The sequence below is a fragment of the Streptomyces sp. NRRL S-31 genome, from assembly GCF_000718775.1.
Lineage (GTDB): Bacteria > Actinomycetota > Actinomycetes > Streptomycetales > Streptomycetaceae > Streptomyces.
Genome location: NZ_JOCB01000001.1, coordinates 1 through 57,159, shown reverse-complemented (window position 1 = coordinate 57,159; position 57,159 = coordinate 1). Strand labels below are relative to the sequence as shown.

Annotated in this window: 50 protein-coding genes and 1 tRNA gene (1 of these 51 only partly in view); 31 read left to right on the top strand and 20 right to left on the bottom strand. The window is 73.7% G+C overall.

What is annotated here, in order from left to right; genetic code table 11:
• From tmk to IF37_RS0100235, 5 genes are all read left to right on the top strand, one after another.
• Positions 1-445, top strand: the final stretch of a protein-coding gene (gene tmk / locus IF37_RS0100255; RefSeq protein ID WP_030734100.1) for a dTMP kinase. 2,846 nt of this gene lie to the left of the window's left edge; the window shows 445 of its 3,291 coding nt (coding positions 2,847-3,291); the start codon falls outside the window, past its left edge; its stop codon occupies positions 443-445.
• Between the two features lie 231 nt (positions 446-676).
• Entirely contained in the window at positions 677-1,882 is a 1,206-nt protein-coding gene (locus IF37_RS0100250; RefSeq protein WP_030734097.1) for a DNA polymerase III subunit delta', read from the top strand.
• 175 nt (positions 1,883-2,057) lie between these two features.
• Positions 2,058-3,668 (top strand): alpha/beta hydrolase, encoded by a 1,611-nt coding sequence (locus IF37_RS0100245; RefSeq protein WP_030734094.1) that lies wholly within the window; start codon positions 2,058-2,060, stop codon positions 3,666-3,668.
• Positions 3,669-3,776: 108 nt separating this feature from the next.
• Positions 3,777-3,853 (top strand) — tRNA-Thr (locus IF37_RS0100240).
• 546 nt (positions 3,854-4,399) lie between these two features.
• Positions 4,400-7,963, top strand: a complete 3,564-nt coding sequence (locus IF37_RS0100235; protein WP_030734091.1) for a BTAD domain-containing putative transcriptional regulator — start codon at positions 4,400-4,402, stop codon at positions 7,961-7,963.
• Between the two features lie 19 nt (positions 7,964-7,982).
• Here IF37_RS0100235 and IF37_RS0100230 read toward each other — a convergent pair whose 3' ends face one another.
• Both IF37_RS0100230 and IF37_RS0100225 read right to left on the bottom strand, forming a co-directional pair.
• Positions 7,983-9,680, bottom strand: a complete 1,698-nt coding sequence (locus IF37_RS0100230) for a bifunctional 3'-5' exonuclease/DNA polymerase (protein WP_030734088.1) — start codon at positions 9,678-9,680, stop codon at positions 7,983-7,985.
• Between the two features lie 61 nt (positions 9,681-9,741).
• Positions 9,742-10,482 (bottom strand): Clp protease N-terminal domain-containing protein, encoded by a 741-nt coding sequence (locus IF37_RS0100225; protein WP_030734085.1) that lies wholly within the window; start codon positions 10,480-10,482, stop codon positions 9,742-9,744.
• Between the two features lie 163 nt (positions 10,483-10,645).
• Here IF37_RS0100225 and IF37_RS0100220 point away from each other — a divergent pair, with 163 nt between their 5' ends.
• Positions 10,646-11,755 (top strand): DUF2786 domain-containing protein, encoded by a 1,110-nt coding sequence (locus tag IF37_RS0100220; RefSeq protein WP_030734082.1) that lies wholly within the window; start codon positions 10,646-10,648, stop codon positions 11,753-11,755.
• Between the two features lie 7 nt (positions 11,756-11,762).
• Here the strand turns inward: IF37_RS0100220 and IF37_RS0100215 are convergent, their stop codons facing one another.
• Positions 11,763-12,278, bottom strand: coding sequence for a DUF4232 domain-containing protein (locus IF37_RS0100215; RefSeq protein ID WP_030734079.1), 516 nt, complete (start codon positions 12,276-12,278; stop codon positions 11,763-11,765).
• A gap of 163 nt (positions 12,279-12,441) precedes the next feature.
• On the bottom strand, positions 12,442-12,783 hold the full coding sequence (locus IF37_RS0100210) for a hypothetical protein (RefSeq protein ID WP_367647016.1): 342 nt from the start codon (positions 12,781-12,783) through the stop codon (positions 12,442-12,444).
• 795 nt (positions 12,784-13,578) lie between these two features.
• Here IF37_RS0100210 and IF37_RS0100205 point away from each other — a divergent pair.
• Entirely contained in the window at positions 13,579-13,797 is a 219-nt protein-coding gene (locus IF37_RS0100205; RefSeq protein ID WP_048910258.1) for a DUF397 domain-containing protein, read from the top strand.
• Positions 13,798-13,908: 111 nt separating this feature from the next.
• On the opposite strand, the gene IF37_RS0100200 is transcribed toward IF37_RS0100205, so the two are convergent.
• Positions 13,909-14,406 carry an ATP-binding protein gene (locus IF37_RS0100200; RefSeq protein WP_173456658.1) on the bottom strand — a complete coding sequence of 166 codons (498 nt, stop codon included), beginning with the start codon at positions 14,404-14,406 and terminating at the stop codon, positions 13,909-13,911.
• Positions 14,407-14,753: 347 nt separating this feature from the next.
• Between IF37_RS0100200 and IF37_RS0100195 the strand changes: the two genes are divergently transcribed.
• From IF37_RS0100195 to IF37_RS0100180, 4 genes are all read left to right on the top strand, one after another.
• Positions 14,754-15,578, top strand: coding sequence for a helix-turn-helix transcriptional regulator (locus tag IF37_RS0100195; RefSeq protein ID WP_052844903.1), 825 nt, complete (start codon positions 14,754-14,756; stop codon positions 15,576-15,578).
• A gap of 98 nt (positions 15,579-15,676) precedes the next feature.
• A complete protein-coding gene (locus tag IF37_RS0100190; RefSeq protein WP_253915584.1) occupies positions 15,677-17,149 on the top strand; it encodes an aldehyde dehydrogenase family protein in 1,473 nt (490 codons plus the stop codon).
• A gap of 159 nt (positions 17,150-17,308) precedes the next feature.
• Positions 17,309-17,869: a DinB family protein gene (locus IF37_RS0100185; RefSeq protein ID WP_030734063.1), complete on the top strand. Its 561-nt coding sequence runs from the start codon at positions 17,309-17,311 to the stop codon at positions 17,867-17,869.
• A gap of 24 nt (positions 17,870-17,893) precedes the next feature.
• Positions 17,894-18,535 (top strand): PadR family transcriptional regulator, encoded by a 642-nt coding sequence (locus IF37_RS0100180; RefSeq protein WP_030734060.1) that lies wholly within the window; start codon positions 17,894-17,896, stop codon positions 18,533-18,535.
• Positions 18,536-18,560: 25 nt separating this feature from the next.
• Here IF37_RS0100180 and IF37_RS0100175 read toward each other — a convergent pair whose 3' ends face one another.
• The gene (locus IF37_RS0100175) at positions 18,561-19,970 is read right to left on the bottom strand and encodes a glutamate decarboxylase (protein WP_030734057.1); all 1,410 of its coding nucleotides are present in this window, start codon (positions 19,968-19,970) and stop codon (positions 18,561-18,563) included.
• 22 nt (positions 19,971-19,992) lie between these two features.
• Positions 19,993-20,940 carry a hypothetical protein gene (locus IF37_RS0100170; protein ID WP_030734054.1) on the bottom strand — a complete coding sequence of 316 codons (948 nt, stop codon included), beginning with the start codon at positions 20,938-20,940 and terminating at the stop codon, positions 19,993-19,995.
• 112 nt (positions 20,941-21,052) lie between these two features.
• Here IF37_RS0100170 and IF37_RS0100165 point away from each other — a divergent pair, with 112 nt between their 5' ends.
• The gene (locus tag IF37_RS0100165) at positions 21,053-21,817 is read left to right on the top strand and encodes a MerR family transcriptional regulator (protein WP_030734051.1); all 765 of its coding nucleotides are present in this window, start codon (positions 21,053-21,055) and stop codon (positions 21,815-21,817) included.
• Between the two features lie 142 nt (positions 21,818-21,959).
• Entirely contained in the window at positions 21,960-23,009 is a 1,050-nt protein-coding gene (locus IF37_RS0100160) for a DedA family protein (protein WP_030734049.1), read from the top strand.
• 6 nt (positions 23,010-23,015) lie between these two features.
• Here IF37_RS0100160 and IF37_RS0100155 read toward each other — a convergent pair whose 3' ends face one another.
• Entirely contained in the window at positions 23,016-24,671 is a 1,656-nt protein-coding gene (locus IF37_RS0100155; RefSeq protein ID WP_030734047.1) for a threonine/serine exporter ThrE family protein, read from the bottom strand.
• A gap of 148 nt (positions 24,672-24,819) precedes the next feature.
• Positions 24,820-25,311: an inorganic diphosphatase gene (locus IF37_RS0100150; protein WP_030734045.1), complete on the bottom strand. Its 492-nt coding sequence runs from the start codon at positions 25,309-25,311 to the stop codon at positions 24,820-24,822.
• A 79-nt stretch (positions 25,312-25,390) separates the two neighbouring features.
• Between IF37_RS0100150 and dacB the strand changes: the two genes are divergently transcribed.
• The 6 genes from dacB (at position 25,391) to folE (ending at position 33,089) form a co-directional block, all read left to right on the top strand.
• Positions 25,391-27,010 carry a D-alanyl-D-alanine carboxypeptidase/D-alanyl-D-alanine-endopeptidase gene (dacB, locus tag IF37_RS0100145; RefSeq protein ID WP_253915583.1) on the top strand — a complete coding sequence of 540 codons (1,620 nt, stop codon included), beginning with the start codon at positions 25,391-25,393 and terminating at the stop codon, positions 27,008-27,010.
• A 124-nt stretch (positions 27,011-27,134) separates the two neighbouring features.
• Entirely contained in the window at positions 27,135-28,235 is a 1,101-nt protein-coding gene (locus tag IF37_RS0100140; protein ID WP_037855283.1) for a zinc-dependent metalloprotease, read from the top strand.
• A 191-nt stretch (positions 28,236-28,426) separates the two neighbouring features.
• Complete coding sequence (gene tilS, locus IF37_RS0100135) at positions 28,427-29,467, top strand: tRNA lysidine(34) synthetase TilS (RefSeq protein ID WP_030734039.1); 1,041 nt, start codon at positions 28,427-28,429, stop codon at positions 29,465-29,467.
• A gap of 110 nt (positions 29,468-29,577) precedes the next feature.
• Positions 29,578-30,138, top strand: a complete 561-nt coding sequence (gene hpt, locus IF37_RS0100130; RefSeq protein ID WP_030734037.1) for a hypoxanthine phosphoribosyltransferase — start codon at positions 29,578-29,580, stop codon at positions 30,136-30,138.
• A 195-nt stretch (positions 30,139-30,333) separates the two neighbouring features.
• Positions 30,334-32,373, top strand: coding sequence for an ATP-dependent zinc metalloprotease FtsH (ftsH, locus tag IF37_RS0100125; protein ID WP_030734034.1), 2,040 nt, complete (start codon positions 30,334-30,336; stop codon positions 32,371-32,373).
• A gap of 110 nt (positions 32,374-32,483) precedes the next feature.
• Positions 32,484-33,089: a GTP cyclohydrolase I FolE gene (gene folE, locus IF37_RS0100120; protein ID WP_030734032.1), complete on the top strand. Its 606-nt coding sequence runs from the start codon at positions 32,484-32,486 to the stop codon at positions 33,087-33,089.
• 25 nt (positions 33,090-33,114) lie between these two features.
• Here folE and IF37_RS0100115 read toward each other — a convergent pair whose 3' ends face one another.
• The 6 genes from IF37_RS0100115 to IF37_RS0100090 all read right to left on the bottom strand — a co-directional run bounded on the left by IF37_RS0100115 (position 33,115) and on the right by IF37_RS0100090 (position 38,314).
• Positions 33,115-33,603, bottom strand: coding sequence for a DUF3180 domain-containing protein (locus tag IF37_RS0100115; RefSeq protein ID WP_030734030.1), 489 nt, complete (start codon positions 33,601-33,603; stop codon positions 33,115-33,117).
• 71 nt (positions 33,604-33,674) lie between these two features.
• Positions 33,675-34,286 (bottom strand): 2-amino-4-hydroxy-6-hydroxymethyldihydropteridine diphosphokinase, encoded by a 612-nt coding sequence (folK, locus tag IF37_RS0100110; protein ID WP_030734028.1) that lies wholly within the window; start codon positions 34,284-34,286, stop codon positions 33,675-33,677.
• Entirely contained in the window at positions 34,283-34,642 is a 360-nt protein-coding gene (gene folB / locus IF37_RS0100105; protein WP_030734027.1) for a dihydroneopterin aldolase, read from the bottom strand. The genes folK and folB overlap by 4 nt, the downstream gene beginning before the upstream one ends.
• A gap of 303 nt (positions 34,643-34,945) precedes the next feature.
• Positions 34,946-35,479, bottom strand: coding sequence for a nuclear transport factor 2 family protein (locus IF37_RS0100100; protein WP_030734024.1), 534 nt, complete (start codon positions 35,477-35,479; stop codon positions 34,946-34,948).
• Entirely contained in the window at positions 35,476-36,372 is an 897-nt protein-coding gene (gene folP, locus IF37_RS0100095; protein ID WP_030734021.1) for a dihydropteroate synthase, read from the bottom strand. The genes IF37_RS0100100 and folP overlap by 4 nt, the downstream gene beginning before the upstream one ends.
• A 127-nt stretch (positions 36,373-36,499) precedes the next feature.
• Positions 36,500-38,314 carry a phosphatidylglycerol lysyltransferase domain-containing protein gene (locus tag IF37_RS0100090; RefSeq protein WP_030734018.1) on the bottom strand — a complete coding sequence of 605 codons (1,815 nt, stop codon included), beginning with the start codon at positions 38,312-38,314 and terminating at the stop codon, positions 36,500-36,502.
• 227 nt (positions 38,315-38,541) lie between these two features.
• On the opposite strand from IF37_RS0100090, the gene IF37_RS0100085 reads away from it, so the two are divergent.
• The gene (locus IF37_RS0100085) at positions 38,542-39,669 is read left to right on the top strand and encodes an esterase family protein (RefSeq protein WP_030734013.1); all 1,128 of its coding nucleotides are present in this window, start codon (positions 38,542-38,544) and stop codon (positions 39,667-39,669) included.
• Positions 39,670-39,767: 98 nt separating this feature from the next.
• Positions 39,768-41,069: a hypothetical protein gene (locus IF37_RS0100080; protein WP_173456640.1), complete on the top strand. Its 1,302-nt coding sequence runs from the start codon at positions 39,768-39,770 to the stop codon at positions 41,067-41,069.
• An 83-nt stretch (positions 41,070-41,152) separates the two neighbouring features.
• Here IF37_RS0100080 and IF37_RS0100075 read toward each other — a convergent pair whose 3' ends face one another.
• On the bottom strand, positions 41,153-42,466 hold the full coding sequence (locus IF37_RS0100075) for a PH domain-containing protein (RefSeq protein ID WP_037855320.1): 1,314 nt from the start codon (positions 42,464-42,466) through the stop codon (positions 41,153-41,155).
• 98 nt (positions 42,467-42,564) lie between these two features.
• Positions 42,565-43,068 carry a PH domain-containing protein gene (locus tag IF37_RS0100070; protein WP_030734004.1) on the bottom strand — a complete coding sequence of 168 codons (504 nt, stop codon included), beginning with the start codon at positions 43,066-43,068 and terminating at the stop codon, positions 42,565-42,567.
• A 31-nt stretch (positions 43,069-43,099) separates the two neighbouring features.
• Between IF37_RS0100070 and IF37_RS0100065 the strand changes: the two genes are divergently transcribed.
• On the top strand, positions 43,100-44,251 hold the full coding sequence (locus tag IF37_RS0100065) for an NADH-quinone oxidoreductase subunit D (protein ID WP_030734001.1): 1,152 nt from the start codon (positions 43,100-43,102) through the stop codon (positions 44,249-44,251).
• A gap of 46 nt (positions 44,252-44,297) precedes the next feature.
• Here the strand turns inward: IF37_RS0100065 and IF37_RS0100060 are convergent, their stop codons facing one another.
• Positions 44,298-45,479: an SAM-dependent methyltransferase gene (locus IF37_RS0100060; RefSeq protein ID WP_173456638.1), complete on the bottom strand. Its 1,182-nt coding sequence runs from the start codon at positions 45,477-45,479 to the stop codon at positions 44,298-44,300.
• Positions 45,480-45,597: 118 nt separating this feature from the next.
• Between IF37_RS0100060 and IF37_RS0100055 the strand changes: the two genes are divergently transcribed.
• Positions 45,598-46,803, top strand: coding sequence for a sensor histidine kinase (locus IF37_RS0100055; RefSeq protein ID WP_030733995.1), 1,206 nt, complete (start codon positions 45,598-45,600; stop codon positions 46,801-46,803).
• Positions 46,804-46,942: 139 nt separating this feature from the next.
• Positions 46,943-47,614, top strand: coding sequence for a response regulator transcription factor (locus IF37_RS0100050; RefSeq protein ID WP_030733992.1), 672 nt, complete (start codon positions 46,943-46,945; stop codon positions 47,612-47,614).
• 75 nt (positions 47,615-47,689) lie between these two features.
• On the opposite strand, the gene IF37_RS0100045 is transcribed toward IF37_RS0100050, so the two are convergent.
• Positions 47,690-48,793 (bottom strand): DUF5937 family protein, encoded by a 1,104-nt coding sequence (locus IF37_RS0100045; RefSeq protein WP_030733989.1) that lies wholly within the window; start codon positions 48,791-48,793, stop codon positions 47,690-47,692.
• Between the two features lie 213 nt (positions 48,794-49,006).
• Between IF37_RS0100045 and IF37_RS0100040 the strand changes: the two genes are divergently transcribed.
• Positions 49,007-49,213, top strand: coding sequence for a hypothetical protein (locus IF37_RS0100040; protein WP_030733986.1), 207 nt, complete (start codon positions 49,007-49,009; stop codon positions 49,211-49,213).
• 102 nt (positions 49,214-49,315) lie between these two features.
• Here the strand turns inward: IF37_RS0100040 and IF37_RS0100035 are convergent, their stop codons facing one another.
• Positions 49,316-50,560 (bottom strand): low specificity L-threonine aldolase, encoded by a 1,245-nt coding sequence (locus IF37_RS0100035; RefSeq protein WP_106981689.1) that lies wholly within the window; start codon positions 50,558-50,560, stop codon positions 49,316-49,318.
• A 191-nt stretch (positions 50,561-50,751) separates the two neighbouring features.
• Here IF37_RS0100035 and IF37_RS0100030 point away from each other — a divergent pair, with 191 nt between their 5' ends.
• The 6 genes from IF37_RS0100030 to IF37_RS0100005 all read left to right on the top strand — a co-directional run bounded on the left by IF37_RS0100030 (position 50,752) and on the right by IF37_RS0100005 (position 57,063).
• On the top strand, positions 50,752-51,753 hold the full coding sequence (locus IF37_RS0100030) for a Rossmann-like and DUF2520 domain-containing protein (protein ID WP_030733980.1): 1,002 nt from the start codon (positions 50,752-50,754) through the stop codon (positions 51,751-51,753).
• Positions 51,750-52,751 (top strand): pantoate--beta-alanine ligase, encoded by a 1,002-nt coding sequence (panC, locus tag IF37_RS0100025; protein ID WP_030733977.1) that lies wholly within the window; start codon positions 51,750-51,752, stop codon positions 52,749-52,751. The genes IF37_RS0100030 and panC overlap by 4 nt, the downstream gene beginning before the upstream one ends.
• On the top strand, positions 52,748-54,469 hold the full coding sequence (locus IF37_RS0100020) for an L-aspartate oxidase (protein ID WP_030733974.1): 1,722 nt from the start codon (positions 52,748-52,750) through the stop codon (positions 54,467-54,469). The genes panC and IF37_RS0100020 overlap by 4 nt, the downstream gene beginning before the upstream one ends.
• 5 nt (positions 54,470-54,474) lie before the next feature.
• Positions 54,475-55,452, top strand: coding sequence for a carboxylating nicotinate-nucleotide diphosphorylase (gene nadC / locus IF37_RS0100015; protein ID WP_030733971.1), 978 nt, complete (start codon positions 54,475-54,477; stop codon positions 55,450-55,452).
• A gap of 5 nt (positions 55,453-55,457) precedes the next feature.
• Positions 55,458-56,255: a type III pantothenate kinase gene (locus IF37_RS0100010; RefSeq protein ID WP_030733968.1), complete on the top strand. Its 798-nt coding sequence runs from the start codon at positions 55,458-55,460 to the stop codon at positions 56,253-56,255.
• 157 nt (positions 56,256-56,412) lie between these two features.
• A complete protein-coding gene (locus IF37_RS0100005; protein WP_030733965.1) occupies positions 56,413-57,063 on the top strand; it encodes a hypothetical protein in 651 nt (216 codons plus the stop codon).
• The last annotated feature ends 96 nt before the right edge of the window (positions 57,064-57,159 follow it).

Here is a 57,159-nt window from a genome sequence, read left to right as displayed (position 1 = left end):
CGAGGCGACCACCGAACTGCCGCAGCCGCCGATGCCCGCCGGAGCGGCGGACGACACGGCCGTGCTGCCGGCGGTGCCGGGCGCGGCCGACGACACGGCCGTGCTCCCGCCGGTCGTCCCGGGCGCGGGCGACGAGACCGCGGTGCTGCCGCCCGTACGCGGGGGCGATCCGGCGGACCGGGTGCCGTCCGGCTTCTTCCGGGACGAGCGGCCCGCCGCCGGCCCCGACGGCTCCGAGGCCCGCACGCGCGAGATGCCCCGGATCGACGCGGACGGCACCCCCCGCCGCCCGCGCTCCGACTGGGCCGAGGAGACCCCGCTGGACGACCTGCCGTCGCTCGCCGACGAGCTGCTGGGCTCGTACGACGAGCGGGAGTACGGCGACCGGGGTGACGACGAGGAGCAGCGGGGCCGCACGGGTCGCGGCCGGGGCCGGCGCGGCTGACCGGCGCCCGCCGTCGCGGACGGCGTTCGGCGACGGGGGCGTTTCCGGGCACGGCCGTCGCCGTCGCCCGGGGGCGCCCCCGTCGCCGGTGCGGGCCCGGTACCGGTGGGGGCTCCTCGCCGGCGGGGCCCTTGTCACCGGCGGGGCTTCCTCGCCGGTGGGGTCCGTTGTCGGTCGCCGCCCGCACAATGGAGGGCGTACGCGGAGTGTGACGGAAGGACGGCCTGGCCCATGACCGTGTGGGACGACCTCGTCGGGCAGGAGAAGGTGAGCGCGGTGCTCGACGCCGCCGCGCGGGACGCCGACGCCCTCGTCACGGCCGCCGCGACGGACCAGCCGCCGCCCGAGGCGTCCAAGATGACCCACGCCTGGCTGTTCACGGGCCCGCCCGGCGCGGGCCGGAACCAGGCGGCGCGGGCCTTCGCGGCGGCCCTCCAGTGCGTCAGCCCGGACCGCGCGCTCGGCGGCGCCCCCGGCTGCGGCTTCTGCGACGCCTGCCACACCGCGCTGCTCGGCACCCACGCGGACGTCACGACGGTCGCCGCCGTCGGCTCCGAGATCCTGGTCAGGGACATGCGGGACACGGTCCGCAAGTCGTTCACGTCACCGGCCAACGGCCGCTGGCAGATCATCCTGGTCGAGGACGCCGAGCGGCTGAACGAGAAGTCGGCCAACGCCGTCCTCAAGGCCGTCGAGGAGCCCGCCCCCCGCACGGTCTGGCTGCTGTGCGCCCCCTCCATCGAGGACGTCCTGCCCACCATCCGCTCCCGCTGCCGCCACCTGAACCTGCGCACGCCGTCCGTGGACGCGGTCGCCGACATGCTCGTACGGCGCGACGGCATCGAGCCGGCGGTCGCCGCGTCCGTCGCCCGCGCCACCCAGGGCCATGTCGACCGGGCCCGCAGGCTGGCCACCGACCCGGCGGCCCGCGAGCGCCGTGCCTCCGTGCTGAAGCTGCCGCTGCGGCTGGACGAGGTCGGTGCCTGCCTGAAGGCCGCCCAGGAACTGGTCGACGCCGCCGCCGAGGACGCCAAACAGCTCGCCGAGGAGATGGACGGCAAGGAGACCGAGGAGCTGAAGGCGGCACTCGGCGCGGCCCAGGGCGGCCGGATGCCGCGCGGCACGGCGGGGGTGATGAAGGACCTGGAGGACATGCAGAAGCGCCGCAGGACCCGTACGCAGCGCGACAGCCTGGACGTCGCCCTCGGCGACCTCACCGCCTTCTACCGCGATGTCCTCGCCCTCCAGCTCGGCACCCGCGTGGCGCTCGCCAACGCCGACGCCGAGGACGCCTTGGAGCGGCTGGCCCGGGGCAGCACGCCCGAGTCCACACTCCGCCGCATCGAGGCGGTCTCCGCGTGCCGCGAGGCCCTGGACCGCAACGTGGCGCCGCTGCTGGCGGTGGAGGCGATGACGATGGCACTGCGGGCGGGATAGACCCCGGGCGCCGCGAGCCCGGGGGACGGCGGCCGGGGCCCGCGGGGCCCCGGGGTGAGACGGTGCGGGTGGCGGAGCCACCGAGCCCAGGGGGCCGGAACCCGCCGTGTCCCCCGTAGGAGGCACGATGTCCACAGACCGCACCCGATCCGTGGCACAGCGTTACGCTCGTGCGATGTGCACCAGGCCAGCTCCCCGCTCCCGCCGGACCCCGGGCAGCCGTACCCGGACGACGGCCCGCCTCACGGCCACCCTCCTCACCACCGCGGCCCTGCTCGTGTCCGCCTGCTCCGCCGGGAACCCGACCACGTCGGCCGGCGGGACGGTGGAGGCGGCGCTCGCCGCGCTGCCGCGCTCGACACCGTCGACGCTCACGCCGTACTACGGCCAACGGCTGCGCTGGCGCGACTGCGGTGTCCCCGGATTCGAGTGCGCGACCATGAAGGCCCCGCTGGACTACGCCGACCCCGGCGCGGGCTCCGTCCGGCTCGCGGTGGCCCGCAAGAAGGCCACCGGCACGGCCAGGCCGATCGGCTCGCTGCTGGTCAATCCGGGCGGCCCGGGCGGTTCGGCGGTCGACTACCTCCAGCGGTACGCCGGCATCGGCTACCCCGCGGCGGTCCGCGCCCGCTACGACATGGTGGCGATGGACCCGCGGGGCGTCGCCCGCAGCGAGCCCGTCCAGTGCCTCGACGGGCGCCAGATGGACGCGTACACGCAGACCGACCAGACACCCGACGACCAGCGGGAACAGGACGCCCTCGTGGCGGCGGACCGGAAGTTCGCGGAGAGCTGCGGGGCCCATTCGGCGCGGCTGCTGCGGCACGTCTCCACCCTGGAGGCGGCCCGGGACATGGACATCCTCCGGGCGGTGCTCGGGGACCGGAGACTGAACTACGTCGGGGCGTCGTACGGCACGCTCCTCGGGGCGACGTACGCCGGTCTGTACCCCGGGCGGGTCGGCCGGATGGTGCTGGACGGCGCGATGGACCCGTCCCTGGACGCCCGCAGGCTCAACCTGGACCAGACGGCGGGCTTCGAGACGGCGTTCCAGGCGTTCGCGAAGGACTGCGTACGGCACGACGACTGCCCGCTCGGCACGAAGGGCACGACACCGGCGCGGGTCGGCGACCACCTGAAGGCGTTCTTCCGAGCGCTGGACGCCCACCCCATCCCGGCGGGCGGCGCGGGCAGCCGCAAGCTCGGGGAGGCGCCGGCCACCACCGGGGTGATCGCGGCGATGTACGACGAGGCGTCCTGGGGACAGCTGCGCGCGGCGCTGACCTCGGCGATGAAGGAGCACGACGGCACCGGTCTGCTGGCCCTCTCCGACAGCTACTACGAGCGCGACCCGAACGGCCGCTACAGCAATCTGATGATGGCCAACGCCGCCGTGAACTGTCTGGACCTGCCGCCCGCCTTCACCGGCCCCGACCAGGTGCGGAAGGCACTGCCCGCGTTCGAGAAGGCGTCCCCGGTCTTCGGGGCGGGCATGGCCTGGACCTCGCTGAACTGCGCGTACTGGCCGGTGCGGGCCACGGGTGAGCCGCACCGCGTCAAGGCCGAGGGGGCGGCGCCGATCGTGGTGGTCGGCACGGTCCGCGACCCGGCGACGCCGTACCGCTGGGCGAAGTCCCTGGCCGGCCAGCTCGGCTCGGCCCACCTGCTGACGTACGACGGCGACGGCCATACGGCGTACGGCCGGGGCAGCTCCTGCATCGACACGGCGATCGACACCTACCTCCTCCGGGGCACCCCGCCGACCACGGGAGAGCGCTGCTCATAACCCCTGCCACCCGCCCCGGAGCCACCCGCCCCGGGGCGGGTACGAAGCACCCCCGGAAACTGTGTAGACTTACCGACGTTGCCGATCGCACCATGGTGCGGGCAGCGCGCCGCTTTAGCTCAGATGGCCAGAGCAACGCACTCGTAATGCGTAGGTCTCGGGTTCGAATCCCGAAAGCGGCTCCACTGCGAAGACCAGCCAGGAACGCTCCTGGCTGGTCTTTCGTCGTTCAGCGCACCCGACGGCGACACCGTGCGCGGGCCGCGCGGGTGGCGGCGGTCTCGGTTCTGGTCGCGGTCGCGGGTTCCGGGGGCGGGGGAGGGGCGCGCGGCCGTGCGAGGGAACGGGACGGGGCCCCGGTCGTTCACCTCCGCCGGCCGGGGCCCTTGTCGTCCCCGGATCCAGCCTGCGGCGACACTCCCCCGAGTTACGCGACATACGCGCGCGCCGTCGAACCGGATCCGATGCATTGATCACATCAGGATTCGCCAACGGATCGCTAACATGTGGCCAACGGTCCTTCGGCGGACCGCCGGTCGGCTGGCCGGAAGTCGACCCCCGGGAGCGGGAACGGTCCCTCGGGCGGGCGCGCGTCCCGGTGCCCGGCCGACGAGCGGGAGGTGGCGGGAAACCGCTGCGGACAGGGCGGGATTCCGCCAGACGACGGCGGGTACACCCCGCCGCGGAGCACGGTCGGACCCGACCGCGCGGAAAGGCTGTGGAACGGCGTGATGCGGCGGTGCGAGCTGCGCTTCGGACTGCTGGGACCGCCGGTCCTCTACGACCGGCCGCCGCGCGGGACCTCCGACGGCGCCCCTTCCGGGACCTCCGACGGCTCCGGCACCTCCCCGCCCGGTGCGCCCGACGCCGTCTTCCCAGGGGACTCCGCCCCTCTCGCCCCGGGAACCCCCGGCGCACACGCTCCCGGGCGTACGGCCGGGAAGACCGGCGCCCCCGGTTCCGGCGCCGACGACGTCCCGGACAGCCCCGTTCGGACCATCGGCAGTCCCAAGGTGCGTGTCCTGCTCGCCGCGCTGCTGCTGGAGCCCGGCCGGGTGGTGTCGGTCGAGTCGCTGAAGGACGCGCTGTGGGGCGGCGCGCCCCCCGTCTCCGCGCGGGCCTCCCTGCACAACCACGTCACCCGGCTGCGCCGGCTCCTGGACGACCCCGAGCGGCTGCGGGCCGTACCCCCGGGCTACGTACTGCGCGTCGACCACGGCGAGCTGGACGTACACGTCTTCGACACCCGGGTCGCCGAGGCGCGGGGCGCGCATGCCCGGCGCGACTGGTTCGGCGTCGTGCACGCCTGCGCCGCCGCGCTCGCGCTGTGGCGTGGTACGCCGCTCAGCGGGCTGCCCACCGACATCGGCGGATACGCCCTCGTCCAGCGCCTGGAACAGGCCCGGCTGCTCCTGCTGGAGTGGCGTTACGACGCCGAACTCGCTCTCGGCGGTGTCCGCCTGGCCGCTCTCGTCCCCGAGCTGGCGGCGCTGATCGCCGAGTATCCGCTGCGGGAGGCGTACCACCGTCAGCTGATGCTCGCCCTGCACCGCACCGGCCGCCAGGCCGAGGCCCTCGCCGTCCACCGGGATCTGCGGGCCCGTCTGGTGGAGGAGCTCGGCATCGAACCCGGGCCGGCGGTCCGCGAGGCGCACGTCGAGGTGTTGCGCGGCAGCGGCGACGGGCGGCCCCGGACCGGGGCACCCGGCGCTGCGCAGCCCGCCGACGGCGATGGACGGCCCTGGTGGGCGGGGGAGGAGGCCGCAGGGGGAGACGGGGACGCCGCGCCCGACGCGCCCTCGGCGCCGACCGGTACTTCCGTTGCCTCCCCCGCGAGCAGCCACGCCTCCCCCGCGACCCCGTGGATCTTCCCCACGGCGTCCACGGTGTCCACGGCGTCCGTGCCCTCCGCGTCCCCCGCCGCCCCCGGGGTCTCCGCCGAGGCTCCCCTGCCCGGCGCCGTGCCCACCGTGTCCACCGGGCATCCGGCGCCGGGCCCCGTGTCCCCGCGGGACACGCCGGACGCCGCCGCCCCGGCCGCGCGGCCGACTCCGCGTCCGGCGCAGCTGCCGCCGCCGCCGGCCCACTTCACCGGCCGGACGGACGTCCGCCGCGACCTGCGCGACGCGCTGACCGGGCCGCACGCCCCGGCCCCCGCCGTCGCGGTGATCAGCGGGATGGCCGGGGTGGGCAAGAGCGCCCTGGCCCTGCACGTGGCCCATGAGCTGAGGGAACGTTTCACCGACGGCCAGCTCTACGTCAACCTGCACGGCGCCACCCCCGGCATGACCCCGCTCACCGCCGCGCAGGCGCTCACCGCGCTGCTGCGCGACCTCGGAGCCGACCCCCGGAACATCCCCGAACATCCGGACGCGGCGGCCGCGTTGCTCCGCTCGCTGCTCGCGCCCGCCCACGTCCTGCTGGTGCTGGACGACGCGGCGAACGCGGCCCAGGTACGGCTGCTGCTCCCGGCCGGACCCGGCTGTGCGGTGATCGTCACCAGCCGTTCGCCGCTCACCGCGCTCGACGGCGCCCGGCGCTTCCCGCTCACCCCGCTGACCGGCGAGGACAGCGCGGCCCTGCTGCGCGCGGTGAGCGGGCGAGCGGGGCTGGACGCCGGGCATCCGCTGGTCGAGCTGACCGGCCGGCTCCCGCTGGCGCTGCGGGTGGTCGCCGCCCGGCTCGCCGCCCGCCGGGCCCTCACCCCGGACGTGCTGGCCGGTCAGCTGGCCGCCACCGGCGGCCGGCTGCACCACCTGGAGTACGACGACCTGAGCGTCCGGCGCTCCCTGGCCGTCGCCCATGACGCGCTCGCCGCCGCCGGGCGCGAGGCCGACCGGGACGCGGCCCTCGCCCTGTGCCGGATCGGCGCGCTCGACCTGCCGACGTACGGTGCCCCGCTGATCGCCCGCCTCACCGGCACCGACGAGCGGCGGGCGGAGGCCGCCCTGGACCGTCTGGTCGACGTCGCCCTCCTGGAGGAGACGGCGTACGGCCGTTACGCACCGCACGACCTGGTCCGCGACTTCGCCCGCGAACTCGCGGAGGCGCACCCCCGGAACGCCGGCACCGGGACGGGGCCACGGACCGACGCACCCGCCGCCGGCACCGGGGACGGCATCGGAGGCGTCCGCGGTGCTGCCGCGCGCGTGGGCACCGGGGATGCAGCCGATCTCGTCGCCCTGCGCTGGTACGCCGCCGTGGCGGAGCGGGTGCTGACGGCGGTCGTCGGACCCGGGCTCGACCAGGAGGACCGGCGGCGGCCGACCGCCGCACAGCCGGCCGGGCACGCGGCGGACGTGGCCGCCCTGGCGCCGTTCGCGTCGGCCGAGGAGGCGTTCGCCTGGGGCGAGTCGGAGCTGGACAACGTGGTCGCCCTGGTGGCGCGGAACGCGGACAGCGGGGACGCGCGCACGGCCGCCCACCTCTCGGCGCTCGCCCGGCTGCTCTTCCCCTATGTGCAGCGCAGCGGCCGGGTCGCCGAGATGGAGGTGCTGGGGCGGGCCGCGCTCGAGGTGGCGCGGCGGCTCGGGGACCCGGCGGCGGAGGCGTACGCGCTGGGCGACCTCGCCGGTCTGCACTTCCTGACGGGCCGGCACAACGAGGCCCTCACCCTGACCGACCGGGCCCTGGAGATCTGGGAGCGGCTGGGCACGGCGTCCCGCATCCGGCGCTGCCTGAACAACCGGGGGCTGCTGCTGGAGGGGCTCGGGCGGTTCGAGGAGTCGGAGGAGGCGCTGCGGCAGAGCCTCTCCTACTCGCGGCTGCTGAACGACCCCTACGGCGAGGCCGTCACCCACAGCCACCTCGGCAACCTCTACGAGCACACCGACCCGCGCGCCGCGATCGAGCAGCACCGGCGCTCGCTGGCGATCGGCGACAGGATCGGCGCGGTCATCGTGCGGCACTCGGCGCACTGCAACATCGGCTACGCCCACCTCACCCTCGGCGAACCGGAGGCCGCCGCCCGGCACTTCGAGGAGAGCCTGCGCATCCTCGGCGGTCACGGCGACTGGCACGGCGAGTCCCAGACCCGGCTCGGCCTGGTCCGCGCGCTGCGGCAGCTGGGGGAGACCGAGCGGGCGGCCGGTGAGTGCGCCGAACTGCTGCGCCGGGCCGACGCCCGCACCGACCGTTACATGGGCGGGCTGGCCCTGCACCAGCACGGGCTGCTGCTGCGCGAGCAGGGGCGGCGGGCGGAGGCGTACGACGCCTGGCGCGCGGCGCACGCGGCGCTGGACGGCACGGACGAGCCGGCGGTCCTGGCGGAGCTGCGGGAGCTTCTCGAGGGCTGACCGGGCCCCGCGCGGCGGCTCACTTGGCGTCGGCGTAGCACTCCACGACCGCCGTCGTGAACGGGAAGCGCACCGGTGTGTCGCCGAAGGTCAGCCGGCCGGCGAGGGCGGCGGACTCGCGGATGGCCCGGGCGACGGCCTCGGCCTCCTCGGCGGGGCAGTGCACGATCACCTCGTCGTGCTGGAAGAAGACCAGCTCGGCCCGCAGGCCGGCACAGGCCTGGCGCAGCGCGGCGAGCAGCAGCAGGGCCCAGTCGGCGGCGCTGCCCTGGACGACGAAGTTCCGTGCGAAGCGGCCCCGCGCGCGGGAGTTCGTCGAGGCGTACCCGGGGACCCAGCCGGCCTGGCCGTCCTGCTCCTCCTCGCCGATCGCGCCGACCGGTATGCCCGCCTCCTCCGCCGTGTCCTCGCCCGCCGTGGCGGCCGGAGGGCAGGTGCGGCCGAGCCAGGTGCGCACCAGCCGGCCCTCCTCGCCCGCGCGGGCCGCCTCGTCGACGTAGGCGACGGCTCGCGGGAAGCGGCGGCGGAGCGCGGCGAGGTTCTTCAGGCCGTCGCCGGAGGTCTGGCCGTAGATCGCGCCGAGCACGGCGAGTTTCGCCTGGTCGCGGTCGCCGGAGAAGGCGCGGTCGGAGACGGACTGGTAGAGGTCGCTCGCGCGGCCGGCCACGTCCATCAGGCCGGGGTCGCGGGATATGGCGGCCAGCACGCGCGGCTCCATCTGGTCGGCGTCGGCCACCACCAGCCGCCAGCCCGGGTCGGCGACCACGGCCCGGCGGATCACCTTGGGTATCTGGAGCCCGCCCCCGCCGTTCGTCACCCAGCGTCCGGTGACCGTGCCGCCGGCGAGGAACTCGGGACGGAAGCGGCCGTCGCGCACCCAGTCCTGGAGCCAGGACCAGCCGTGCGCCACCCAGATGCGGTACAGCCTCTTGTACTCCAGCAGGGGCTCGACGGCCGGGTGGTCCAGGGACCGGAGCTCCCAGCGGCGGGTGGACTTCACCTTGATGCCGGCCTGCGCGAAGGCTTTGATCACGTCGGCGGGCAGGTCGGGCCGCACCCGGCGGCCGAAGGCGGCGGACACCGCGTCGGCCAGCTCGGCGAGGCGGCGCGGCTCGCCACCGCCCGCGTACCGCTCGCCGAGCAGGGTGCGCAGCAGCTCGCGGTGGACCTCGGCGCTCCAGGGCAGGCCCGCGTGGTTCATCTCGGCGGCCACCAGCATCCCGGCGGACTCGGCGGCGGTCAGCAGCCGCATCCGGTCGGGGTGGGCGGTGCGCTGGTGCCGGCGCAGCTGGTCGGCGTGGACCGCGAGCAGGTCGGGCAGGGGCAGGCGGATGCCGGTGGGCTCGAACAGCGGGGACTGGGCGCCCGGTTCGGCCGCCCGCTGCGGCGGGTCGGGCGGGACGGGGCCGCCGCGGAGGCGGGCCAGGGCGGCGGCGGCCGAGCGTGGCTCGCCGTACCGGCCCTCGTGGCCCAGCAGCAGGGTCTCGGCGTCCTCGATGTCGTAGCACCGTTCCACTCGCACCCCCGTGGCGAGCAGACGCGGGTAGACCTCGGCGGTCGACCGCCACACCCAGCGCGTCACCTCCGGGCGGCTCCGCACCGCCCCGGCGAGATCGCTCTCCCGCCGCACCGGACCGGCGGGCAGCCCGTCCGGGCCGAGGGGGGCGACGTCCACGCCACCGTCCTCGGCCGGTGCGAGCGCCCACCGGTCGGTCATGACTGCGAGTGTGGCAGGGGGGTCTGACATCCGGCCCGCGCCGGGGTCGCGCCGCTGCCGTTCAGTCCTGCGGGGCGTCTGCTCCGGAGTCCTGGAGCAGCGCCAGCATCGCGCCGATCCGTTCCTCGGAGCCCGGCTTGGTGACGCCGAGGCCGTGCAGGACGCCTTCGCCGTTCTCGTGCTCCAGCAGGGCCAGCAGGATGTGCTCGGTGCCGATGTGGTTGTGACCGAGCCGGAGGGCCTCGCGGAAGGTGAGTTCCAGGACCTTCTTGGCCTCGGGGCCGTAGGGGACGAGGGACGGGGCGTCCTCCGCCGCGGGCGGCAGCGTGGCGGTCGCCGCCCGGCGTACGGCGTCCGGCCGGACGCCCTGTGCGGTGATCGCCTGCGCGCCCAGCCCCTCGGGCTCGGCCAGCAGGCCGAGGACCAGGTGCTCGGGGCGGCCCTCGGTGTTGCGGGCGGCCTGCGCCTCCCGGTGCGCGGCCTCCACCACCTTGCGCGCGCGGGGGGTGTAGCGGCTGAAGCCCTGACTGGGGTCGAGGTCGGCGGACTCCTTGGGCACGAACCGCTTCTGCGCCGCCTGCCGGGTCACGCCCATGCTCCGGCCGATGTCGGTCCAGGACGCGCCGGAGCGGCGGGCCTGGTCGACGAAGTGCCCGATCAGGTGGTCGGCCACGTCGCCGAGGTGGTCCGCGGCGATCACCGCGTCCTGGAGCTGGTCGAGAGGCTCGGGATGGACCTTCTTGATGGCCTCGATGAGGTCGTCGAGGCGCACGGATACCGAGGTGTTCGGGTTGCTCGCCATGCTGTCAACCCTAGGTTGTCACTCAGGGGGCGTCAACCCAAGGTTGTCACTACGGCATCGCATGGGACGCCGACGTGCGCCGCGGCGTGCTGACGCCCGCTGTTGTCCACAGGTTGTGGACGACCGCCGCCGACTGTCGGAGCGGCGTGGCACGATCGACGATGTGACCAGTACCGCCAGCACCGTCGAGCGGGCCTTCCGCGCCGCCCTCTACGACGACACCGACACCGGCCTCGACACCGGCGCCTCCCTGCTCGCCGCCGATCCCGCCGCCGACGCCGAACTCGCCCGGCGCGGCGAGGACTTCGTGGCGGCGGCCTGGCGGCGCGGCTGGCAGCCCGCCGACGTCGTACGGCTGGTGCGGCGCGAGCTGGAGGACGCCCACGTCCGCCTGGCCGCCGCGCTGATCCGGGCGCAGGCCGGGCGGGACCGCCCGCGCGGGCGCCGCTGGGCCGACCAACTGGCGGCGTTGCCCGCCGCCCCCGAGCGCACCGCCGACCGCTTCTCGTACGCCACGGCGGCCCTGGAGCTGTACCGCCTGCTGCTGCGCCTGCCCGCCCTGGAGCCGCTGGAGGACGAGTCCCGCCGCGCTCCCGGTCCGGCCGCCTCCCGCACGCTCACCCGTATCCGCGCGCTGCTCGCCAAGGCCGAGGCGACCGGCTACCCGGAGGAGGCGGAGGCGCTCACCGCCAAGGCGCAGGAGCTGATGGCCCGGCACAGCGTCGACGAGGCGCTGCTCGCCGCCGGGGCGCCCGCGCCGGACGTGCCCGGCGCCTGCCGCATAGGCGTCGAGCCGCCGTACGAACAGGCCAAGGCGGTCCTGCTGGACGCGGTGGCCACGGCCAATCACTGCCGCGCGGTGTGGAACGAACCGCTGGGCTTCTCCACGGTCGTCGGCTTCGAGGCGGACCTGGAGGCCGTCGAGCTGCTCCACACCTCGCTGCTGGTGCAGGCCACGCACGCGATGACCAGGGCGGAGGCGGCGCAGCGGGCCGGCGGACGCAAGCGGACCAAGACCTTCCGGCAGTCGTTCCTCGCGGCCTACGCGCACCGCGTTGGCGACCGGCTCGCGGCCGCCGCCGAGACCCAGGTGACCCAGGACCTGCTGCCGGTGCTGGCCACCCGCGAGACGGCCGTCACCGGCCGGCTGGAGCGGATGTTCCCGGAGACCACCACGACCCGGCTGCGCGGTGTCAGCGACGCCGAGGGCTGGACCGAGGGCGCACGCGCGGCGGACCGGGCCGAGGTCAGGGCCCGCCCGCGGCTGGACTGACCTCAGCTCAGTCGCCGACCTGCTGGAAGGCGCTCACGGTGGCGTCCGGACCGCTGCCGTCGGCCTTGCCGGCGACCGGACCGTACTTCCAGGAGAAGCTCCGGCTGGTGTCCGAACCGGGCAGAGTGATCTTCACGGTCTTCGCAGCCACGGCGGTCTTGTCGCCGTCCTTGCCGCGCACGTAGCTGATGGAGAAGGACGCGGAGTCGCCCTTGGCGAGCTTCAGCTGCTGCGCCTTCGCACCCTTGAGCGCGGGCACGGTCGCGGTGGTCTCGCCGGTGCCCAGCGACACCACCGGGAAGTGGTCCAGGGTGCAGGAGGCGCTCTGGTTGGTGAGGCTGACCGGGATCTCGCCGGTGTCCCCGGCGGCCGGGGCCACGCTCGCCGACCCGATCTCGACGGAGACCCCGCCGATCTCGCAGGCCGAGCCGGCGCCGTCCCCCTTCTTGCCGCCGCCGTCGTCGCAGGCGGTCAGCAGCAGTGCGGCGGCGAGGGCGGTGACGGTGAGCGGAATGGCGCGCATGAACGGGTCCCTGTCCTGGTGACGATGGTGCCCCTGCATCATGGCGCCTGCGCTCGCGCCCCGTACGCGCGCCCCTCCGAAACCGCCGCGGAACACCGGAGCGGCACCTGGCGACGGCCCGGCACCCTTGCGCACACGAGCGAGAGCACACAAGCGAGAAGGGTCACCGCTCCGGTCGCGCGGGGAACCCCGACGGCAGCTTCCCGCCCTCCGCCTTGGTGTACGTCTCCTGACCGGCCTTGCCCGACCAGGTCACCTTCAGCGTCGTGCCGGTCACCGAGTCGACCCTGCCGGTGGTGCGGTCCTTGCTGCCGTCCTCACAGGTCAGGTGGATCGTCTGCACGCCGTCGACGGCGTCCGGGGTGCCGTTGCACACGGTGCGGCCGGTCGTGAAGATCCCGGCCTGGTCACCGGTGATCACCAGGGCCACGATCGTGCCGTCGGCCGTGGTGACCCAGCTGCCCTGGAGCTTGGCGGCGGCGCCGGTCAGAGCGGGGGAGGACATGGCCGTCGGCGGGGCCGCGGACGTGCTCGGCGCCGAGGAAGCGCCGTCCCCGCCCGTGGAGCCCCCGCCACCGCACGCCGTCAGTGCCAGTCCGCCCACCACTGACGCGGCCAGCGCCGCGCTCCGCGCTTTCGCAATCGCACAAGTCACCGGGAAGCTCCTCAGGCGGTAGCGGCCGGCCGCCCTCACCGGGCGGCCCGCAGCGAAGCTACCAGCGTTGTCCTCGGGGGGACTTCCGGAGACCGGCGGGAATCCGAGCGAGTCGGGGCGCGCCGTACGCTCGCGTCGGCGACCGCGGTGTCCGAGGCGTCGTATCCCGCCTCGGACGCCGAGGTGCCCGGCCCCGGGCGCGCACCCACGGGGACGACACGGAGCGGACGCCATCCCTCCGCAGGACGGACGGCGATCCGGCCAATCCGGCGAACCGGACCGTCATCCGGACCGTGGAACACGAAGGGCCCGCTAAACGTCTCTTCCTAGTGCACGAGGAATGCGATCCGGACGATCCGGCTCCGTTCATGACTGCATGATCATGGACGGTGACCGGTGAGGACATGTCCTGCCTGCTCCGGGGCAGGTGCTGGAGCGGCTCGGGTAAAGCAGGCGTCAAAGCTGTAATCGAGGGACCACACCTCGTGCACGTGCATTTGCTCATGCATCCGCAAGTGAACAGAGTTATGATCCGGGTCAGTTGACCAATGCATCTATGGCCACACCAGCCAGTGCACCACCGGGGAGCGACCTGTGGACCGCGACGCTGACGGCGTGTTCGGGGGGTACGACGTGTACAACGGCATGGCTGCCACGCAGCTGGACGGAGTGGCCTGGCAGAAGAGCCGGCACAGCAATTCGCAGGGCTCCTGCGTGGAGTTCGCTCGTTTGCCGGGCGGTGAGGTGGCCGTGCGCAATTCGCGTTTCCCGGACGGCCCGGCCCTCGTCTATACGCGCGCGGAGATCGAGGCGATGCTGCTCGGCGTCAAGGACGGCGAGTTCGACCATCTGATCGCGAGCTGACCGCCCGGCCGGAGGCCGTCCCGGGCGGTGGCAACGATGTCGGGCGGGCGCCCGGTGACGTCCCTCGTGTGACGCGCGTAGAACCGGGGCGTCCGCAGGCGCCGCACCGGATCAGCCGGCCGGGCGCAGCCGGAACAGCGCCCAGACGACCTTGCCCTCCAGCGTGCCCGCGAGCGGGTGCCAGCCCCAGCTGTCGGCGAAGGATTCGACCAGGAACAGCCCGCGGCCGGACTCGGCGGAGAAGTCGTCCGTCTCCCGTGGCACCGGTGACTCGTGGCTCGGATCGCGCACCGCGCACACCAGCCGCTCGGTCCACCGCATCAGGTGCAGCCGCACGGTCGGGTGGTGCTCGTCGGTGCGGCACGGGTTCACCGGCACCGCGTGGCGCAGGGCGTTGGTGACGAGTTCCGAGACGACCAGACACACATCGTCGGAGCGCTCTTCGACGCCCCATTTCTCCAGCGTGTCGCGGGTGAAGCGCCGGGCCTCGCGCACCGCTTCGTGACGGGCGGGGAGAGCGCAGGAGACGGCATCGGACACGGCCGCGGGATCCAGCGGCGGAAGGCCCTGCCGTAACGGCTTGAGCATGGTCGATCCATTCGTCCCCATGCGAGGCACTCCCGGGAATTCGCGGTCGTTGCGATGCAGCGGTGGCGCGGCACCCATGGTTTCGGATGCGCACAGCAGATGCAAGGGCAGATGCACGTGCACGCGACCGAAATGGCACTGCCCGTACCGCTTCTTGGCCATTTTTTCTGCCATCTTCGCCGCGATCGGCCGTCAGAGGTCCCGACCTCTTCCCCTTCCGGGCCCCTCGGAAACGGCCGAGGTCTTTCCGTTTCCGTAACCGGGCGAGTACTGCTCGGAGTGTTTTAGTGGCAGACTTCGGGCCCTGAAGACGGTTGGGGAGGCTGGCGAACGTGAGCGCGGGAGAGCCCGGATCGGTGGTGCGGCGGATGCTGCTCGGCTCGCAACTCAGGCGACTGCGGGAGGCGCGGGGCATCACGCGCGAAGCTGCGGGTTACTCGATCCGCGCCTCCGAGTCGAAGATCAGCCGGATGGAGCTGGGCCGGGTGAGCTTCAAGACGAGGGACGTGGAAGACCTGCTGACGCTCTACGGCATCACCGACGAGGCGGAGCGCGAGTCGCTGCTCTCCCTCGCCCGGGAGGCCAATGTGGCGGGCTGGTGGCACAGCTACACGGACGTGCTGCCCAGCTGGTTCCCCACCTATGTGGGCCTGGAGGGCGCCGCCTCGCTGATCCGCGTCTACGAGGTGCAGTTCGTGCACGGCCTGCTCCAGACCGGGGACTACGCCCGCGCGGTGGTCCGGCGCGGCATGAAGGGCGCGAGCACCGCCGACGTCGAGCGGCGGGTCGCCCTGCGCCTGGAGCGGCAGAAGCACCTGCTGGCGGAGAACGCCCCCGAGTTCCACATCGTGCTGGACGAGGCCGCCCTGCGCCGCCCCTACGGAGACCGCGAGGTGATGCGCGGCCAGCTCCAGCACCTGATCGACGTCTCCGAGCGGCCCAACGTACGGCTCCAGGTCATGCCGTTCGGCCTCGGCGGGCACTCCGGCGAGAGCGGCGCCTTCACCATCCTCAGCTTCCCCGAGTCCGACCTGTCCGACGTGGTCTACCTGGAGCAGCTGACCAGCGCCCTCTACCTGGACAAGCGGGAGGACGTCGCCCAGTACGAACACGCCCTGAAGGAGCTCCAGCAGGACAGCCCCGGTCCGGACGAGAGCCGGGACCTGCTCCGCGGTCTGCTGCAACTCTCCTGATCCCCCGCGATCCCGCTCAACTCGCCGCGCCCGCAGTTACGATGACGAGCTATCAGATACGGCGTAGCTCTGGCGTCCGCTAGCGATTGAGGGATCACATGTCGTCCTACTTCACCGACCTGGCCCAGCAGTACATCGACGGCGAGTGGCGCCCGGGCACGGGCTCCTGGGACGTCATCGACTTCAATCCCTACGACGACGAGAAGCTGGCCGCGATCACGGTGGCCACCGTGGAAGAGGTGGACCTGGCCTACCGGGCCGCCGCCCGCGTCCAGAAGGAGTGGGCCCGGACCAACCCCTACGCCCGGCGCGCGGTCTTCGAGCGCGCGCTGCGGCTGATCGAGGACCGCGAGCGGGAGATAGCCGACCTGATCACGGCGGAACTCGGCGGCACGCACGGTAAGGCCGCCTTCGAGCTGCACCTGGCCAAGGAGTTCCTGCGCGAGTCGATCCACATCGCGCTGCGCCCCGAGGGCAGGATCCTGCCCTCCCCGACCGACGGCAAGGAGAACCGCGTCTACCGGGTGCCGGTCGGCGTCGTGGGCGTGATCAGCCCCTTCAACTTCCCCTTCCTGCTGTCGCTGAAGTCGGTCGCCCCGGCCCTCGCGCTCGGCAACGGCGTGGTGCTCAAGCCGCACCAGAACACCCCGATCGCCGGCGGCACCCTGATCGCGAAGATCTTCGAGGACGCCGGGCTGCCCGGCGGCCTGCTGAACGTCCTCGTCACCGACATCGCCGAGATCGGTGACGCGTTCATCGAGCACCCCGTCCCGAAGGTGATCTCCTTCACCGGTTCCGACAAGGTCGGCCGGCACGTCGCCACCGTGTGCGCCCGGCACTTCAAGCGCGCGGTGCTCGAACTCGGCGGCAACGCCGCGCTGGTGGTGCTGGACGACGCCGACGTCGACTACGCGGTGGACGCGGCCGTCTTCAGCCGGTTCGTGCACCAGGGCCAGGTCTGCATGGCAGCCAACCGGGTCCTGGTGGACCGCTCCGTCGCCGACGAGTTCACCGAGAAGTTCGTCGCCAAGGTCAGGTCCCTCAAGGCCGGCGACCCGCGCGACCCGCAGACCGTGATCGGCCCGGTGATCAACTCGGCGCAGGCCGCCGCGGTCTCCGGCACCGTCGAGCAGGCGCTCGCGGAGGGTGCCACCGCCCTGGTGCACGGCACCACGACCAACAACCTGGTCGAGCCCAGCGTCCTGACCGGCATCCCGGCCGGCTCCCCGCTGCTCCGGCAGGAGGTGTTCGGCCCGGTCGTCTTCCTCATCCCGTTCGACGGCGAGGAGGAGGCGGTGCGCCTCGTCAACGACACCCCGTACGGCCTCAGCGGCTCCGTCCACACCGGGGACATCGAGCGGGGCGTGGCCTTCGCCAAGCGGATCGACACCGGCATGTTCCACGTGAACGACGGCACCGTCCACGACGAGCCGATCGTGCCCTTCGGCGGGGAGAAGGACTCCGGCCTCGGCCGCCTCAACGGCGAGACGACGCTGGAGGCCCAGCCTCCGGCCGGGGGGACCCCCACGCCGCGTTGTCGGACCACCCGAGTACGCCCAGTACGCGGGTGATCCTCCGCCTTGCGATGCACCGCACCGGCCGCCGCGGCCTGATCCGACCTGATCCAAACGCACCCCCCCTAGCGGACAGTTCCTGACCTCGATGGTCCGTAGCGTCGTCCGTGCCGGGGCAGACCGCCCCGGCGACGGCCAGACGAGAGGCGGCGGACCATGGTCACGCACGTTCCGGCGGAGGAGCAGGGCGACGAGCGGGGAGCGCTGCTCGCGTTCCTCGAGGAGCAGCGCGGCGGCATCCGCCGGGCGCTGCTCGGACTGACCGAGGAGCAGGCCCGTACCCGCCCCAGCGCCAGTGAGCTGTCCCTGGGCGGCCTGCTCAAGCACGTCGGCGAGGTGGAGGAGAGCTGGATCGCCCGGGCCCGGCAGGAGCCGCCCGCGGTGGAGCGGGACGAGTCGAACTGGCACGAGACCTTCCTGCTGGTCGGGGACGAGACGGTCGCCTCCCGGCTGGCGTACTGGGAGCGGGTGGCCGCCGGGACGGAGCGGTTCATCCGCAGCGCGCCCAGCCTGGACGACACCTTCCCGCTGCCGCCCGACCCCTGGTTCCCGCCGGAGGGCCGGGTCTCGCTGCGCTGGCTGTGCCTGCACCTGATCCGCGAGACGGCCCGGCACGCCGGCCACGCCGACATCATCCGCGAGTCGCTGGACGGGAAGACCGCGTACGAGCTGGTGGCGCTGGAGCGGGCCGCCTCCCACGCGGACACGACCCCCTGATCGCGACCCCCTAATCTGGACCGCATGTCAGCGATCCGCCTCCTCGTGCTGGGCGCCGTCCGCCAGCACGGGCGGGCCCACGGCTACCAGGTGCGCAACGACCTGGAGTACTGGGGCGCGCACGAGTGGTCCAACGCCAAACCGGGCTCCGTCTACCACGCGCTGAAGCAGATGGCCCGGCAGGGACTGCTGCACGCGCACGAGACCGCGCCGTCCACGGCCGGCGGGCCGCCGCGCACCGAGTACGAGATCACCGGCCGGGGCGAGGAGGAGTTCTTCCGGCTGCTGCGCGAGGCGCTGGTCTCCTACGACCAGAAGACGGACGTCCGGTCGGCGGCCATCGGCTTCCTGGTCGAGCTGCCCCGCGCCGAGGCCCTGGAGCTGCTGCGGGAGCGGATCCGCCGGATCGCCCGGTGGCGGGACGCCGTCCTCGGGGAGTACCTCCCCGAGGACGGACCCGGCCGGCTCGGCCACATCGGCGAGATCATGGGCATGTGGCTGCACACGGCCGACTCCGACGCGGCCTGGACCCAGGGACTGGTCGACCGGCTGGAGGCGGGCGCGTACACCTTCGCCGGCGAGGGCGAGCCGTTCGTCGGCGTCCTCGCCGAGGGCCAGGAGAACCCGTACGCGACGGGGGAGCGGCACCCGGAGGACGACCGCTGACCCCGTGCGCGCCTCGCGCGGTTCCTCAGTGGTGGAAGCCGGTGGCCGCCTGCTTGTCCCGGGTCAGCGGGTGCGGCTGCCGGCGCAGCTCCGGCAGCAGCCGGGTCAGGTCGGCCATGAACAGGTCGGCCAGATCGTGCGAGAAGCCGTTGCGGCACACGACGCGCAGCACGGACAGGTCCTCGCGGTGGGCGGGGAAGGTGTAGGCGGGCACCAGCCAGCCGCTCTCGCGCAGCCGCCGGGAGACGTCGAAGACGTCGTACGCCGTGACGTCGTCGGTCGTGGTCAGCGCGAAGACGGGCAGTTCGTCCCCGCGCGTGAGCAGCCGGAAGTCGCCGAGCCCCGCGATCCGGTCGGCGAGCGAGGTCGCCACGTCCCGGGTCGACTGCTGGACCGCCCGGTAGCCCTCCCGGCCGAGCCGCAGGAACGTGTAGTACTGCGCCACCACCTGGGCGCCGGGCCGGGAGAAGTTGAGGGCGAAGGTCGGCATGTCCCCGCCCAGGTAGTTGACCCGGAAGACCAGCTCCTCGGGCAGGGCCTCGGCGTCCCGCCACAGGGCCCAGCCGACGCCCGGGTAGACCAGTCCGTACTTGTGCCCCGACGTGTTGATCGACGCCACCCGCGGCAGGCGGAAGTCCCACATCAGGTCCTCGTCGAGGAAGGGCGCCACCATCGCGCCGGACGCACCGTCCACATGCACCGGGATGTCGAGCCCGGTGCGCTCCTGGAGGTCGTCCAGGGCCGCGCACAGATCGGCGACCGGCTCGTAGGAGCCGTCGAAGGTGGAGCCGAGGACGGCGACCACCCCGATGGTGTTCTCGTCGCACAGTTCGGCGGCGGCCTGCGGGTCGAGGTGGAACCGGTCGCCCTCCATGGGCACCTGCCGGGCCTCCACCTCCCAGAAGTTGCAGAACTTGTCCCAGCAGACCTGGACGTTGATCCCCATGACCAGATTGGGCCGGGCCCCGCCCGGATAGCGGTCGGCGTTGCGCCGCGCCCACCGCCGCTTCAGCGCCATCCCGGCGAGCATGCACGCCTCGCTCGACCCGGTCGTCGAACAGCCCACCGCGGCCGCCGGGTCCGGCGCGTTCCACAGGTCGGCGAGCATCGCCACGCAGCGCCGCTCCAGCTCGGCGGTGCGCGGGTACTCGTCCTTGTCGATCATGTTCTTGTCCCGGCACTCCCCCATCAGCACCCCGGCCTGCGGCTCCATCCAGGTGGTGACGAAGGTGGCCAGGTTCAGCCGGGAGTTACCGTCCAGCATCAGCTCGTCGTGGACCAGCTGGTACGCCGTGGACGGGGGGAGCGGTGCGTCGGGGAGCCGGTGCGTGGGCGGGGCCTCGGTCATGCCGCCGACCGGGTTGGCCTCCCCGAAGAACGGGTTGACCGACACCGTCCGCGCCTCGTGCTTTTGGGAACCTTTGTGCAGCGCCATGGGCGTTCCTCCAGGGAGTGTGTCAGCGGACCGGGCCGCCGTCGGCCCGCAACTGCATCTGCGGGCGGCCCGTCACCAGCAGCCAGGCCGGCAGCGAGGCGACGCACAGCAGGGCGACGACGGCGGGCGAGGCGACGAGGACGGCGGCGGTGAACAGGCTCACCCAGGCCTGCCGGGTGATCGCCAGGAGCATGCCCAGCACCCCCGTGGCCACGCCCAGCGACGGGTGCACGGCCGGGACCAGCGCGTGGGCGGCCAGGCCCAGGGCGGTGCCGACGAAGACGGCCGGGAAGATCCGCCCGCCCCGGAAGCCGCAGGCCGCGGCGACCAGCAGCGCGGCCGGCTTCACCACCGCCATGACGGCGAACCGCCCCGCCGACCAGCCCTCCGGGTCACGGGCCGGCACGCCGACCTCCGACAGCCCCTTGAACAGCGTCAGCGGTCCGCCCAGGGCCGCCGGCGCGCCCAGCACGGCCCCGCCGGCCGGGAGCATCAGCATCGGGTGCCGCAGCCGTGCGAAGGCCGCGTGGACGTACGGGGAGGCGTGGACCGCGCACATGCCGAGCAGCGCGGTTGCCGGGGCGACCACGAGGGCCGCCAGGACGTCGGCGCCTCGCGGCCGCCCCATGGGCGGCAGCCCCAGGTCGAAGGAGGGGTGGGCGCTCAGACCGACGGTGGCCGGATCGGGCCCGGGATGGCCGGGCACCTTCCAGACCACCAGCCCGACGGCGATCCCGGTCGCCACGAGCACGGCGGACATCCACAGCACCGAGTGGCGGCCCACCCCGAGCGCGTCCGGCAGAGGGCCCCACAGCACGCGCTGGAGCCGCTCCGCCGCCGCGCTCGTCCCGACGAAGACCAGGCTCGCGGCCACGCCCACGACGACGGCGGGCAGGATGAACGGCAGCAGCGCCCGGGGCGGGGCCGTCGGGGCGCTCGGGGGCACCTGCTGCGTCGTCTCCTGGGCCACGCGCTCACCATAAGCGGGCGAAACGCGCACAACATCCCGAGCGGAACCGGCTTGCACCTCACGTGGCGTGAGGCCTCAGCGTGGACGGCGTACCGACCGAAGGAGCGGAAAAGTGAGCTACTCCGTGGGACAGGTCGCGGGGTTCGCCGGGATCACGGTGCGCACCCTGCACCACTACGACGAGATCGGGCTGCTCGCGCCCGGCGGGCGCACCCACGCCGGCCACCGGCGCTACACCGACGCCGACCTCGACCGGCTCCAGCAGATCCTGTTCTACCGGGAGCTCGGCTTCCCGCTCGACGAGGTCGCGGTCCTGCTCGACGACCCGGACGCGGACCCGCGCGCGCACCTGCGCCGCCGGCACGCCGTGCTGACCGCCCGGATCGAGAAGCTCCGCAGGATGGCCGCGGCCGTGGAGCACGCCATGGAGGCACGCACGATGGGCATCGACCTGACACCGCGGGAGCGGTTCGAGGTGTTCGGGGACCAGGACCCCGAGCAGTACGCCGAGGAGACCGAGCGGCGCTGGGGCGGCACCGAGGCGTACGCCGAGTCGCAGCGCCGCGCCGCCGCCTACACCAAGGAGGACTGGAAGCGCATCAAGGCCGAGGCCGACGCCTGGGGCGAGCGGTACGCCGCCCTGGTCGCCGCCGGCGAGCGGCCGGCCGGCGAGGCGGCCATGGACCTGGCCGAGGAACACCGGCGGCACATCGGCCGGCACTACTTCGAGGTCCCGTACGAGATGCACCGGTGCTTCGCGGAGATGTACGTCCGCGACGAGCGCTTCAAGGCGTTCTACGACTCCCTGCGCCCCGGCTTCGCCGAGCACCTGCACGACGCGATCCTCGCCAACGCCGACCGGCACGCCACGGCCTGAGGGCCCCGCCCGGGAGCGCGCGCCGCCCGCTCCCGGGCCCGGAGCGCCACCGGTGGAACCCGGGGCGGTCACCTCGCGTTGATAGCTTTGTGCGGCAGCCTGTCGACGTTCAGCCGCCTTCACCCCTCAGGAGCCCGGATCCGTGATGACACTCGCCCTCGGCCCGAGCTGGCTGGATCCCAACTATCTGCTCGACACGTACGGCATCTGGGGCCTGCTGCTCGTCGTCTTCGCCGAGTCCGGCCTGCTCATCGGCTTCTTCCTGCCGGGTGACTCCCTGCTGTTCACCTGCGGCCTGCTGATCACCTCGCACCAGCTGGACTTCCCGCTGTGGGGCGCGGTCGGGCTGATCTGCCTCGCCGCGGTCCTCGGTGACCAGGCGGGCTACATGTTCGGCAAGAAGGTCGGACCGTCCCTGTTCAACCGTCCGGACTCCCGCCTGTTCAAGCAGGAGAACGTGACCAAGGCACACGAGTTCTTCGAGAAGTACGGCCCGAAGTCCCTGGTCCTGGCCCGCTTCGTGCCCGTCGTGCGCACCTTCACGCCGATCATCGCGGGCGTCAGCGGCATGAAGTACCGCTCGTTCCTGGTCTTCAACGTCATCGGCGGCGTCCTGTGGGGCGCGGGCGTCACCCTGCTCGGCTCCTGGCTCGGCAACATCGAGTTCGTCACGAAGAACATCGAGGCGATCCTCATCCTGATCGTCCTCGTCTCGGTGATCCCGATCGCAATCGAGTTCCTGCGCGCCCGCGGCAAGGAGAAGAAGGCCGCCCGCACCGCCCAGGCCGCTCCCCGGGCGCCTCAGTCGCAGGCCCCCCAGCCCCCGGCCGCCCGGTACCAGCAGCCGCCCGTCATGGACTCCGCGACGACCCAGCTGCGCCGCATCGAGCCGGACCAGCCTTACGAGCAGCGGTACGAGCAGCCGTACGGCGACCAGTACGGGCAGCAGCCGTATCAGCAGCCGCACCAGCCCCAGCAGCCCCAGCAGCAGGACTGGAACCAGCAGTACTACGACCAGCAGCAGCACCCGCAGCACCCGCAGCACCCGCAGCAGCAGTACGGCCAGCACCAGCAGCACCAGCAGCAGCCGTACGACCCGAACCGGCAGCCGTACGACCCGGAGCAGCAGCCGTACGGGGACCGGCAGCGGTACGACCAGGACGGCTACCCGTACGGCCACCACGGGCAGTAGGCGCCGTCAGAAACCGCGCGTCCGCTTCGCGGCCCGGCGCTTCCCGGCGGAGCCGACCCGCAGGAACAGCCGCGAGATCTCCGATCCCAGGTTGACCCCGATGGCGATGGCCATGGCCAGTGACGCGGCCTTGGCCAGCGACACCAGCCCCTTGTCCACGTCGTTCTGCGCCATGGACAGCAGCCCGAAGTAGGTCGCCGAACCGGGCAGCAGCGGCCCGAGGGCCGCCGTCGTGTACGGCAGCGCGGAGGCGAACCGGTACCGGGACAGCAACTGCCCGAACAGCCCCACGAGGCCCGCCGCCACCGCCGTGGAGGCCACCGGCGAGATGTCGCCCGCGTAGCGCATCGCGCCGTATACCGACCAGGCCACGCCCCCGTTCAGGGTCACCCAGAGCACGGTGGACCGTTCCTGCTGGAGCAGCACCGCGAAGGTCAGCGACAGCAGCATCGAGGCCACGATCTGCACCAGCGGCCGCTGGGAGATGCCCAGGGTCGCGTCCGGGTTGAGCTGGCCGCCGACCTTCACGCCGAAGTAGAGGACGGTCAGCACCCCGATGACGATGCCGACGAAGAGGTACATGACCTCCAGCAGCCGCGCCGAGGCGGTGATGTAGAAGCCCGTCAGCCCGTCCTGCACCCCCGCGACCAGCGCCCGCCCGGGCAGCAGCGCGAACAGCCCACCGGTGATCACCGCGGACCCCTTCACGTCCACGTGCGCCAGGTTCAGCGCGACCCCGATCGCCGCGGGCGGCATCGCGGCCACCGTGAACTGGTAGAACTCCGGCAGCCCGCGCCCCGCGCAGAGCCACGCCAGCCGGTCGCCGAGCATGGAGCCCGCGGCCGCCGCGAGGAACACGATCAGATCACCGCCGACCAGCACCGAGGCCGCACCGGCCAGCAGTCCGTTCGCCAGGGTCAGCGCCCAGCCGGGGTACGGGTGCCGGTTGCGGCGGATCTCCGCCAGGCGCCGGTACGCCTCCTCCAGGGAGACGTGGGTCTCCGGGTCGGTCAGATCGTCCACGAGCCGGAACACGGCCGAGAGCCGCGTGTAGTCCGTGCCCCGCCGCCGCACCGTCCGGGACGCCGTGACCGGGTCCTCCACCAGGGACGGCTGGTGCGAGATCGACAGCAGCGTGAAGGTGACGGTCGGCTCGCACCGGTCGAGGCCGTAGGCCCGGCACACCGCGAACATCGCGGCCTCCACGTCCTCCGCGCCCTCGCCGCCCGCCAGCAGCAGCTCACCGATACGCAGGGTCAGGTCCAGCACGCGCGGGACGGCCGGGCCGCCCTCCTCCTCGCGCTGCACCGGCTCCGGCGCCGGCCGCTCGGTCACCGGCATCCGCAGCATGGTGCGCATCCGGTCCTGCCAGGGCGCGTCCTTGACCAGGCTGACCAGCGGCACCCCGGCGGCCGGCGTGAACGCGGCCGGCGCGGTGTCCGCGCTGTAGGTGCTCGGAACGCTGAACGCCGAGCCCTCCGGCTCCGCGTCCGGCGGCTGCGGCGACTGGAGTCCCCGCGGCACCGCGAACTCGGAGGTCGTCTCCGACTCACCACCGCCCCTGGGGACGTCCAGACCCCGCGGAATGGCGAACTCGGACGTGATCTCCGGGTCGTACCGCGCCTCGTCCGACCGGGGCTTGCGCTCCTCCGCCTCCGTCACCTCGCACCGCTCCCTGAACGACACCTTCCGTAAGCCTCAGTATGCGCACACGTACCCACACCGGCGGCACCCGTGCCTGCCGGCGGACGCGCGTACGCGAACGGGCCGCACGCGGACGCGTGCGGCCCGTTCGCCGGCGGGGCGGGGGTCAGTGACCGCCCTGCTCCTTGAAGCGCTTGTACGACCGCTCGATCTCCGTCTCGGCGTCCGTGCGGCCCACCCAGTTGGCGCCCTCGACCGACTTGCCGGGCTCCAGGTCCTTGTACACCTCGAAGAAGTGCTGGATCTCCAGGCGGTCGAACTCCGACACGTGGTGGATGTCGCGCAGGTGCTCCACCCGCGGGTCGGTGGCCGGGACGCACAGCAGCTTGTCGTCGCCGCCGGCCTCGTCCGTCATACGGAACATGCCGATCGCGCGGCAGCGGATGAGGCAGCCCGGGAAGGTCGGCTCGTCCAGGATGACCAGCGCGTCCAGCGGGTCGCCGTCCTCGCCGAGGGTGTTCTCGACGAAGCCGTAGTCGGTCGGGTAGGCGGTCGAGGTGAAGAGACGACGGTCCAGGCGGATCCGGCCGGTCTCGTGGTCCACCTCGTACTTGTTCCGCGAACCCTTCGGGATCTCGATCGTGACGTCGAACTCCACCGGTGGCTCCTCCATGATCAGCACATAGTTCTGGTGGTTAAGTGTCCCTCACGCAGGTGTGTGATCGCGAAAGGGGCTGGTGGTCGTGCCTGAGCTGGGGCCTTGGCGAGCCGCGGGACCGCGGGTGGTGCGGATCGCCGAAGCCGTACGACCGCGTCTCGCGAGCGCCGTGGCGACCGTGAAACCGCACGTCACACGGTTGACCCGGGCCGTACGGACCGGCCCTGCGCACCTCCCCCGTCTCCCCCGTCCGCGGACCGCCGGCACCTGGCGGTACACCGCGGGCGCCGCCACCGCCGGCCTCGTGCTGGCCGCCGGTGTGGTGACCGCGGCCGGCCCGTGGGACGCCAACGGTCAGCGTACGGCCGAGCGGGACCTGGCCGCCGCCCCGGAGCGGTCAGGTGGCGCAGATCACGGCGGCACGGGCACGGGCACGGTCGCCGGCGCCCTCCGCCCCGCCCCGAGCGCCGAACCCGTCCTGGCGGCCCTGGGCGGCGCCGGGGGAGCGGTGGACACGGGGAAGGCGGCGCCCGGCGCGCGGGCCGTCTCCGACGTGCTCGGGCCTCTCCTGGACACCTCCGCGCTCGGTGGCACGCACACGGCCGTCGTCGTCGACGTCACGACCGGTGCGCGCCTCTACGACGCAGACGGCCGCAAGCCCCTCACCCCCGCCTCCACCACCAAGATCGCCACCGCCGTCGCCGCCCTGTCCGCCCTCGGCCCCGACCACCGGCTCACCACCCGCGCCGCCCTGGAACCCGACACCCGGGAACTCGTCCTGGTCGGCGGCGGCGACCCCACCCTCACCGCGCACGCCGACAGCGGAGGCTGGGCCAGCCTGCGGACCCTGGCGGCGCACACCGCCGAAGCCCTCGGCGAACGCGGCGTCCGCGAGATCACCCTCTCCTACGACACCACCCTCTTCACCGGGCCGGCCCTGCACCCCATCGGCGTCAACGACAACCTCGCCCCGGTCAGCGCCCTGGCCGCCGACGAGGGCCGCACCGACGACTCCGCCGGCGGACCGGCGGCCCGCGTCGACGACCCGGCCGCGGACACGGCCGCCAAGTTCGCCGCCTTCCTCAAGGAGGACGGCATCACGACCACGCACCCCGGCCCCTCCAAGGCCAGCACACGCGCGCAGACCCTCGCCACCGTCACCTCGCCCCCGCTGTCCTCGCTGGTCGAGCGCATGCTGACCAACAGCGACAACGACATCGCGGAGGCCCTGGCCCGGCACACCGCCCTCGCGAGCGGCGAAGCCGCCGGCTTCGGCGGCGGCGCCAAGGCGATCGCCACCCAACTGCGCGCGCTCGGCCTGCCGCTGTCCGGCACCGCCTTCCACGACGGCAGCGGCCTCGACCGCGCGGACCGGCTGACGGCCGACCTCCTCACCGGCCTGCTCGGCAAGGCGGCCGACCCCCGCCACCCCGGCCTGCGGCCCGTCCTCACCGGCCTCCCCGTGGCCGGCTTCACCGGCACCCTCAGCGACCGCTACACCGACGGCGCGGCCGGCGTGGTGCGGGCCAAGACCGGCACCCTCACCGGCGTCAACACCCTGGCCGGCACCGTCGTGGACACCGACGGCCACCTTCTGGCCTTCGCCTTCCTCGCCTCGGGCACCAAGGACCCGCTCCAGGCCCAGGCGGCCCTGGACGCGACGGCGACGGCGCTGGCGGCCTGCGGCTGCCGCTCATAGGCGCCGCGCGGTCCCCGGGAGGCGCCGGACGGCACCCCGCCCGGCCCCCACGGCCTGCCCCGAGCGGGCACGCTCACGTACGGTTGACACCATGACTGGCTTCGGTGGCACCGCATCTCCCGGGATGGTCGACTGGAACCTCGCGGTCGCGACGGCGACACGCCTCGTACGGCCCGGCCCCGAGGTCAGCCGTGACGAGGCCAGGGCGGTCGTCGCGGAACTGCGCCGGCACGCGAAGGCATCGGAGGAGCACGTCCGGGGCTTCACCCGGATGGGCACCGAGCAGACGCGTGACACCCCCGTCCTCGTCGTCGACCGCCCCGGCTGGGTGCGCGCCAACGTCGCCGGTTTCCGGGAGATCCTCCGGCCGCTGCTGGAGAAGATGCAGGAGCGCCGCGCCGGCAGCCCGGGCAGCGCGGTCCTCGGCGCCGTCGGCGGCAAGGTCACCGGAGTGGAACTCGGCATGCTGCTGTCGTTCCTCTCCTCCCGCGTCCTCGGCCAGTACGAGACCTTCGCCCCCGCGAGCCGCGACCTCCCGGCCGGCGAACACGGCGGCGGCCGGCTCCTGCTCGTCGCGCCCAACATCGTCCACGTCGAACGCGAACTCGACGTCGAACCCCACGACTTCCGGCTGTGGGTGTGCCTGCACGAGGAGACCCACCGCACGCAGTTCACCGGCGTGCCCTGGCTGCGCGACCACCTCGAGGGCGAGATCCAGTCGTTCCTCGCGGAGACCGACGTCGACCCGATGACCTTCCTCGAACGCGTCCGCGACGCCGCCCAGTCCCTCGTCGGCGGCCGGCCCGAGGGCGAGGAGGAGGACGGCGGCCGCTCCTTCGTGGAACTCGTGCAGACCCCCGCCCAGCGGGAGATCCTCGGCCGTCTCACCGCCGTGATGTCCCTGCTCGAAGGCCACGCCGACTACGTCATGGACGGCGTCGGCCCCGGCGTCGTGCCGACCGTCGCCGAGATCCGCGAGAAGTTCCAGCAGCGCCGCGCCAAGGGCGCCTCCCGCCTGGACAGCGCGCTGCGCAAGCTGCTCGGCCTGGACGCCAAGCTCCGGCAGTACCGCGACGGCGAACGCTTCGTACGGGCCGTCGTCGACGAGGTCGGCGTCGACGGGTTCAACCGCGTCTGGACCTCGCCCAACACCCTGCCCACCAAGGCGGAGATCGCCAAACCGGCGGACTGGGTCGCACGGGTGCACCGCAGGTCCGAGTCGTGAACGGCGCACGGACGTCGTGAAGCGAATCCGGCCGACGGCAGGCGAACGCCCCTCCAATCACCCGTCCGAGGGACCGTAAGCCATGCGTAGGCGTGCGATGCTCGGGGAACGGCCCGCTTCTGTCACCATCTACACACTCTGAGTGACCGGCTCGGGCTTACCCCCCGAAAACTTCATGAAGGGAACCGGACATGGGTCCCCATCCTGCGGTCGCGGCGATACGCCTGGCGGTTCGCCGCGTCCTCCACGACATCCTGAACGACCACACCTCCCGCGCCCCCGCGGGACGACACCCGGGCCGGACGGCCGAGCGGCCCCCCTCCCCGCTCGTGCTCGTCGCCTGCTCCGGCGGCGCCGACTCCATGGCCCTCGCCTCCGCCCTCGCGTTCGAGGCCCCCAAACTCGGCATCCGCGCCGGCGGCGTCACCATCGACCACGGCCTCCAGCCCGGCTCCGACCTCCGGGCCGACGAGGTCGTCCTGCGGCTGCGCGAACTCGGCCTCGACCCGGTCGAGTCCGTCGCCGTCACCGTCGGCCGCGAGGGCGGGCCCGAAGCCGCCGCCCGCGACGCCCGGTACGCCGCCCTGGACGCCACCGCCGCGCGGCACGGCGCGACCGCCGTCCTCCTCGGCCACACCCGCGACGACCAGGCCGAGACCGTCCTGCTCGGTCTCGCCCGCGGCTCCGGCATCCGCTCCCTGTCCGGCATGGCCGCGGTCTCGGGGGCCGACGGCCGTTACCGGCGCCCCTTCCTGCACCTGGACCGCCAGACCGCCCGCAAGGCCTGTCTGGTCCAGTCCCTGCCGGTGTGGGACGACCCGCACAACACCGACCCCGCCTACACCCGCTCCCGGCTCCGCCACGAGGGCCTGCCCGCGCTGGAGAAGGCCCTCGGCAAGGGCGTCGTGGAGGCGCTCGCCCGCACCGCCCAGCTCTCCCGCGACGACGCCGACGCCCTCGACACCTGGGCCAGCCAGGCCGAGACCTCCGTACGCGACGCCACCGGCCTGCTGGAGTGCGCCAAGCTCTACGCCCTCCCGCCCGCCGTGCGCCGCCGCATCCTGCGCCGCGCGGCCATCGAGGCGGGCGCCCCGGCCGGAGCGCTCTTCGCCCGCCACATCGAGGAAGTCGACCGCCTGATCACCGGCTGGCGCGGCCAGGGGGCCATCAATCTCCCGGGCCGGGTCGTCGCCCGGCGGCAGGGTGGCAGACTGGTGATTCGGCAAGGCTGACCACCGACCCCGGCGGAGCGCGCTCCGCCGGGCCGGACAGCCGGAGGCCGCAAGCGCGGCCCCAGCCGGTGGCCGCGCACGCGGCCATAAGTGCGGGACGACCGAAAGTGATGCGGGTGGACGCGAAAGACATGGGTGCCGACCTCCAGCAGGTGCTCATCACCAAGGAAGAGATCGACGCGAAGCTGGCCGAGCTGGCCGCGAAGATCGACGCGGAGTACACGGGCAAGGACCTGCTGATCGTCGGTGTCCTCAAGGGCGCCGTGATGGTCATGGCGGACCTCGCCCGGTCGCTGTCCACCCCCGTCACCATGGACTGGATGGCCGTGTCCTCCTACGGCGCGGGCACCCAGTCCTCCGGTGTCGTGCGCATCCTCAAGGACCTCGACACCGACATCAAGGGCAGGCACGTCCTGATCGTCGAGGACATCATCGACTCCGGTCTGACCCTGTCCTGGCTGATCAACAACCTCGGTTCCCGCGAGCCCGCCTCCCTGAAGGTGTGCACGCTGCTGCGCAAGCCCGACGCCGCCAAGGTCGCCATCGACGTGGAGTGGGTCGGCTTCGACATCCCGAACGAGTTCGTGGTCGGCTACGGTCTCGACTACGCCGAGAAGTACCGCAACCTGCCGTTCGTCGGTACGCTCGCCCCTCACGTCTACGGCGGCTGAGCCAGTCGGCCCAAGCCCGGTAGGACGATCGGGAACCCCAGCGGGTTCCGTTCCGTTGAAGCATGCGGAGACGGGTTTCCCAGCCGCCGAAACAGCTCCGTGCGGCTTCGGACAACAATGCTGGGGTACCGTCAGAAGAACTGTCTTATCAAACTCACTATGGCAGGAGGGACGGGGCGACACCGCTCCGTATGGATGGACGTGAAGCGATACTTCCGTGGGCCGGTCATGTGGATCGTGCTGGCCGTCCTTGCCGTGGTCGTGTTGATGCAGGTCGTCGGCTCGTCCGGCGGCTACAAGACGGTGGACACCGGCCAGGTCGTGGCGGCGATCAACGACAACAAGGTCGAGTCGGCCAAGCTCACCACCGGTGACGAACAGAGCATCAAGGTCACGCTCAAGGACGGCTACAAGGTCGAGGGCAGCTCCAAGATCCAGGCGAGCTACATCGGCGACCAGGGCGTGCAGCTCGCCGGCACGCTCCAGACCAAATTCCAGGAAAAGCAGATCACGGACGGCTACACGGTCTCGCCGTCCAAGCAGAACCCCTTCGTCGGGGTCCTGCTCTCGCTGCTTCCCTTCGTCCTGATCGTGGTCGTCTTCCTGTTCCTGATGAACCAGATGCAGGGCGGCGGCTCCCGGGTCATGAACTTCGGGAAGTCCAAGGCCAAGCTCATCACCAAGGACACCCCCAAGACGACGTTCTCCGACGTCGCCGGCTGTGACGAGGCCGTCGAGGAACTCCAGGAGATCAAGGAGTTCCTCCAGGAGCCGGCCAAGTTCCAGGCCGTCGGCGCCAAGATCCCCAAGGGCGTCCTGCTCTACGGCCGTCCCGGCACCGGCAAGACCCTGCTCGCCCGAGCCGTCGCCGGCGAGGCGGGCGTCCCGTTCTACTCGATCTCCGGTTCCGACTTCGTCGAGATGTTCGTCGGCGTCGGCGCCTCCCGCGTCCGTGACCTGTTCGAACAGGCCAAGGCGAACGCCCCGGCGATCGTCTTCGTGGACGAGATCGACGCGGTCGGCCGCCACCGCGGCGCCGGCCTCGGCGGCGGTCACGACGAGCGCGAGCAGACCCTCAACCAGTTGCTGGTCGAGATGGACGGCTTCGACGTCAAGGGCGGCGTCATCCTGATCGCCGCCACCAACCGCCCCGACATCCTCGACCCGGCCCTGCTGCGCCCCGGCCGCTTCGACCGGCAGATCGCCGTCGACCCGCCGGACCTCCAGGGCCGTATGGAGATCCTCAAGGTCCACCAGAAGGGCAAGCCGGTCGCGCCCGACGTCGACCTGTCCGCCGTCGCCCGCCGTACCCCCGGCATGACCGGCGCCGACCTGGCCAACGTGCTCAACGAGGCCGCGCTGCTCACCGCCCGCGGTGACCAGAAGCTGATCGACAACAAGGCCCTGGACGAGGCGATCGACCGCGTGGTCGCAGGTCCGCAGAAGCGGACCCGGATCATGTCGGACAAGGAGAAGAAGATCACCGCGTACCACGAGGGCGGTCACGCCCTGGTCGCGGCGGCCTCACCGAACGCCGACCCGGTCCACAAGATCACGATCCTCTCCCGCGGCCGCGCCCTCGGCTACACGATGGTGCTGCCCGACGAGGACAAGTACTCGACCACCCGCAACGAGATGCTCGACCAGCTCGCCTACATGCTGGGCGGCCGGGCGGCGGAGGAACTGGTCTTCCACGACCCGACCACCGGCGCCGCCAACGACATCGAGAAGGCCACCAACCTGGCCCGCGCGATGGTCACCCAGTACGGCATGACCGAACGCCTCGGCGCGATCAAGTTCGGCGGCGACAACAGCGAGCCCTTCCTCGGCCGTGAGATGGCTCACCAGCGCGACTACTCCGAAGAGGTCGCCGCGCTGGTCGACGAGGAGGTCAAGAAGCTCATCGAGACCGCGCACAACGAGGCCTGGGAGATCCTGGTCGAGAACCGCGACGTGCTCGACAACCTCGTCCTCCAGCTGCTGGAGCGGGAGACCCTGGGCAAGGAGGAGATCGCCGAGATCTTCGCCCCCATCGTCAAGCGCCCGCCGCGTCCCGCCTGGACCGGCTCCTCCCGCCGTACGCCGTCCACCCGCCCGCCGGTGCTCTCCCCGAAGGAGCTGGCACTGACCAACGGCGCGAACGGCTCGACGGCGGCCATCAGCACGGTGAAGTCCACCGCCGCGGAGTCCGCCCCGGTCACGGAGCAGACCCCGGAGGACCGCCCCGAGAGCTGATCCGGCCCGCCCACCGGCCCGGAATGAACGCCGCGCCCCCCAGGTTCTAGCCTGGGGGGCGCGGCGCGTTCGTGCGCCCGCGAGCAGGACGTAGAGGAACGAGGCATCAGATGACCGACCCGGTGACGCTGGACGGCGAGGGCCCCGTCGGCGAGTTCGACGAGAAGCGGGCCGAGAACGCCGTACGGGAACTGCTGCTCGCGATCGGTGAGAACCCGGACCGCGAAGGTCTGCGCGAGACGCCGGGCCGGGTGGCGCGGGCCTACCAGGAGATCTTCGCGGGGCTGTGGCAGAAGCCCGAGGACGTCCTGACGACGACGTTCGACCTGGGGCACGACGAGATGGTCCTGGTGAAGGACATCGAGGTGTACTCGACCTGTGAGCACCACCTGGTGCCGTTCCGGGGAGTCGCCCACGTCGGCTACATCCCGTCCGTGTCCGGCAAGATCACCGGCCTGTCCAAGCTGGCCCGCCTGGTCGACGTCTACGCCCGCCGGCCGCAGGTGCAGGAGCGCCTCACCACGCAGATCGCGGACTCCCTGATGAAGATACTGGAGCCGCGGGGCGTCATCGTGGTCGTCGAGTGCGAGCACATGTGCATGTCCATGCGCGGCATCCGCAAGCCGGGCGCGAAGACCATCACGTCCGCCGTACGGGGCCAGCTGCGGGACGCGGCCACGCGGAACGAGGCGATGAGCCTCATCATGGCGCACTGACCGCGCCGGTGAGCGGAGCGGGTGGTCAGGCCACCGGCTCCGCTCCCGTGCGGTTCTGGTCGTCGTCCTCGGGGAGCTTGCAGACGCGCTCCAGGAAGAGGGCCGCCGCTATCACGCCGATGCCCGCCAGGAGCGAGAATCCGGCGTAGATCGCCTGGTCGCGGCGGGCCGGGATGTCCAGCAGCTCCAGCAGGAAGACGCCCGTGCCGCCGTACATGCCGGAGACGAGGGCCGCGACCAGGGCGCTGGCCTGGCCGAAGACGACCGCGCGGGCGGCCATCAGCGGGTCGACGCCCTTGGCGCCGGGCCGGCGCTCGCGCTGGGCCTTGAGGCGGGCGCGCAGCGAGAGCGCCGTGGAGAGCAGCACCACCGCGATCAGGGCGAGGACGACGGGGGCGGCCAGGGGGACGCTCGGCAGGGTCCCGGTGGAGTTCCAGAGGCGGGCGCCCGCCCAGGACAGGACGCCGGCCACGACGAACACGCCGGCCAGCACCCTGATGCGCAGCTCTCTCACGGTGTCCCTTCAGTTCCCCCGGACCATCCCGGACGGTGGTCGTCGGTCTTGACCCGTCTCGACCTTAACGACTACTCGGGCAGCCGGAGTTCCAGGTCCTCGCGGTGTGCCACGCCGTCGCGGGTGACGGCCGACAGCAGGTCCGCCACCGTGCCCCGGCCGGGGAGCTGGGCCTCCGGGTCCACGTCGTGCCAGGGCGCGAGGACGAAGGCGCGTTCGTGGGCGCGCGGGTGGGGGAGGGTGAGGTGCGGGTCGTCGGAGGTGACGCCGGCGTAGGCGACGATGTCGACGTCCAGGGTGCGCGGCGCCCAGCGTTCGTCGCGGACGCGGTGGAACGCCTCCTCGACGGCGTGGGCGCGCTCCAGCAGGGAGGCCGGGGGCAGGGTGGTCTTGAGGACCACGACCGCGTTGAAGTAGGAGGGCTGGGTGCCCGGCGCCACGCCCCAGGGGTCGGTCTCGTAGACCGGTGAGACGGCTTTCACGCGGACGCCCGGGGTGTCCTCCAGGGCGTCGACGGCACCCTGGAGGGTCTCCAGGCGGTTGCCGAGGTTGGAGCCGATGGAGATCACGGCCCACTGGGGGTTGCTCAGGGTCGTGTCGGCGGCGTCCACCTGCTCCAGGACCGAGGCGGGCACCGGCTGGACGGTCGGGTCGCTGTGACCCTGGCGGAAAGGTCGGGTCATACTCGGCTCCGGGTGATGGTGACGGTCACGTCGTCGAAGGGGACGGTGATCGGCGCGTCCGGTTTGTGGACGCAGACCTCGACCTGCTGAACCCCTTCGTGCTTCAGGCAGGTCTCGGCGATCCGCGCGGCGAGGGTCTCGATGAGATCGACCGGGTCGCCCTCGACCACGGCGACGACCTCCTCGGCGACGATGCCGTAGTGCACGGTCTTCGTCAGGTCGTCGTCGGCCGCGGCCGGCCGGGTGTCCAGGCCGAGGACGACGTCCACGATGAAGGTCTGGCCCTCCTCGCGTTCCTTGGGGAACACCCCGTGGTGCCCGCGGGCCTTCAGGCCGCGCAGCGCGACACGATCCACGCGAATCACTCCTGCAATCGTCGGGAACGACCGGCCCGTGCCGTGTGCGGGCGGCACACCGGCCTCAGACGAATCTACCTGCGGGCACCGGCGGGGCCCGGCCGCGGGGGCGCGGGTCCGGACCGGTGTCCGCGGGGTTCACCGGGTGTTCTCCCCGGGGAACCCGGCGGTGTCATGGGCTGGTAGCCGCTTCTACCCGGGGGTAGGTGATTCCAACCACTTCTCGGTCTCTCGGGCGGGGCCGCGCCCGGGGGGCGGGCCGCTGGTCGTCTGCCGGGCGGTGTCCGGGGTGCGTGTACCCGCTCAGGCGAGGGGGTCGTCGTCCGGATTCACGCCATTCCCGTCGGTGTCCGCGTCCTCGTCGCCGCTCTCGGCGAGCACGGGGGAGGCGTGGTGGGACCAGAGCTTCCAGCCGGAGGGGGTGCGCCGGAACACGTTGGTGGCGACGACGAGCTGGCCGACGAGGGGTCCCAGTTCCGCGCCCTCCTCGGGGGCGGGGCCGCCGCTGAGGATGTTCTCCGTGCAGGTCACCAGGGCGGTGTCACCGGTGACGGAGACGTGCACGTCGGTGAGGAAGAACTGGATGTAGTCGGTGTTGGCCATGATCAGGGCGTACGACCTGAGGACCTCGCCGCGGCCGGTGAGCACCGGCCAGCCGGGGTGCACGCAGGAGATCACGCCGCTGTCCGCGGGGTCGTGGTACTCCTCGTCCACGCCCAACTCGGCAGGGGTCAGCCAGAGCGCGGAGACCTCGTCGAAGTCGCCGCGTTCGAGTGCCTCGTAGAAGGCGGTGTTGGCGGCCTCCACCTGCTCCACGTCGGTGTGGGGGGCGCTCACCGGTCTCCTTCCGCGTCCGAGGCCGGCTGTGCCGCGCGCGCGTGCTCGACGGCGCGTGCCACGCGTACGGCGTCCGCGGTGGCGCGTACCTCGTGCACGCGCACGGCCCAGGCGCCGGCCTGCGCGGCGAGCGCGGAGACGGCGGCGGTGGCCGCGTCGCGTTCCCGGGCCGGCGGGGGCGCCCCCTCGGGTCCGGCGAGGACGCGGCCGAGGAAGCGTTTGCGGGAGGCGGCGACCAGCAGGGGGTGGCCGAGGGCGCGCAGCCGGTCGAGGTGGGCGAGGAGGGCGAGGTCGTGCTCGGCCTCCTTGGAGAAGCCGAGGCCGGGGTCGAGGACGACGCGCTCGGGGGCGATGCCGCCGGCGAGGACGGCCTCCACCCGCGCGCGCAGTTCGTCGACGACCTCGGTGACGACGTCGTCGTAGACGCCCTTGACGCTGCCGCCCTGGAGGAAGCCGCGCCAGTGCATCACCACGAAGGGGGCGCCGGCGGCGGCGACCACGGGGATCATGGCGGGGTCGGCGAGGCCGCCGCTGACGTCGTTGACGAGGGCGGCGCCGACGGCGAGGGACTGTTCGGCGACACGGGCGCGCATGGTGTCCACGGAGACGACGACGCCCTCGGAGGCGAGGCCGCGCACCACGGGGACGACCCGGCGCAGCTCCTCCGCCTCGTCCACGCGGGTGGCGCCGGGCCGGGTGGACTCGCCGCCCACGTCGACCAGGTCCGCGCCTTCGGCGACCAGGTCCAGGCCGTGCTTGACGGCGGCGGTCGTGTCGAACCAGCGGCCGCCGTCGGAGAAGGAGTCGGGGGTCACGTTGACGACCCCCATGACCGCGCACCGGTCCCATGCCGGAAGGCCGGCCACTCGGCCGCGCCCGCTGATGCTGTTCATACGTTCAGCGTAGGCCCAGGGCGGTGGCGGGAACGCGCGGCGGCCCGGGTGGCGGCCCGCCGCGCCGAGGGGGCGCGGCGGCCGCCGTCCGGGCCGGCCCCCGTGCCGTGCCGGCGGCGGGCGGGGCTCATGCCGCCCGGACGTCCTGTTCGGTCACCGTGTGCGCGCAGGCGCGCGCGGCGTCGGTCCGGCGCCGGCGCAGGAAGCGCGGCAGCGGGAGGGCGAGGTTGACGAAGCCTTCGGCCTGCATGGCGGCGAAGCCGATGCGGGGCAGGTCGCCGGAGGCGCGGTAGACGACGAAGCGGGGCTCCCAGCGGGGCTGGAACTTGGCGTTGAACTTGTACAGCGACTCGATCTGGAACCAGCGCGAGAGGAACACCAGCAGGCCGCGCCAGGCGCGCAGCACCGGGCCGGCGCCGATCTTCTCGCCGCGTGCGAGGGCGGAGCGGAACATCGCGAAGTTCAGCGAGACGCGGCTGACGCCGAACTTGGGGGCGGCCTGGAGGGAGGCGACGATCAGCAGTTCGTTCATGCCCGGGTCGGCGCTGCGGTCCCGGCGCATCAGGTCCAGCGAGACGCCGTCCGGGCCCCAGGGCACGAAGTGGAGGATCGCCTTGAGGTCGCCGTACTCGCCGGGTTCGTCGTCGGCCTTGTGGGCGGTGGCGATGAGGCAGTCGCCGTCGGCGGGGTCGCCGATGCGGCCGAGGGCCATGGAGAAGCCGCGCTCGGTGTCGGTGCCGCGCCAGTCCTCCGCCGCCCGGCGGATGCGTGCCAGTTCGGCGTCGCCGAGGTCACGGATGCGCCGTACCCGGGTTTCGTAGCCGGCCCGCTCGATGCGCTTGACCATCTGGCGCACGTTGCGCATCGCGCGACCGGCGAGCGAGAAATCCGCCACGTCGACCACCGCCTCGTCGCCCAGTTCCAGGGCGTCCAGGCCGGTCTCGCGGGTCCACACCTCGCCGCCCGTCTCGGAGCAGCCCATGACGGCGGGGGTCCAGGAGTGCGCCTTGGCCTCGTCCATGAAGCGTTCGATGGCGCCCGGCCAGGCTTCGACGTCCCCGATGGGGTCGCCGCTGGCGAGCATGACGCCGGAGACGACGCGGTAGGTGACCGCGGCCTTGCCGCTCGGCGAGAAGACGACGGCCTTGTCACGGCGGAGCGCGAAGTACCCGAGGGAGTCGCGCTTGCCGTGCTTGTCCAGCAGGGCGCGCAGCCGGCTCTCGTCGTCCTCGGTGAGGCGGGCGGCCGGGTGCTCGGGGCGGAAGGCGAGGTAGGCGGTGGTGGCGGCGGTCAGCCAGCCGAGGGCGCCGAGCGAGAAGGCGACCGTCCAGGAGGTGGTGCCGTCGTAGTCGAGGGGGCCCTCGAAGCCGAACAGGCCGTAGACGACGTGGGTCAGCCGGTCGGCGAGGCTGGGGTCGCCGACCATGCGGTGCGGGTGGACGCTGACGATGACCAGGCCGAGCGCCAGGGAGCCGGCGCTCATGAGGACGAAGTTGGTGAGCGCCCGCCACCTGCTGCGCGGGTCGGGCAGGGCCGCGAACTGGTCGCGGTGGCGCAGCAGGGGCACGAGCAGGGCGATCGCGATGAGCACGCCGGCGACGGAGTGCCGGTAGGCGAACTGGGCCATCGCGCCCGCCGGGAGCAGTGCCACGGCGGCCCGCCAGGCCCGGCGCTTGCGCCGTTTGAGGCCGTGCGCGAGGAGCAGCAGCAGGACGCCCGTGCTGAGCGAGAGCGCCGCCGCGAACGGCCCGAACGAGCCCGGCAGCACCTCGGCCAGGGTGTGCATGCGGCTGTGCCGGAAGCGCGGGAACACACCCGCGGCGATGTCCAGGAGACCGACGAGCGCGGCGGCCCGGCCGATCACCGCGGGGACGGCCTCGGGGCGCGGACCGCGCAATATGCGCCGCGTCCGGCTTGATCGGCCCGGAACCCCGTCCGACATTTCCCCATCTATCCTGACAGACATCGCATCCCGTAGTTCTGCGAGAGACCTTGAATCCGGTGCCGATCGGGCACCCGGCGACATTGCGCCCTCTAGGACGATGTCTCGGGGAGAGAGGTTCACTCCCCATCGGAAAGTCGGGTCAAAGGTCAAGGAAAGCCCCGGGCAAGCCCTCGCGACGATGTGTGGGACGGACACGGGCGGAAAGCGCAGGCAGGGAACAGCCCATGGGTCTCACGAGCGACAAAGTGCTGGTGCTGGCGATAGTGATCGCCGCCGTGCTGTTCATCGGCACGGTGTGGCTGTGGCCGCGCCTGGCCCGGCGGAGCTGGCGGTCCGTCAGCGGACGGGTCGCGCTGCTGCTCTCCACCCAGGTGGCGCTCTTCGCCTCCGTGGGACTCGCCGCCAACCAGTCCTTCGGTTTCTACGCCAGCTGGGCCGACCTGTTCGGCACGGAGACCGGCCAGGGGATCGTCGTCGACCACTCGGTCAACGGCAGCGGCGGCGGCCCGCTCCAGGTGGTGTCCACCGCCGAGGTGCCGGGCGTGCGCGCCAAGCGGCCGGAGACGGGCGGGCAGGTCCAGAAGGTGGACGTCGTCGGCCGGACGACCCACATCGCGACGCCGGCGTACGTGTACCTGCCGCCGGAGTACTTCCAGCCCCAGTACCGCACGCGCACCTTCCCGGTGGCGGTGGTGCTCACCGGCTACCCGGGTACGGCGCGGTCGCTGGTGGACAAGCTGGACTACCCGAGCACGGCGCAGGGGCTGGCCAAGGACGGGCGCGTGCAGCCGATGATCCTGGTGATGCTGCGGCCGACCGTGGCGCCGCCGCGGGACACCGAGTGCGTGGACGTGCCGGGCGGGCCGCAGGCGGAGACGTTTTTCGCCAAAGATCTGCCGGACGCCGTCCTCTCGCACTACCGGGTCGGCAAGCGGCCGGGCAGCTGGGGCGTCATCGGCGACTCCACGGGCGGCTACTGCGCGCTCAAGCTGGCCATGCGCCACCCGAAGGTGTACGCGGCCGGCGCGGGCCTCTCGCCGTACTACAAGGCGCCGATCGATCCCACGACCGGTGACCTCTTCCACGGCGACCGGATGCTGCGCAACCGTTCCGACCTGTTCTGGCTGCTCCGCCACGAGACCGCGCCGGACACCTCGCTCCTCGTCACCAGCAGCCGGGTCGGCGAGCACAACTACACGTCCACGATGAGGTTCATCGAGCGTGCGCAGGCCACGAACGTCACCCGGGTCTCGTCGATCATCCTCGACAGCGGCGGCCACAACTTCAACACCTGGCGCCGTGAGATCCCGCCGGCGCTCCAGTGGCTCAGCGGACGGCTCACCGACCGCTGAGCCGGAGTGTTCCCTGACGCCCCGTAAAGCACGTGGTGTGGCTGTGTTTTTACGGGGCGTGCGCGCATGGATCGCCTACGCGCGGTAAGTTTCTGGCCATGCCACGTGGACGCCACCGCCATTCCCCTCCCCTGCACCGGCTGTTGCCTCCCTCGGCGATCGCCGGCGTCTCCGTCGCCTGCGCGCTGGGTCCCTGGGCGTTCTCCGAAGCCACGGTGTTGCGTGCGCTGGCCGCCGCCGCGGCGGCGACGGCGGTCGTGGGCGCCGTCGTGATGCGCCGTTGGGACACCCAGGCGGGCAGGCGGGTCGCCGAACTCACGCGCGCGCGTGCCGGTGACGAATGGCGGCACGAGGAGCGGGTCGCCGAACTGGAGACCGACCTGGAGGAGTCCCGCGCGCTGCGCGCGAAGCTGGAGGAGCGGCTGCGTGCCAAGCGCGCCGAACTGGCCCGGCTGCGCAACGAGCACGCGGCCCTGCTGCGCCGGTACGCCACCGCCGAGACCGAGCGCGCCAGCGCCCTGGAGGGGCGGCGGCTGCTGGAACTGGGCGCGGCGGAGCCCGAGTCGCGGCCCGGGGCCTCGTCGCCGCTCGCCCTGCCGCCCGCGCGCGGTGCCGAGCCGGCCGCCTCCCCGGAGGCCGCCGGGGAGGTTCCCGGGGAGGAGCCGGCGGCCCGCGCCGTGTTCTCGCCGGACGGCGCCCGGCTGTACCGGAACGCCCTGCTGGCCCTGGCCCGGTTCGACCGGGACACCGCCGCCGGCCTTTCCGAGGCCCGTACGACGCAGGCCCCCGAGCCGGAGGCGGACAAGACGGCTGCCCCGGAGGTGAGCGCCCCTGAGGTGAGCGCCCCCGGCGCGGATGCCCTCGACGCGGATGCCGCCGGCACGGGTGCCCCCGGTGCGGGCGGCGCCGAAGCGGAGGCTCCCGCGCGCGGGGTGGTCCCGGACGGGTCCGCCGCCAAAGGAGAGGGCGCCGCGGACGGCGTGACGCGGGGCACCGGCGCCGGACCGGCCGCCGAGCCCGCCCGGCCCGGGGGGCAGCCGCCCGCCGGGCACTACACGGTGCCGGCCGCGGTGGCCGTCGTACCGCCCGTGCCCGCGCGGCGCCCGGTGGTCAAGGGCGGCTTCGACTTCTTCGGGAACCAGAAGGACGAGCCGAAGCCCCCGGCGGACTCCGTGCAGAGCGAGGACCTCGCCGACGTCGTCGGCTCCGAGGCGATCGCCGTGCACAAGGCCGAGTCCGAGTCCGGGTCCCAGACCGGGTCCGAGCCCGAGGCTGAGTCCGGGGCCGGGTCCGAGCCCGTCGGCGAGGGGTCCCCCGAGGCCGGCCGGGTCATCGACCTGACGGCGCACGACGAGACCGAGCAGATCGACGTCCAGACGCTGCGCGGCGCGGCTTCCTGAGCCGCCTCGCCCGTACGCACCCGGGCCCGGCCTCCCCGTGGGGGAGCCGGGCCCGACGTTGTCGGCGCGCGACCGCCGGCCGGTCAGCCCCGGCCGGCGGTCATCCACCGGTCCGGGAGGGCGTCCCCGCGTCCGGTACGGGACCTCTCCGCCTGCTCGCCCAGGAAGCGCGCCGCCTCCCCGGCGTCCCGCAGGCGGGCCGTCACGGTCTTGTCCGCCCCGGTGTCCACGTGTACGTCGGCGAGCCGCCACAGGCGTCTCCACGGACCCTGGGTCAGCCGGACGCTCTGCACCTTGGCGTGCGGGACCAGCGAGAGCCGACGGCGCAGCAGGCCGCTCCGCGCGGCGAGCACCGTGCCGGTGACCGCGAGCCGGTGACCGCGCCACCACACCGGAAGGCACCACCGGGCCCGGCGCGGCGCCGGGGACGTCTCGTGCGGCACCGTGACGCCGGGCAGCACGCGCGCGATGACCGACTCGGCGACCGCGCGCGGGGCGACGGGTATCAGCACGGAGTTGTCGGAGCCCGCCACGTCCAGTTCCACCCGCACCCAGCCGGGCCACCGCCACAGCAGCGGTTCCACGATCCGTACGGTCTGCACCCGGCCCGGCGGCACCGTCTCGTGCGCCCGGTCGAGCAGCCCGTGGTCGATGCGCAGTCCGTCCGGGGACTCGCTCACGGTCCAGTCGAACTCGGTGACGAACCGGCCCACGCTGCTCGCGCCGGCCGCGCCCAGCAGAGGCACGGCGGCGGCGAGGACCGTCCACGCGCTCCCGGTGACGAACCACAGCACGGTGGGCAGGATCAGCGCGGCGCACAGCGAGCCCCAGGTGGCGCCGGTCAGCACCAGGGAGCGCGCCAGCTCGCGCGGGGGCACGCTCAGCAGCGTGCGCGCCGGGGCCTCCCCGACCTCGCGCGCCGTCTCGGGCGTGAAACCCGCCGCGCGCGCCAACAGCTCCGCGCGCAGGGCGCGCGCCTCCCGTTCGCCCAGGAACGCCAGCTCGTCCTTGTCGTCCGCGCCGACGACGTCGATGCGGAGCTTGGCGACGCCCGCCACGCGCGCGAGGAGCGGACGGGAGAGGTCCACGGCCTGGACGCGCTCCAGCCGGATGTGCGCGGTGCGCCGGAACAGCAGCCCGGTGCGTATCCGCAGTTCGGTGTCGGTGACCGCGTAGTGCGTGAACCACCAGGACAGGAAGCCGTACAGACCGGCCGCCGGCACCAGCACCGCCACCCCGATCAGCAGCATGGTGCCGGTCAGCCGGGTCAGCTGCTCCTGGGCGCCGTTCGGATCGTGCACCGCCCAGCCGGCCAGCACGGCGAGCGGCGCCCACGCCCGGCGGAACGGCGTGACCGGGTGCAGCCGGCGCTCGGCGACGGGCGGGCGCCCCGGTATGCCACCGTCCGCGCCGCTTCCACCGCTCCCACCGCTCCCGCCGTTCCCGCCGTCCGTGCCGTCTCCGCCGTCGTGCGCGCCCCGCGCGGGCGGGGGTGTCACAGGCCCGCCGATCGTGCCTCGCCCAGCTCGGTGAGCCGGTCGCGCAGCCGTTCCGCCTCGGCCGGGTCCAGGCCGGGGAGGGTCGCGTCGGTCGCGGCGGCGGCCGTGTGGAGCTGTACGGTGGCCAGCCCGAAGCGCCGTTCCACGGGCCCGGACGTCACCTCCACCAGCTGCATCCGCCCGTACGGCACCACCGTCTCCTCGCGCCACAGGACGCCGCGGCTGATCAGCAGGTCGTCGGCGCGCTCGGCGTACCGCCAGGACCGCCAGTTGCGCTCCAGCAGCCGCCGGCCCCACACGGCGCACACCGGCGGCAGCAGCGCGCAGAGTGTCCACGCCGGTCCGGCGAGGAGCCCGAGCAGCAGCCCCGCGGCCACCGTGAGCACCCCCGTCCACACCATCAGCAGCAGCCGGCGCATCCGCAGCAGGCCGGGCCGAGGTCTGCGCCACACCGGCTGGTCCGCCGGCGCTCCGGTCCCTTCGAGGCTCCCCGTATCCATGGGGCCAGCGTACGTAAGGGAAACTGGGGCCATGACTCCCACGACGGAGACCACGGTCGGCATCGGCGGCGCGGCGGAGAGCACCGACATGGTGCTCAACATCGGCCCTCAGCACCCGTCCACGCACGGTGTGCTGCGGCTCAAGCTCGTGCTGGACGGGGAGCGCATCGTGCGCGCGGAGCCGGTGATCGGCTATATGCACCGGGGTGCCGAGAAGCTCTTCGAGGCGCGCGACTACCGGCAGATCATCGTGCTCGCCAACCGCCACGACTGGCTGTCGGCGTTCTCGAACGAGCTGGGCGTGGTACTCGCCGTGGAGCGGATGCTCGGCATGGAGGTGCCCGAGCGGGCCGTGTGGACGCGCACCCTGCTCGCCGAGTTGAACCGGGTGCTGAACCACCTGATGTTCCTCGGCTCCTACCCGCTGGAGCTGGGCGGGATCACGCCGGTGTTCTACGCGTTCCGGGAGCGCGAGGTGCTCCAGAACGTCATGGAGGAGGTCTCCGGCGGGCGCATGCACTACATGTTCAACCGCGTCGGCGGCCTCAAGGAGGACGTGCCGGCGGGCTGGACGGCACGCGTGCGCGAGGCCGTCGCCGCCGTGCGCTCGCGCCTGGACGTCTTCGACGACCTGGTGCTCGGCAACGAGATCTTCCGGGGGCGCACGCGCGGGGTCGGGACGCTCTCCGCCGAGGCCGTGCACGCCTACGGGGTGAGCGGCCCCATCGCGCGCGCCTCCGGTGTCGACTTCGACCTGCGCCGCGACGAGCCCTATCTGGCCTACGGCGACCTCCAGGACGTGCTGAAGGTCGTGACCCGCGACGAGGGCGACTGCCTCGCCCGCTTCGAGATCCTGCTGGAGCAGACCCACAACGCGCTGGACCTGGCCGACGCCTGCCTGGACCGGCTCGCCGGGCTGCCGCCGGGCCCGATCAACCAGCGGCTGCCCAAGGTGCTGAAGGCCCCCGAGGGGCACACCTACGCGTGGACCGAGAACCCGCTGGGCATCAACGGCTACTACCTGGTCAGCAAGGGGGAGAAGACGCCGTACCGGCTGAAGCTCCGCTCGGCCTCGTACAACAACATCCAGGCGCTGACCGAACTGCTGCCGGGGACGCTGGTGGCGGACATGGTGGCGATCCTGGGGTCGATGTTCTTCGTGGTGGGCGACATCGACAAGTAGTCGACGGGCAGGGGGCCGGTGCCGGTGCTTGTGCCGTGCCGGTTCCTCAGGCGAGCGGGTCGGGGACGCCGACCGGCTGGAGCAGCCAGCCGAAGTCGCCGAGGCCGCCCGGCGCCGTGAGTTCGGCGGCCTCGCCGGCGCTCGCGAGGGCGCGCACATAGGCGGCCGGGTCGGTGGAGGCCAGCGCGAGCGGAGGGCGCGCGCCGGTGATGTCCAGGGCGTGCAGGGCGGCGCGTTGGGTGAGGATGCGCGCGCCGGAAAGCTCGCGCGCCGGTTCGTAGGGCGCGTGCGGCTCGTAGGGCGTGTGCGACTCGCGGGGCAGAGCGTGCGCGGTGTCGGACGGCGCGCGCAGCGGCGTGCGCGCCGTGCGAGGGGGCGCACCGGGTTCCGTACCCGGCGGGCCTGAGGACGCGCGCCCCGCGGTCGGCGCCGCCGCGCACGCGTCCAGCGCGACGTGCGCCGTGATGTCGCACGAGCCGTCCGGCACGGGCGCCGTCTCGCGTCCCTCCCGGAAGCCGGTGAGGGTGCCGAAGGGCGGGCGTGTGTCCACGGTGTGCGCGTAGTCCACGGCCACCGCGAGCCCCCGCGTCACCCGGCCCACGGCCGACGCCCAGGCCCGGTCCCGGGGCAGCCCGACCTCCGCCCGCAGCCCCTCCTCGGCCGGCAGCGGCCACCAGCGCGCGAGCCAGTCGGCCGGCGCTCCCGTCACCGGCTCCCCGAGCCGCTCGGCGCCGTCCGGCCCGACCAGCACCAGCCGGGGCACGCCCGCGGGGTCCACCTCCACGACGTCCACGGGGACGTTGTCCAGCCACTCGTTGGCGAACAGCAGCCCGGTGACCCGCTCCGGGAGTCCGCTCCGCCAGACGATCCGTTCGTCCAGGCCGGCCGGACGGCCGGCGATCTCGACGGCGTGCACGCGCGTGCGCCGGGCCACGTCGGCGGGCAGGGCGGCCAGCACCCCGGTGGCCAGTTCGCCCCGGCCGGCGCCCATGTCGACGAAGTCCAGCACCGCGGGCCGCCCGAGCGCCGTGTCGACCCGGCACAGCAGCCGGGCCACCGCCCGCGCGAACAGCGGGGAGGCGTGCACGGACGTACGGAAGTGACCGGCCGGGCCCTCCGGGCGCCGGTAGAAGCCGTCCGGTCCGTACAGTGCCGCCGTGGCCGCCGCGCGCCAGCCGCGCGGGCCTTCACCGCCGAGGTGTCCCTCCGCCGTCGTCTCATCCGTCACCGGGCCAGGTTAGGCGCACAGATGATCACGGCATCCACCTTGCGGAGTACGCGCGCCGGGCACGGATCGGCCCCTCGGCTGACCCCCGCACGCATCGGGCTTCCCTACGCTGGGTTACGTGCAGCGCCTTTATGACTTCCTCCGCCGTCACCCGATGTGGGTCGACGCCTTCTGGGCCGTCGTCCTGCTCGGGGTGTCCGGGGCGAGTGTGGTCAGCCTCGCCGGGGACCCCGGACAGCACGGCACGGTCCCCGGCGGACTGGCCGTGTCCGCCGTCCTGTGCGGGGTCGTGGCGCTGCGCCGGCGTCTCCCGGAGCCGATGCTGCTGGTCGCGCTCGTCACCGGACTGGTCCAGCTGGTCCTGGACGTGCAGACGACCGTCGCCGACTTCGCCATGCTGGTGATCACCTACACGGTCGCGGCGGTCGGCGCGCGCTGGTCCTCCCGGCTCGCCCTCGCCGTCAGCCTCTGCGCGGCGACCGTGGCCCAGATCCGCTGGCCGGACGAGCGGACCGGCTTCGCCGGGCAGGTCGCGATAGCCGTCTTCCAGACGGTGCCCTTCGCCCTCGCCTGGGTGCTGGGCGACTCCGTGCGCACCCGGCGCGCCTACTTCGCGCAGCTGGAGGAGCGCGCGGCCCGTCTGGAGAGGGAGCGCGAGGCGCAGGCGAAGGTGGCGGTCGCCGCCGAGCGCGCCCGCATCGCGCGCGAGCTGCACGACGTGGTCGCGCACAACGTGTCGGTGATGGTGGTGCAGGCCGACGGCGCCGCCTACGTCATGGACGCCGCGCCGGACCAGGCGAGGAAGGCGCTGGAGACGATCTCCTCCACCGGCCGCCAGGCCCTCGCCGAGATGCGCCGCCTGCTGGGCGTGCTGCGCACCGGGGAGCACCAGGAGAGCGGCGAGTACGTGCCGCAGCCCGACGTCGACCAGATCGACGACCTCGTCGAGCAGTGCCGCAGCTCCGGGCTGCCGGTCGACTTCAAGGTGGAGGGCACCCCGCGTCCGCTGCCCAGCGGGGTCGAACTGACCGCCTACCGGATCGTGCAGGAGGCGCTGACCAACACGCGCAAGCACGGCGGTCCGAACACGGGCGCCAGCGTGCGGCTGGTCTACTTCGACGACGGCCTCGGCCTGCTGGTGGAGGACGACGGCAAGGGCGCCCCGCACGAGCTGTACGAGGAGGGCGGTGCCGACGGGCGGGGGCACGGTCTGATCGGCATGCGCGAGCGCGTCGGCATGGTCGGCGGCACCCTGGACGCGGGTCCGCGCCCGGGCGGAGGATTCCGCATCAGCGCCCTGCTGCCGCTCAAACCGGCGCACTGACACCGGCGCCTCGACAGCGGCGCCCCGACACCCGCGCACCGGCTCCCGCGCGCCGACCCGGCCGCGAGCCCGCGTACGCCCCCACGGCAACCGAAGACGGCAGCCGAAGACGGCGGCCGAAGACACGGAAGAGGACCCGATGACGATCCGCGTGATGCTCGTCGACGACCAGGTGCTGCTGCGCACCGGGTTCCGGATGGTGCTCGCCGCCCAGCCGGACATGGACGTCGTCGCGGAGGCGGGCGACGGCGTGGAGGCCCTCCAGGTGCTGGAGTCCGCCGCCGTCGACGTCATCTTGATGGACGTCCGCATGCCGAAGCTGGACGGTGTGGAGACCACGCGGCGGATCTGCGCCGGGCCCAACCCGCCGAAGGTGCTGATCCTGACCACGTTCGACCTGGACGAGTACGCCTTCTCCGGGCTGAAGGCGGGCGCCTCCGGCTTCATGCTCAAGGACGTGCCGCCCGGCGATCTGCTGGCCGCGATCCGCGCCGTGCACAGCGGGGACGCGGTCGTCGCGCCGTCCACCACCCGGCGGCTGCTGGACCGCTTCGCGCCGATGCTGCCCTCCGCCGGGAAGGAGCCACGGCACAAGGAGCTGGAGCGGCTCACCGACCGTGAGCGCGAGGTGATGGTCCTGGTCGCGCACGGGCTGTCCAACGGGGAGATCGCGGCCCGGCTGGTGCTGAGCGAGGCGACGGTCAAGACCCACGTGGGCCGCATCCTGACCAAGCTCGGCCTGCGCGACCGCGTGCAGGTGGTCGTGCTGGCGTACGAGACGGGACTGGTACGGGCGGGCGGCCACGGCTGACCCCGTCCCGGACGGCACCGGCCGACTCCGTACGGGTGGGTCCGGGGCGGCGCCGGGCGCGACGGCCGCGGTCCGCTACCGGAGGATGCCCTCCAGGAAGTCGCTGCCCAGCCGGGCGACGACGGTGACGTCCAGCTGGTGCAGCGCGTACCGGCCGCGGCGGCGGGTGGTCACCAGACCCGCCTTCTTCAGGACGCTCAGGTGCCGCGATATCTCGGGTGCCGTCATCCCGTGCACCTGGGCCAGCTCGCTGGTGGTGTAGGCGCTGCGCGCGAGGTGGCGGCAGAGCCGCATCCGCACGGGGTGGGACAGGGCCGTCATGCGCAGCGCGAGCTGTTCCACCGAGGGCGGGGCGGCCAGCTCGGGCGAGCCGACCGGGTAGTGCAGCACCGGCTGCCAGCCGTGCCGGTGCAGGACGCTCAGGTGCGGCCAGCCCAGGCTCGTCGGAACGAGCAGGAGGCCGCCGTCCGCCGTGGCCGAATGGCCGATGCCCAGCTTGTCGACCGTGATGGTCGCGGCGTCCGGGTCGAACGCCACCGTGGGCGACACCGCCGTCACCGCCTCGGCCAGCCCCCGGCGCAGCAGCAGATCCGTCTTGTGCCGGGCGTCCGCCGCGAGCTGGTGCCGCAGCCTGGACCAGGTCTCCGCGAAGAACGCCTCGTCGCAGTCCCGTACGAACTGCCGCAGCCACGCCCGGATGCGCGGCGGATCGGCCAGCAGCCGCTCGGTGAACCGCACCTGCCGGGGCCCGCGCGAGGCGGCCAGTTCCAGCGCCCGGCGGCGCACGCCGGCGTCGGAGAGCGCGGAGGGGCCCCGCGAGTCGTACGGCAGCGCGCAGGTGAACTCCATCGCAGCGTCCACGAACTGCTCGTCCGTCAGCTTGTCCAGCAGGTCCAGGTCCTCGGCGAGGGTGGCGCCGGGCAGTGTGTTCCGGCCGGCGCCGGCGAACGGCAGGAAGAGGTCGGAGAAGGTCGAGCGCCAGAGGAAGTCCGCCTCGCACATCCGGTCGGCCAGATGGGAGTCCAGCCGGGCCGTCACCCCGGTCGCCCAGCCTTGGAGGCCCGGGTGGTGCCCCGGCTCGGACAGCGCGTGCAGCGCCATGCCCAGCTCGGCCAGGGGCGAGGGCACGACGGCGACCCGCTCCGCCCGCAGCCCCGAGATGTCGATACGCACGCTCATGCCCCCATGGTGCCCGCGGCCACCGACAACCGGGCCCTCGATTGACGGGGCACGTCAATCGGCGCGACTTCTCCCGGCGGGCCGCGCAGTCTGTGACCACCGGGGCGGCCGGGCGGCCCGAGCGGTCACCGCGCGGCCGGTGGCCGGCCCACGTCCCGGGCCCCCGGGTACCTCCCGCACAACCTCCCGAGACCTCCCGGAAGGCGGTCCGCCATGAGCCTCGCCCAGCAGCACCTCTTCGACAGCTACCGCGCCCGTCTGCACGGCGAGCCCGGACCGCCCGCGCCGGGCCGGCACGACCTGGACGCGGTGCGCGGGCTGCGCGAGTACCGGCGCTTCAGCGCGGTCGTCGCCGGCCGCCCGGCGCGCGGGCGCCTCCGCACCCTCGCGCGCCGACTGCGCCCCCGCACCCTCGGCTGAGCCCCCTGGCCGCCCCCGCCTCCTCGGCTGAGCCCCCTGGCCGCCCCCGCGTCCGCGGCTCAGCCGCGCGCCCGCCGGGTCCCGCCCTCCCGGCGAGCCCGGCTAGACCGTGCGGGGCAGACGGTCCACGAAGTCCCGTACGGCCGCGTGGACGTCCGCCGCCGTCCACTCCAGGCCCTCGGCGCGGACGGTGACCTCCGTGCACGCCAGGCCGGGCCCCGTGGCGTCCCAGGCGTTGGCGAAGAGCAGCACCGAGGTCTCCTCGGCCTGGCGCACGGCGGCCTCCGCCGCCACCTCGGGCGCGTACGGCAGCCAGACCTGGAACTCGTGGGTGTGCGGGACCTCCGGGTGGACGCGGGCCCAGGCCGCTCCGGCCGCCGCGAAGCCCTCGCGCAGCGCCTCGGCTACCACGCGCGCGTGCCGCACGTACTCCGGCAGCCGGGGCAGTTCGCGGTCCAGCCCGACGAGCGCGGACAGCGCGGTCGGGAACTGCTGGAAGACGGTGCCGCCGTACCGGTGCCGCCAGGTCCTCGCCTCCTCCACCAGCGTGCGCGGGCCGGCGAGCGCGGCGCCGCCGAAACCACCGACGGACTTGTAGAACGACACGTAGACGCTGTCGGCCAGGGCCGCGATCTCCTCCAGCGGGCGCCCGAAGTGCTCGGTGCACTCCCACAGGCGCGCGCCGTCGAAGTGCACCACCGCGTCCCGCTCCCGCGCCGCCTCGACCACCTCGGTCAGCTCCTCCCAGGTGGGCAGCACGAAACCGGCGTCCCTGAGCGGCAATTCCAGCATCAGCGCCCCGAAGGGCTCCTCGAGGTCGCGTATCTCCGCCGCCGTGGGCAGCCGGTGGCCGCCGCCCACCCTGACCGGACGCAGACCGCTGACCTGGCTGAAGGCGTGCCGCTCGTGCACCTCCGGGTGGGCCAGCGGGTGCAGGGCCACCGCCGGGTTCCCGGTGCGGCCGGCCCAGCAGCGCAGCGCCACCTGCTGCGCCATGGTGCCGGTCGGGAAGAAGGCGGCGGCCTCCGTGCCGAGCAGGGTGGCGACCCGCTCCTCCAGGGCGGCCACGACCCCGTCGCCGTAGACGTCGGCCGGTTCGTCCAGGTCGTAGGCGTCGGGCGCGGCGTCCATCAGGTGGGTGAGGCGGTCGCGGAGTGTGCCGCCCCAGCCCGCGCGGGAGAGTGCGCGCCGCGCCTGCCGCCGTGCGGCGGTGCGCCGCTCCCGCAAGCGTTCCCCCGTCGACTTCCGCGCGTCCTGCCCGGTGCCCGGTGCGGCGTTCTGGGCGATGCCCTGCCCGGCGTCCTGCGTGGTGCCTTGTCCGGTGCCCTGTCCGGCTGTCTCCGTCATGCCGTGGATCATGCCGTGCCGGGCCGGCGGGCGGCACCGGGATTACGGGTGGGACGCCCGCTGCCGTCGGCGGTGGCGTGGGGAAACCCACAGCCTGTGGACAACCGGTCGGCACCGGACCGAGATAGCGTTAACATGACGAGAAATCGTCCGGTACCCAGAGCGGACTGGAACGGGAAGGCCTCCGTCGCGTGAGTACAGTCCACCAGCCAGACCTCAAGGACCGCCCCGCGCGGCTCACCGTCGGTGTCGTCGGCGCCGGCCGCGTGGGCCCCGCGCTCGCCGCGTCCCTCCAGCTCGCCGGGCACCGTCCGGTGGCCGTCTCCGGAGTCTCCGAAACCTCCCGCAGGCGTGCCGAGACGATGCTCCCGGACGTCCCGCTGGTGCCGCCCGCGGAGGTGCTCCAGCGCGCCGACCTGGTGCTGCTCACCGTCCCCGACGACGCGCTGCCCGGCCTGGTCGCGGGGCTCGCCGGGACCGGCGCGGTCCGGCCGGGCCAGCTGCTCGTGCACACCTCCGGCCGGTACGGCGCGAAGGTCCTCGACCCGGCCCTGCGCGCGGGCGCGCTGCCGCTCGCCCTGCACCCGGCGATGACCTTCACCGGCACGCCCGTGGACGTCCAGCGCCTGGCGGGCTGCTCCTTCGGCGTCACGGCGCCCGAGGAGCTGCGGCTGGCCGCCGAGGCCCTGGTGATCGAGATGGGCGGCGAGCCGGAGTGGATCAGCGAGCGGAACCGCCCGCTGTACCACGCGGCCCTCGCCCTCGGCGCGAACCACCTGGTGACCCTGGTCGCCCAGTCCATGGAGCTGCTGCGCACGGCCGGCGTGACGGCACCCGACCGGATGCTCGGCCCGCTGCTCGGCGCCGCCCTGGACAACGCGCTGCGCTCCGGCGACGCCGCCCTGACCGGTCCGGTCGCGCGCGGGGACGCCGGCACGGTCGCCGCGCACATCTCCGAGCTGCGCGAGCACGCCCCGCAGACCGTGGCGGGCTATCTGGCGATGGCCCGCGCGACCGCCGACCGCGCGCTCGCCCACGGCCTGCTGAAGCCGGAACTCGCCGAGGACCTGCTCGGGGTACTCGCCGACACGGGCCGCGCGGGTGACGCGGCCGGCGGCGCGAACGGCACCGACGGCGGGAACGACACCGACGGCACCGACGGCACGAACGGCACCGAGGGGAACGACCGATGACCACCGCCCTGCTGAGCACCGCCGGCGAACTGCACGCGCGCGTGCGCCACGGCCGCCGCGCCGTCGTGATGACCATGGGCGCCCTGCACGAGGGCCACGCGACGCTCATCCGCTCCGCGCGCGGCATCGCGGGCCCCGACGGCGAGGTCGTCGTCACCGTCTTCGTCAATCCGCTCCAGTTCGGCGCGGGGGAGGACCTGGACCGCTATCCGCGCACCCTGGACGCCGACCTGGAGCTGGCCGGGCGGGCGGGCGCGGACGCCGTGTTCGCGCCCGCCGTGGACGAGGTGTACCCGGGCGGCGAACCCCAGGTGCGGATCACCGCCGGGCCCATGGGCGAACGCCTGGAGGGCGCCTCGCGGCCCGGCCACTTCGACGGCATGCTCACGGTCGTCGGCAAGCTGCTGCACCTCACTCGCCCCGACGTGGCCCTGTTCGGGCAGAAGGACGCCCAGCAGCTGGCCCTGATCCGCCGCATGGTGCGGGACCTGAACTTCGGCGTGGACATCGTCGCCGTGCCGACCGTGCGCGAGGAGGACGGGCTCGCCCTGTCCAGCCGCAACCGCTACCTCTCGGCGGACGAGCGCCGCACGGCGCTCGCGCTGTCCCGCGCGCTGTTCGCCGGCCGGGACCGGCACGCGGCCCAGGAGGCGCTGCGCGCGCGGGCCCGGGAAGTGCCCTCCACGCACGCGCGCGCCGAGGCGCTGAGCGCCATAGGGGAGTCCCGCGCGGCGGCCGACGCGCACGCGGTGGCCACCGCCGCGCCCGGCGGCCCGGCGGCCGTCCGCGCCGCCGCCCGCCAGGTGCTGGACGAGGCCGCCCGCTTCGACCCGCCGCTGCGGCTGGACTACCTCGCGCTGGTCGACCCCGCCGACTTCACCGAGATCGGCGACGGCTTCACCGGCGAGGCCGTGCTGGCCGTCGCCGCCCGGGTCGGCGCGACCCGGCTGATCGACAACCTCCCCCTCACCTTCGGGACCTTCGGAGCCGCCTCGTGACCAGCACAGGCATACGACTGCACGCGCCCGCCCCCGGCTGGGCCATCTCCGCGGACGTGGTCGTCGTCGGCTCCGGCGTGGCCGGTCTGACCGCGGCCCTGCGCTGCGAGGCCGCCGGCCTCAGCACCGTCGTCGTCACCAAGGCCCGGCTCGACGACGGCTCCACGCGCTGGGCGCAGGGCGGCATCGCCGCCGCCCTCGGCGAGGGCGACACACCCGAGCAGCACCTCGAGGACACCCTGGTGGCCGGCGCCGGCCTGTGCGACGAGGAGGCGGTGCGCATCCTCGTCACCGAGGGCCCCGACGCGGTGCGGCGGCTCATCGACACCGGCGCGCACTTCGACGAGTCCGACGCGGGCGAGCTGGAACTCACCCGCGAGGGCGGTCACCACCGGCGCCGGATCGCGCACGCCGGCGGGGACGCGACCGGCGCGGAGATCTCCCGGGCCCTGGTCGAGGCCGTTCGCGCGCGCGGGCTGCGCACCATCGAGAACGCGCTGGTGCTGGACCTGCTCACGGACGCCGCCGGCCGTACGGCCGGTGTCACCCTGCACGTGATGGGCGAGGGCCAGCACGACGGCGTGGGCGCCGTGCACGCGCCCGCGGTGGTGCTCGCCACCGGCGGCATGGGCCAGGTGTTCTCGGCGACCACCAACCCGTCGGTGTCGACCGGCGACGGCGTGGCGCTGGCGCTGCGCGCCGGTGCCGAGGTCTCCGACCTGGAGTTCGTGCAGTTCCACCCGACCGTGCTGTTCCTCGGCGCGGACGCCGAGGGCCAGCAGCCGCTGGTCTCCGAGGCGGTGCGCGGCGAGGGCGCCCACCTGGTCGACGGCGACGGCGTGCGCTTCATGGCGGGCCGGCACGAACTGGCCGAGCTGGCGCCCCGGGACATCGTCGCCAAGGGCATCACGCGGCGGATGCTGGAACAGGGCGCCGAGCACATGTACCTGGACGCCCGGCACTTCGGCGCCGAGATGTGGGAGCACCGCTTCCCGACCATCCTGGCCGCCTGCCGCGCCCACGGCATCGACCCGGTCACCGAGCCCGTCCCGGTCGCCCCGGCGGCCCACTACGCCTCCGGCGGCGTCCGTACCGACGCCCGCGGCCGGACCACCGTGCCCGGCCTGTACGCGTGCGGCGAGGTCGCCTGCACGGGCGTGCACGGCGCCAACCGGCTCGCCTCCAACTCCCTCCTCGAAGGGCTCGTCTACGCCGAGCGGATCGCCGCCGACATCGCGGCCGAACGCGCGGACGGCGGCCTCGGCGCGCGCGTGCCCGCGCCCGTGCCGGTGCCCGAGCGGCCCGCGCACCCCCTGCTCGCCCCCGAGACCCGGTTCGCCGTCCAGCGGACCATGACCGAGGGCGCGGGCGTGCTGCGCTCCGCGGAGTCCCTCGCCCGGGCCGCCGACCGGCTCCAGCGGCTGCACGCCGACGCCCGGGACGCGCTGGAGGAGAACGGCAAGACCGCCGAGCCCGGCGTGGACACCTGGGAGGCGACGAACCTGCTGTGCGTGGCCCGCGTCCTGGTCGCCGCCGCGCGACTGCGCGAGGAGACCCGCGGCTGCCACTGGCGCGAGGACCACGCCGAGCGCGACGACACCGACTGGCGGCGGCACATCGTCGTACGGCTCAATCCGGACCGGTCGCTGGCCGTACGCACCACGGACACCGCAGACTTCCCCCCTACCCGGCAATCCCAGCGCCCCCAGGAGCAGTGACAGACGTGAGCACCGACGACCTTCCCCTCGCCCCGACCGGCGGCTGCGGCGACGGCTGCGCCTGCGGCGCCGAGGGCGACGAGGAGTACCTGGAGTGCGGGCTCGATCCCGCGCTCGCCGAGCTGCTGGCCGCCGCCGGACTCGACCCCGTCGAGGTCGAGGACATCGCCAACGTCGCCATCCAGGAGGACCTGGACGGCGGTGTGGACGTGACGACGGTCTCGACCATCCCCGAGGACGCGGTGGCCACCGGCGACTTCACCGCGCGCGAGGCGGGCGTCGTGGCCGGCCTGCGGGTCGCCGAGGCCGTGCTCTCCGTGGTCTGCACGGACGAGTTCGAGGTCGAGCGGCACGTCGAGGACGGCGACCGGATCGAGGCCGGGCAGAAGCTGCTGTCGGTCACCACGCGCACGCGTGACCTGCTCACCGCCGAGCGCAGCGCGCTGAACATCCTGTGCCGGCTGTCCGGCATCGCCACCGCCACGCGCGCGTGGGCGGACGCGCTGGAGGGCACCGGGACGAAGGTCCGCGACACCCGGAAGACGACGCCGGGCCTGCGCTCGCTGGAGAAGTTCGCCGTGCGCTGCGGCGGCGGCGTCAACCACCGCATGTCGCTGTCCGACGCGGCCCTGGTGAAGGACAACCACGTGGTCGCCGCCGGCGGTGTCACGCAGGCGTTCAAGGCGGTACGGGAGACCTTCCCGGAGGTGCCGATCGAGGTCGAGGTCGACACCCTGCACCAGCTGCGCGAGGTCGTGGACGCGGGCGCCGACCTGATCCTGCTGGACAACTTCACGCCGGGCGAGTGCGAGGAGGCCGTCGGCATCGTCGCCGGCCGGGCACTGCTGGAGGCATCCGGGCGGCTGACGCTCGCGACCGCGCGCGCGTACGCCGACACGGGCGTGGACTTCCTGGCCGTCGGCGCGCTCACCCACTCCTCGCCGATCCTGGACATCGGCCTGGATCTGCGCGAAGCGGAGTAACGGCCATGCTGCTCACGATCGACGTCGGCAACACGCACACCGTCCTCGGCCTGTTCGACGGCGAGGACATCGTCGAGCACTGGCGCATCTCCACGGACGCGCGCCGCACGGCGGACGAGCTGGCGGTGCTGCTCCAGGGCCTGATGGGCATGCACCCGCTGCTCGGCGAGGAGCTGGGCGACGGCATCGACGGCATCGCGATCTGCGCGACCGTCCCGTCGGTCCTGCACGAGCTGCGCGAGGTCACCCGGCGCTACTACGGCGACGTCCCGGCCGTCCTCGTGGAGCCGGGCGTGAAGACGGGCGTGCCGATCCTCACCGACAACCCCAAGGAGGTCGGCGCCGACCGGATCATCAACGCGGTCGCGGCCGTCGAGCTGTACGGCGGCCCGGCGATCGTCGTCGACTTCGGCACGGCGACCACGTTCGACGCGGTCTCCGCGCGCGGGGAGTACGTCGGCGGGGTGATCGCGCCCGGCATCGAGATCTCCGTGGAGGCGCTCGGCGTCAAGGGCGCGCAGCTGCGCAAGATCGAGGTGGCCCGGCCGCGCAGCGTGATCGGCAAGAACACGGTCGAGGCCATGCAGGCCGGGATCGTGTTCGGGTTCGCCGGCCAGGTCGACGGGGTGGTCGAGCGGATGGCCCGGGAGCTGGCGGACGACCCGGACGACGTGACGGTGATCGCCACCGGCGGGCTCGCGCCGATGGTGCTGGGGGAGTCCTCGGTGATCGACGAGCACCAGCCGTGGCTGACGCTGATCGGGCTGCGGCTGGTGTACGAGCGGAACGTGTCGCGGCTGTGAGCGGCGGCCGGTGCCCGCAGGGGTTCCGGCCGCGCCGGTGACCCCGGACGGGGGAACCCGGGAGCGACACGCGACAAAAGAACATCCTGTTTGGTCGCTTTTGTCCGATTAGCGATAGCGTCGCCGCATGCCCACGCCATACGGATCCCGCGGCGGCATGGCGTTCGGCGCGGAGGAGCTGCGTGTGCTCCGCCTCGCCCTCGCCCTCGCCCTCCATCCCGGCCATGCCACCGCCGAGGACGTGCAGGAGTGCCTCCGGCTCGCCGAGTCGCTCGACGAGGCGGTGCGCGAGGGGGCCAGACTGCGCGCCTTCCTGGTGGCCGATCTGGGCCGATACCGGGCCGCGCTGCCGGGCACCGTCACGGGTTACCTCGCCCTCCTGGAGGAGGCGCTCGGGGCCGGGCACCGGCCGACGGCGGACGACCTCGCCGCGCTCCGGGCGCTGCGCGGCAACCCCACGGCGGCGGCGCTGCTGGACCGCTGCCGGGCGCTGGCCGAGCAGGACGTGCGGGCGCGGTTCGCGCAGGGGTCGCGGAAGGTGCCGGCGCCCGCCGTGCCCGCCGCGCGCACGCGCCTGCTGGCCCTCGCGGGCGGCGCCGGGGAGTCCGGTGGCCGGCGGGACGCCGGGCGGGCCGGAGAGCCGTCGAAGACCCCGCGCGAGCCCGCGCCGAAGCCCTCGCCCGCACCGGCGGACCAGCCCGCTCCGGAGCCGGAGGCGCCGAAGCGGCCCATCCCCACGCCGGGGGAGGTCTTTCCGCGCCGCAAGCCGGAACCGCCGGCCGAGTCCCGCAGGCTGGCCGCGGGCTGAGCCCGCACCGGCCCCACCACGAGCCGGCCACCGCCACCGCCACCGCCACCGCCGCCGTCCCGCCACCGCCGCGGCCCTGTCCGCCCCGCCCCGCCC

What these genes read in the sequence shown, in the direction of transcription:
- IF37_RS0100195 (WP_052844903.1), top strand. Translation starts at nt 14,754, where the DNA reads ATGCTGCTCGGCTCGCAACTCAGGCGACTGCGGGAGGCGCGGGGCATC.
- IF37_RS0100040 (WP_030733986.1), top strand. Translation starts at nt 49,007, where the DNA reads ATGAGCCTCGCCCAGCAGCACCTCTTCGACAGCTACCGCGCCCGTCTG.
- IF37_RS0100085 (WP_030734013.1), top strand. Translation starts at nt 38,542, where the DNA reads ATGGGTCTCACGAGCGACAAAGTGCTGGTGCTGGCGATAGTGATCGCC.
- IF37_RS0100140 (WP_037855283.1), top strand. Translation starts at nt 27,135, where the DNA reads ATGGTCGACTGGAACCTCGCGGTCGCGACGGCGACACGCCTCGTACGG.
- IF37_RS0100225 (WP_030734085.1), bottom strand. Translation starts at nt 10,482, where the DNA reads ATGGCGAGCAACCCGAACACCTCGGTATCCGTGCGCCTCGACGACCTC.
- IF37_RS0100010 (WP_030733968.1), top strand. Translation starts at nt 55,458, where the DNA reads ATGCTGCTCACGATCGACGTCGGCAACACGCACACCGTCCTCGGCCTG.
- IF37_RS0100190 (WP_253915584.1), top strand. Translation starts at nt 15,677, where the DNA reads ATGTCGTCCTACTTCACCGACCTGGCCCAGCAGTACATCGACGGCGAG.
- IF37_RS0100215 (WP_030734079.1), bottom strand. Translation starts at nt 12,278, where the DNA reads ATGCGCGCCATTCCGCTCACCGTCACCGCCCTCGCCGCCGCACTGCTG.
- IF37_RS0100070 (WP_030734004.1), bottom strand. Translation starts at nt 43,068, where the DNA reads ATGGATACGGGGAGCCTCGAAGGGACCGGAGCGCCGGCGGACCAGCCG.
- ftsH (WP_030734034.1), top strand. Translation starts at nt 30,334, where the DNA reads ATGGACGTGAAGCGATACTTCCGTGGGCCGGTCATGTGGATCGTGCTG.
- hpt (WP_030734037.1), top strand. Translation starts at nt 29,578, where the DNA reads ATGCGGGTGGACGCGAAAGACATGGGTGCCGACCTCCAGCAGGTGCTC.
- IF37_RS0100205 (WP_048910258.1), top strand. Translation starts at nt 13,579, where the DNA reads ATGGCTGCCACGCAGCTGGACGGAGTGGCCTGGCAGAAGAGCCGGCAC.
- IF37_RS0100035 (WP_106981689.1), bottom strand. Translation starts at nt 50,560, where the DNA reads ATGACGGAGACAGCCGGACAGGGCACCGGACAAGGCACCACGCAGGAC.
- IF37_RS0100045 (WP_030733989.1), bottom strand. Translation starts at nt 48,793, where the DNA reads ATGAGCGTGCGTATCGACATCTCGGGGCTGCGGGCGGAGCGGGTCGCC.
- IF37_RS0100090 (WP_030734018.1), bottom strand. Translation starts at nt 38,314, where the DNA reads ATGTCGGACGGGGTTCCGGGCCGATCAAGCCGGACGCGGCGCATATTG.
- IF37_RS0100065 (WP_030734001.1), top strand. Translation starts at nt 43,100, where the DNA reads ATGACTCCCACGACGGAGACCACGGTCGGCATCGGCGGCGCGGCGGAG.
- panC (WP_030733977.1), top strand. Translation starts at nt 51,750, where the DNA reads ATGACCACCGCCCTGCTGAGCACCGCCGGCGAACTGCACGCGCGCGTG.
- IF37_RS0100250 (WP_030734097.1), top strand. Translation starts at nt 677, where the DNA reads ATGACCGTGTGGGACGACCTCGTCGGGCAGGAGAAGGTGAGCGCGGTG.
- IF37_RS0100180 (WP_030734060.1), top strand. Translation starts at nt 17,894, where the DNA reads ATGTCAGCGATCCGCCTCCTCGTGCTGGGCGCCGTCCGCCAGCACGGG.
- folK (WP_030734028.1), bottom strand. Translation starts at nt 34,286, where the DNA reads ATGACCCGACCTTTCCGCCAGGGTCACAGCGACCCGACCGTCCAGCCG.
- folP (WP_030734021.1), bottom strand. Translation starts at nt 36,372, where the DNA reads ATGAACAGCATCAGCGGGCGCGGCCGAGTGGCCGGCCTTCCGGCATGG.
- folE (WP_030734032.1), top strand. Translation starts at nt 32,484, where the DNA reads ATGACCGACCCGGTGACGCTGGACGGCGAGGGCCCCGTCGGCGAGTTC.
- IF37_RS0100175 (WP_030734057.1), bottom strand. Translation starts at nt 19,970, where the DNA reads ATGGCGCTGCACAAAGGTTCCCAAAAGCACGAGGCGCGGACGGTGTCG.
- IF37_RS0100210 (WP_367647016.1), bottom strand. Translation starts at nt 12,783, where the DNA reads ATGTCCTCCCCCGCTCTGACCGGCGCCGCCGCCAAGCTCCAGGGCAGC.
- IF37_RS0100230 (WP_030734088.1), bottom strand. Translation starts at nt 9,680, where the DNA reads ATGACCGACCGGTGGGCGCTCGCACCGGCCGAGGACGGTGGCGTGGAC.
- IF37_RS0100005 (WP_030733965.1), top strand. Translation starts at nt 56,413, where the DNA reads ATGGCGTTCGGCGCGGAGGAGCTGCGTGTGCTCCGCCTCGCCCTCGCC.
- tilS (WP_030734039.1), top strand. Translation starts at nt 28,427, where the DNA reads ATGGGTCCCCATCCTGCGGTCGCGGCGATACGCCTGGCGGTTCGCCGC.
- IF37_RS0100245 (WP_030734094.1), top strand. Translation starts at nt 2,058, where the DNA reads ATGTGCACCAGGCCAGCTCCCCGCTCCCGCCGGACCCCGGGCAGCCGT.
- IF37_RS0100185 (WP_030734063.1), top strand. Translation starts at nt 17,309, where the DNA reads ATGGTCACGCACGTTCCGGCGGAGGAGCAGGGCGACGAGCGGGGAGCG.
- IF37_RS0100235 (WP_030734091.1), top strand. Translation starts at nt 4,400, where the DNA reads ATGCGGCGGTGCGAGCTGCGCTTCGGACTGCTGGGACCGCCGGTCCTC.
- IF37_RS0100200 (WP_173456658.1), bottom strand. Translation starts at nt 14,406, where the DNA reads ATGGGGACGAATGGATCGACCATGCTCAAGCCGTTACGGCAGGGCCTT.
- IF37_RS0100050 (WP_030733992.1), top strand. Translation starts at nt 46,943, where the DNA reads ATGACGATCCGCGTGATGCTCGTCGACGACCAGGTGCTGCTGCGCACC.
- IF37_RS0100080 (WP_173456640.1), top strand. Translation starts at nt 39,768, where the DNA reads ATGCCACGTGGACGCCACCGCCATTCCCCTCCCCTGCACCGGCTGTTG.